This window comes from Candidatus Planktophila sp. (assembly GCF_036734405.1).
Taxonomy (GTDB): Bacteria; Actinomycetota; Actinomycetes; order Nanopelagicales; family Nanopelagicaceae; genus Planktophila.
This window is the reverse complement of the sequence record NZ_DAIMYR010000002.1, coordinates 57,672-115,342: the sequence shown is the minus strand read 5'-3', so window position 1 is coordinate 115,342 and position 57,671 is coordinate 57,672. Positions and strand designations below refer to the sequence as shown.

Here is a 57,671-nt window from a genome sequence, read left to right as displayed (position 1 = left end):
CTTTAAATGCGGCATCAATATCTGCAGCATTTGATTTAGGCGCAGTCGCAAAAGGTTGTCCTGTAGCAGGGTTAACCAGCGTTGTTGTCTCTCCCGAAGTTGATTCGACAGATTTTCCGTTAATAAAGTTATTGAGCTTTTTCATGTTCTAAAGCCTAGCAATTAGGGCTAGAAGTAACTAGTCATGATTTAAGCGACGGGCTTGCCTTTTTCTGCTGCTGCCAATTGGCCACAGGCGCCGTCGATTTCACGTCCGCGAGTATCACGGACAGTTACTGGGACTCCATAACTTTCCAGAATTCGAACAAATTCTGCTTCATCTTCGCGGCGGGAGGCGGTCCACTTTGAACCTGGGGTTGGGTTGAGCGGAATCAAATTCACATGCGCATTGCGATTTTTTAACAGGCGGCCCAACAAGTCTGATCTCCACGATTGATCGTTGATATCTCTGATCAATGCATACTCAATCGAATAACGTCGACCCGTCCTCTTTTCATAGGCATCAGCTGCGGCAAGTACTTCTCGCACGTTATAGCGATTATTGATGGGGACCAAAGTGTCGCGAAGCTCATCATCAGGGGTATGAAGTGACACCGCCAAAGTGCAACTGATGCCTTCTTCTGTCAGCTTTTCAATTCCGTTAACCAAGCCAACAGTTGAAACCGTTACTGAACGTGCACTGATACCTAAGCCATCTGGATTTGGGTCTGTAATATTTCGAAGCGTTCGAACAACCGCGTTGTAATTAGCTAACGGCTCGCCCATTCCCATAAACACAATGTTTGACAGACGAGTTGGTCCGCCCGGTAATTCTCCATTGGCACAAGCTCGTGCGGCAGCCACAATTTGATCGGTAATTTCGGCGGCAGAAAGATTTCTAGTTAGGCCAGCTTGGCCCGTTGCGCAAAATGGACAATTCATTCCACATCCGGCTTGGGAAGAAATACAAACCGTTACTCGATCTGTGTAACGCATCAAAACGCTTTCAACTAACACGCCATCATGTAATTTCCACAAGTCTTTGCGCGTCATTCCATTATCGGTTGTACGCGTGGTTACAAGTTCGGTCATCTTAGGAATCAAGGCATCGGCTATAGCCTGACGTTCGGCCGCCGGAATGTCAGTCCAGTCTTCTGGGTTTGCAGAAAGATGTGAGAAGTAATGATTTGCTATTTGGCTGGCACGGAAAGGTTGAAAACCTAACTCTTTTGCAAAAGCCTTTCGATCAGCGGGTGCAAAATCGGCCAAATGCTTAGGAGCTTTCTTGCGCTGAACCGGCTCATCAAAGACGAGATTTATCTCTGGCACTTTGCTACTCATAGGAAATGCTTTACAAGTTCAAGGGCAAGCCACAGTGCAGGTGCCGACAAAACAACGGAATCCAAGCGATCCAGCATTCCGCCATGTCCAGGCAACAATGTGCCCATATCCTTCAAACTCAAATCTCGTTTCATGGCACTTTCAATCAGGTCTCCACATGTAGCTGTAAAGACAATCATCAGACCAACGATTATCCCGATCCACCAATCCATATCCATGATGTATTTGAAAGCAAGGCATCCACCAATGATTGTAAAGACCAGCGATCCTGCAAGGCCTTCCCAAGTTTTCTTAGGGGAAATTTTTGGTACGAGCGGATGCTTGCCCAGCAAAACACCAACGATGTAACCAAATGTGTCATTGCAACCGACCAACACCATAAAGGTCATAACGCGCTGAAAGCCTGTACTTGGTCGAGCAAGTAAAATCAAAAATCCTGCTAAAAATGGCAAATACAAAAGTCCAAAGGTTGTTGCTGTCGCTTTAGCAACAAAACCTTCGGGACCTTGCACGAGTGCACGAATAAGTAATAACGGAAAGGCTATTGCTGTAGCGATCGCAAGGCCTGCAACTCCTCCGACCCACGCTGCATATGACAGACCAATAGCTGCCAGTGTCAGGGAGTTAAATGAAATTACAATTCCACGGGCAGCAAATGCACGCACTAATTCACGCAAACCCAGAATGACAGCTACAGCAACAACGATCGCAAAAATTTCACGTTGGTAGGAAAGTGTGAACCAGACCAAAGCGATCAAAGATAAACCAACGGCGATAGAAGGCAGCAGCTTTCGCCCAGCCTTTTTATTGATCGCTTCGTTGATCGAGTGCAGATCTGACATAAGTAAGCCCCTAAACTTCTAGGAGTTCTACCTCTTTGTGCTTGAGTAACTCATCAATTTTTGCGACGTGCTCAGATGTGATTTTCTCAAGCTCTTTTTCGCCGCGAGCTAAATCATCTTTTCCGATATCGCCATCTTTTTCCATTTTTTCCATCGCTTCTTTAGCTGCGCGACGAATGTTTCGCATGGAAATTTTTGAATCTTCAGCTTTACTCTTTACAACCTTGATGAACTCCTTGCGGCGCTCTTCAGTAAGTTGTGGAAAATTAACGCGAATTACTGATCCGTCATTACCTGGGTTTACGCCCAAATCTGATTCTCGGATAGCTTTTTCGATTGATGCCATTGCACCCTTATCAAATGGAGAAATTAACGCCATACGTGCTTCTGGAACTTGAATCGTTGCTAATTGTGAAAGGGCGGTATAGGTGCCGTAGTAATCAACCATAACTTTATTAAACAGCGATGGATGAGCTCGACCTGTGCGGATCGTTGCAAAATCATCCTTAGCAACCTCAACCGCTTTGTTCATCTTGGTTTCAGCGTCCTTTAGGGCGCTTGCTACATCTGCCATTTCTTAGCTCCTCTTACCGCTTCTTACATCCAACTCATCGCTTATGCGACGAGGGTTCCGATTACTTCGCCACGTACTGCGCGGCCGATATTTCCATTTTTCATTAAGTCAAAGACCACAATTGGTAACTTGTTTTCGCGGCACAATGCGAAAGCTGCTGCATCTGCGACAGCAAGTGATTTTGATAAAACCTCGTTGTACGTGATTGTGTCGTACTTAGTTGCAGTGGGATCCTTCTTGGGATCTGCGCTGTACACGCCATCGACACCGCTCTTGGCAAGAAGCAAAGCTTCTGCACCAATTTCAAGTGCGCGCTGGGCCGAAACGGTATCTGTTGTAAAAAATGGCATTCCTGCACCCGCACCAAAAATTACAACGCGACCCTTTTCCAAGTGACGAATTGCGCGCAACGGAATATAAGGCTCTGCAACTTGCCCCATTGTGATCGCAGTTTGAACGCGAGTTCCAATGCCCTCTTTTTCCAAGAAATCTTGAAGGGCTAAACAATTCATTACTGTTCCAAGCATTCCCATGTAGTCAGCTCGGGAGCGATCCATGCCGCGCTGTGAAAGTTCAGCGCCGCGGAAGTAATTTCCTCCGCCCACAACGATTGCAACCTGAACGCCGCTGCGAGCTACATCTGCTATTTGCTTGGCAATATCTTGCACAACATCGGGATCAACACCGATGCCTTTTTCTCCACCAAAAACTTCTCCAGAAAGTTTAAGGAGCACTCTCCGATACGTTCCTCTTGTACCGGGCATGAGTGCTCCTTAATCTATAAACCAATAGCTACGACTTCTGGTAGTTATCCTAAGTCTAAGCGATCAGACCTTGTCCTTATTGACCCACGCGGAAGCGATGGAAAGCCTTAACAGCTGTTCCGGCCTCATCGAGGATCTGCTTTACAGTCTTCTTTGCATCCTTAGCGAATGACTGTTCGATCAAGGAAACTTCCTTGACGAAACCTGCCACGCGGCCTTCGATGATCTTTGAAAGTGCAGCCTCTGGCTTGCCCTCTTCGCGCGCTGTGTCTTCTGCAATACGGCGCTCGTTTTCAATCAACTCAGCAGGAACTTGTTCGCGATTAACAAACTGCGGCGCAAAAGCTGCAATGTGTTGTGCGATGTCCTTGCCAACTTCAGCTGCATCCTTAACAAGCTCAACCAAAACACCAACCTGTGGTGGTAGATCCGGGCTTGTACGGTGCAAGTAAATTCCAACTGGTGAATCCTTAATTACTGCAATACGACGAACTTCAATCTTCTCGCCCATAGTTGCATTGGCTTCATCAATAGTTGCTTGAACGGTGGTGCCGTTACCCATTGTTGATGCCAAGAATGCTTCTAGAGAATCAGATTGTGCATTTTGAAGATGAGCAAGTAGTTCATCTGCAAGTGCGACAAATCGCTCACCCTTTGCAACGAAATCTGTTTCACAGTTCAGTTCTAGCATTACACCAAGGTTGCCCTCGACCTTTGCAACAACTGCGCCATTTGAGGTCAGACGACCCTCACGCTTTGTAATGCCCTTAAGGCCCTTAACGCGAATCAAGTCAAGGGCTTTGTTGTAATCGCCTTCTGCTTCATCTAGCGCCTTCTTGCAATCAAGCATTCCCGCAGCAGTTGCTTCGCGAAGCTTCTTTACATCTTCAGCTGTGTAGTTAGCCAATTTATGCCTCCGGAGTTGTTGGTGCCTCAGTTACAGCAGGCGCATCAAGAATTTCTTTCTCCCAATCAGCCAATGGCTCTCCTGCAGCAACAGCTGCTGGTGCATCTGACTTTGCTTCTTCCTTTACATTTGCAGAACGTGCCTTAAGGCCAGCTGCAATTGCATCGGTGATAACACGTGTAAGCAAGTCGATTGAACGGATTGCATCATCGTTACCAGGAATCTTGTAATCAACCTCATCTGGATCGCAGTTTGTATCCAAGATTGCGATAACAGGAATACCAAGCTTCTTAGCTTCCTGAACCGCTAGGTGCTCCTTCTTTGTATCTACAACCCAAATTGCTGAAGGCAACTTAGTCATGTTGCGGATACCGTCAAGGTTCTTAAATAGTTTTTCGCGTTCGCGACGTAGAACAAGCAGTTCCTTCTTAGTTAGAAGTAGATCGTTCTTCTCTTCTAGAGCTTCTAGCTCCTTGAGGCGCTGAATACGCTTGTACACAGTTGGGAAGTTAGTAAGCATTCCGCCCAACCAACGCTCAGTCACTGTTGGCATTCCAACGCGTGCTGCGTGATTGATGATTGGCATGTGTGCTTGCTTCTTTGTTCCAACGAACAAAACGTGGCCACCCTTTGCAACAGTGTCCTTAACAAATTCATATGCTGAATCGATAAGTGCTAGTGATTGCTGGATGTCGATGATGTAGATGCCATTGCGCTCTGTGAAAATAAAGCGCTTCATCTTTGGGTTCCATCGACGAGTCTGGTGTCCGAAGTGGACTCCGCTGTCGAGGAGCTCTCGCATTGTTACAACTGCCATGACGGCATACTCCTTCTTAGGTTTTTCGCGCAGTGCGCAATAAACCTGCTCGGTTTATGGCCAAACAATTTGTTAGGCCCGTCGCACTCAAAATCACCGACCACAATTTCTTGTGGACCGAGGTGGTTATGCCGATCCAATTAGTTAAAACCAACTGGGCCAGTGAGTGCTGAGATGTCACCTTTCTTTCGAAGAGGTGCGAGGCAAATCCTACCTGAGCGCGGGGCGTGGAAATTACCGCCCGATTAGGCGTAATGCTCCCCAAGCGGTGATGCGAACAACGGCTTCAAGGGCGATGGCCGCAGACATTTTGCTCTGGCCCTGGCTTCGCTCGATAAAGGTAATGGGGACTTCGGCCACCGATCCCCCACGCGATAACGCGCGCCGAGTCATTTCGATTTGAAAGCAATAACCCTCGCTTCGAATTGTTGAGATTTCCATTTTACGCAAAAGCGCTGATGTATAGATTCTAAATCCAGAAGTTGTGTCTTTCACGTCCAATGAGAGCACTGCATTTGCATATCTATTAGCTGATTTAGAAAGGTACTCGCGGAATTTGCTCCAATTGGCAATCTGGCCATCCTTGACCCATCTAGAGCCAATTAATAAATCCGCACTTCCAATCCATTCCATCATTTTTTCAAGATCTTTAATCTGATGGGATCCATCCGCATCCATTTGAATTACATATGTATATCCACGATCTAATGCGATAGAAAAACCGGCTCGATAAGCACTTCCTAGACCTTGCTTACCTTCACGTTCAATAACTTCTATCCCCAATTGTCGAACTAAGTGAGCAGTTCCATCAGGAGATCCGTCATCAATGACTAGAACATCACAGTCCAGCGATTTCAAGGCTTCAAGAATGCTGCCAATACTTTCAGCTTCGTTATAAGTAGGAATAACAACTAATGATGCTCTCATGCTCGTGGATGCGCCTGCTTGAACGCTTTCTGCAAACGTTCAGTTGATACGTGGGTGTAGATCTGAGTTGTAGCCAAAGATGCATGTCCCAAGATCTCTTGGACAGTGCGCAGGTCTGCTCCACCTTCTAGCAAATGTGTTGCCGCAGAATGTCGCAATGCATGGGGTCCCATTCGATCAATACCTTCAATAGCTTGCAATGCGTTGTATACAACGGTGCGCACCGTACGTTGATCAATTCGTTTTCCTCGAGCACCAAGAAATACCGCCGACTTAGATTCAGAATTCTTCAACTGATCGCGGCCACTTTCTAGCCACACCCTTAGGGCTTTTACCGCCGGGTTACCCAACGGAATTGTGCGTTCTTTATTTCCCTTACCTAATACTCGAATAGTTTGTCGGTTGTAATCAATGTCAGAAAGATCCAACCCACACAGCTCGGCAACACGTGCACCAGATGCATACAACACTTCAACCATTGCAACATCACGCAAAGAGATAGGCGTTTGCTCTTCAGCGGCTCTGGTTGCAAGGGAATCCATAGCAACCTGGGCATCGGCAATTTCCAGGACATCAGGCAAGGTTCGATGTCCTTTAGGCGTTGCAAGGGTTGCGGCAACATCTTTGGCCAAATACTTGTTCTTTACCGCCCATTTAATGAACAACCTGACCGATACCGCTCTGCGAGAAAGGGTGGTTCGTGCACCGCCTTTAACTTGCTGATTGGCGAGCCAAGAACGTAGATGAATAAGTTCTAATTGAGAAATGTCTGAAACGCCAATTGCTTCAAGGTGCACAATTAATGATTCAAGATCTCCTAGATACGCGCGAATCGTGTGAATAGATAAGGCACGTTCGACTTGTAAGTGGCGAGTAAAAGCTGCAATTAGCTTTTCATAATTTTCGCTCACGCCAGCAGTTTACTCGGGCTTACGTCCCTGACGCATAAGGCCGAAGGTAACGGCATCTTCTAATGCCATGGCCGATGCGGCGATGACGTTTTCATGAACACCCACCGTGTTCCATTCGCCCTTGCCATCACTAGTTTCGACAAGCACGCGCGTAACAGCACCTGTTCCAAGACGACCTTCAAGAATGCGAACCTTGTAATCGGTCAGTTCCAGCGTTGATAGTTCTGGGTACAAAGAAGTCAATCCGGTCCGAAGTGCATTATCAAATGCATTGACGGGACCATTACCTTCGCCACTGCAAGTGATTTCTTGCCCCTTTGCGGTCACAGTTACTTCAGCTTTTGTGGTGATTGTTTGATCAGCTGCACGTTCAACAGATGTAACCCAATGATTGATTGTGAAAAATGATGGACGTTTGCCAGACATTTCTTCATGAACCAGTAATTCAAAGGAGGCATCAGCTGCTTCGAAGGTAAAGCCGCGGGATTCCATTTCTTTAACTCGGTCAACAATTCGACCAATAAGTTCCTTATCGCCACCCAAATCGACGCCAAGTTCTTGTGACTTAAGTTCGATTGAGGCACGTCCGGCCATATCTGAAACCAACATTCGCATATCGTTTCCAACAGATGATGGGTCTTCATGTTGATACAGCGATGGATCGACCTTGATCGCGCTAGCGTGCAAGCCCGCCTTGTGCGCAAATGCAGAAACACCAACATATGGCTGGCGTGAACTTGGAGTTACATTTGTAACTTCAGCAACGGCATGTGAAATTCTAAATGCTTCTTGCAATGCATTTGGCGGAAGAACCAACTGCTTCTTCTTAAGCTCTAAGTTGGCAATAATTGTTACTAAATCTGCATTACCTGTGCGCTCTCCGTAGCCGTTAAGCGTTCCCTGAACATGAGTTGCACCGGCGGCTACTGCTGCCATTGAGTTTGCTACCGCACAACCTGTGTCGTTGTGGCAGTGAATACCTAAGCGCGCAGAGCTTGCTGTAAGAACATCATGCACAACTTGTGACAACTCATCAGGCAACATTCCGCCATTTGTGTCACACAATGCAATTACATCCGCACCTGCTTCTGCTGCAACCCGAACAACTTCTAGGGCGTAGGCACGATTGCTGCGATAACCATCAAAAAAGTGTTCTGCATCAAGAAAAACACGCTGTCCTTCTTGGATTAAGTGAGTAACGGAATCACGAATCATCGCAAGGTTCTCATCCAAAGTGGTCTTTAGTGCAAGATCAACATGGCGATCAAAGGCTTTTGCAACAAGAGTTACCGCAGGTGCACCGCTATCTCGAAGCGCTCCAAGTAAAACATCATCAGCCGCTTTTGCGTTTGGGCGACGAGTTGCACCAAAAGCAACAAAAGTTGCGTTCTTTAACTTTAATTCCTTCTTAGCAAGTGCGAAGAACTCTGTATCTTTTGGATTTGCACCTGGCCATCCACCTTCGATAAAACCAACACCTAAATCATCTAAGTGACGGGCGATGTTCATCTTGTCATGAACAGATAGATTTAAACCTTCTTGTTGAGCACCATCACGCAGAGTTGTGTCATAAATGTGGAATGCATCATTTACTGGCATTACTTAACCGCACTCATCCAGTTGTGCTTATCTGCGATTGTGCCGTGCTGAATTCCTAACAAGTGATTACGAATCTGCATGGTGATCGTGCCAGGCTGACCATCGCCAGTTACCCATGTACCCATCGTGCTCTTAGCCTGTCCAACAGGAGAAACAACCGCCGCGGTTCCGCACGCAAAGATTTCAGAAATTTCCCCTGATGTAACGCCATCTCGCCAATCATCTACGGACAGCATTACCTCATCTACCTTGTAACCAAGATCAACAGCAACGGACAAAATCGAATCGCGTGTGATTCCGGGCAACAAAGTTCCGGTGAGCTTAGGTGTGATTACTGTTGCATCTGCACCTTTCCCCTTTACAAAGTAAAGGTTCATTCCACCCATTTCTTCAATCCATTTGCGTTCTTTGGCATCAATCCAAACAACTTGATCGCAACCCTCTTTAGCTGCAGCTTTTTGTGCAACTAGTGATGCTGCATAGTTTCCACCACACTTTGCTTCACCTGTTCCGCCCTGCGCAGCACGTACATATTCAGTAGAAATCCAAACCGATACCGCCTTGGATGGATCAAAGTAAGCACCAGCTGGTGTTGCTATAAGAAGGTATGTGGCTCTATTTGATGGGCGTACGCCTAAACCAACCTCGGTTGCGATCATAAATGGGCGGATGTACAGGGACTCGCCTACTTTGCTTGGAACCCATCCTGCATCTTGTTTAACAAGTGCTTCAACGGTTTCCATAAACAATTCAACTGGCATTTCTGGCAACGCTAAGCGCTTGGCAGAATTTATAAAACGGTTTGCATTTGCCGTCGGGCGAAACAAAGCAACTGTTCCATCTGGTTGGCGATAAGCCTTCATGCCTTCAAAGATCTCTTGTCCGTAATGAAAAACCGCCGTTGCTGGATCCAATGAGATTGGCCCGTAAGGCATTAAATGAGGTTCTCCCCAACCATCTTTCTCACTCCATTCGCACATCACCATGTGATCGGTGTAGTACTTACCAAATCCACCTTCAGCAACTAACGCATCGCGCGTTGCAGCATCTTTTGCATGTGGATTGAGAGTGATTTTCATAATTACAGTGCGCCAGCCAGCGCGTCTCCAATTTCAGTTGTGCTTCGTTTCTTATCCCCACGAACGGCGAGATCAGCAGCTACGACTCGTTCTACATCGCGAGCAGCTTCGGCAAGTCCTAGGTGATCAAGCATCATTGCAACTGAGGTAACTGTTGCAGTTGGGTCAGCTAAGTTCTTGCCAGCAATATCTGGTGCTGAACCATGGACTGGCTCAAACATCGATGGGAATTTTCCAGTTGGATTAATGTTTCCAGAAGCCGCCAAACCGATTCCACCACAAATTGCAGCTGCGATATCGGTCAAGATATCTCCAAATAAATTGTCAGTTACAACAACATCAAATCGATCTGGGTTTGTTACGAAAAACATCGATGCAGCATCAACATGTAGGTAATCAGTTGTGATTGCTGGGTATTCTTTTGCGACTTCATTAAAGGTTCGAGTCCACAATCCACCAGCACGAGTTAAAACATTGTTCTTGTGAACAAGGGTCAACTTCTTGCGTTCCCGCTTCGAAGCGCGTTCAAATGCATCACGAATTACTCGCTCTGCGCCGCGACGAGTATTAAGGCTTTCTTCAGTGGCAATTTCCGCATCAGTTCCTTCAGCAAGGACGCCACCGGCACCAACATATGGACCCTCTGTACCTTCGCGAACAACTACAAAATCAATTGGAGCTTTAGTTGCAAGTGGACCAACAACCCCCGGCATTAAACGTGCAGGACGCAAGTTAATGTAGTGATCAAATGCAAAGCGAAGCTTTAGCAATAGACCGCGTTCCAAAACGCCGCTAGGAACAGTTGGATCTCCCACTGCACCTAACAAAATCACATCTGCCTTTGCTAAATCAGCCAAGGTTTCATCTGGCAAAACTTCTCCTGTGCGATGCCAAAATGCTGCGCCAAGATCATAGGAAGTTTTTTTAAACTCCACTGAATACTTCTTTGCCACAACATCTAGAACCTTCAGGCCTTCCCCTACAACCTCAGGACCGATTCCATCGCCGGCAATTACCGCTAAATTAATAGTTTTCATTACCCCACCAAAGTTACGGAGCGAACTAATTCTGCTCCAGTTTCCTTCTTAACTGATGAAATTAGATCATCGCTAATTTGTGAGTCCACGGTAAGTGCCATCAATGCATCACCGCCGGCTGCATTACGTGCAACCTGCATACCTGCGATGTTGATTCCAGCCTTACCAAGTGCATTACCCACTGCGCCAACAACACCTGGTTTATCAGAGTAACGAAGGAACAAAAGATTTTCGGTAGGAGGAAGATCAAGATCAAATCCATCGATTGCAATGATCTTTTCAACTTTGCGAATACCCATCAAAGTTCCGTCAACGGTAACAATTTTTCCATCGGCAAGCGCTGCGCGAAGTGAAATCATGCTGCGGAATTCAGGGCTTTCGGGATCTGTTGTTACAGATGATGTCAGTCCGCGTTCAGCCGCAAGTGCTGGTGCATTTACATATGTCACATCTGAAAGTCCGCAACCAAGTAACGCTCCCTTAAGTGCGCTAGTGGCAAGGATTGATGAATCATGTTCAGAAATGTCACCTTTAACAGTTAAGTCCATACTTACTGGCGCTTCACCTGCGATTGCCGTTGCAATCTGTGCCATCTTTTCAACCAAAGGCAAGCTTGGGCGAATCTCTTCGTGGATAGCTCCACCCTTTACGTTGACTGCATCAGGAACAAGTTCTCCAGCAAGTGCTTTACGCACTGAAACCGCCACAGCAATACCTGCACGCTCTTGCGCTTCATCAGTAGATGCACCCAAGTGTGGTGTGGCAACTACTTGATCCAAAGTAAATAGTGGCGAATCAGTACAAGGCTCAGTTGAGAACACATCAAGTCCTGCACCTGCTACGCGACCTTCGGTAATTGCATCAAACAGTGCAGCCTCATCAAGAACTCCACCACGAGCAGCATTGATGATTCGAACGGTTGGCTTAACCTTCTTCAAGGCATCTACGCCAATTAGATTTGCAGTTTCCTTGGTCTTTGGAAGGTGAATTGTGATGAAATCTGAAATCTTAAGCAGCTCATCTAATTCGACTAAACGAACACCGAGCTGAGCCGCACGTGCTGGCTGTAGATATGGATCGTATGCAACTACATCCATTCCAAAAGCTTGCATGCGGTGTGCAACTAATTGGCCAATACGTCCGAAGCCAACGATTCCCAGAGTTTTCTCGAAGATTTCGGCACCGGTGTACTTTGAACGTGCCCACTTTCCATTACGCAAAGCTGCATGTGCCGGTGATACAAAACGTGCTGAAGCCATTAGCAATGCAATTGCTAACTCGGCAGCTGACACGATATTTGATGTTGGTGCATTAACAACCATTACACCCGCAGCTGTTGCTGCAGGAATATCAACGTTATCAAGACCAACACCTGCTCGTGCAATTACCTTCAATCCCTTTGCTGCAGCAATCGCTTCTGCATCCATTTTGGTAGCAGAGCGAATCAATACAGCATCGACTCCTTTAGCAAGGGCTGCTAGAAGTTCTGCACGGTTTGCACCATCGCAGTTAACAACTTCAAAATCAGGACCTAGCGCTTCAAGTGTTGCAGGGCTGAGTTCTTCAGCGATTAAAACAATAGGTTTAGCCACGCGCTGCGCTGCCTTCTTTGTAATCGTCGCCCTTTGACTGCTTCATCCAAGAGAACATCTTGCGAAGTTCGCGGCCAACAGCCTCGATTGGGTGTGTTTCACCCTTAGCGCGAAGCGTCTTAAATTCAGTTCCGCCAGCTTCTTGATCATCAATGAAGCGCTTTGCAAAAACACCACTCTGGATGTCTGCAAGAACTGCCTTCATGTTCTCCTTAACGTGTGGATCAATAACACGTGGACCTGATACGTAGTCACCGAATTCAGCTGTGTCAGAAACTGACCAGCGCTGCTTTGCAATTCCACCTTCGTACATAAGGTCAACAATCAACTTAAGTTCGTGCAAGCACTCAAAGTATGCAACTTCTGGCTGGTATCCAGCTTCAGTAAGTACTTCAAAGCCGTACATAACTAGCTGTGATGCTCCACCACAAAGAACTGATTGCTCACCGAATAGATCTGTTTCTGTCTCTTCAGTAAATGTTGTCAGAATTCCGCCTGCGCGAAGTCCGCCAATTGCCTTTGCATATGAAAGTGTCAGTGGCCAAGCATTTCCTGTTGAATCTTGTTCAACCGCAACAATTACTGGAACTCCGCGACCGGCTGTATATTCACGACGAACCAAGTGGCCTGGACCCTTTGGTGCAACCATGCACACATCAACTGATGCTGATGGCTTGATGTATCCAAAACGGATGTTAAATCCATGCCCGAAGAACAATGCATCGCCATCTTTAAGGTTTGGCAAAATTGAATCTGTGTAGATGTGGCGCTGCAAGTGATCTGGCGCCAAGATCATGATGACCGTTGATTCCTTAACTGCTTCAGCAACACTAGTAACGCGAAGGCCTTCAGCTTCTGCCTTGGCGCGAGAAGGTGAACCATCCTTTAAACCAACACGAACATCGACACCACTGTCACGCAAGTTAAGTGCGTGTGCATGTCCTTGTGAGCCGTAACCGATGATCGCGACTTTGCGACCTTGGATGATCGATAGATCAGCATCCTCTTCGTGATACATCGTTGCTGCCACGGTATTTCTCCTCATCGTCCTTTGTAGTGTGTGCCTTGGTTGGTTTTTAGTTTTGGTAATCAGCCTGACCGCTATCAGCGGTAGGAATACTTTGAGTGCTAAGGGTACGGTCTGCCAGCGAACCGCTGCCACGTTCGATCGCTACTAAGCCTGATTGAGCCAGTTCGCGAATGCCAAAACGCTCTAAAGCGTTAAGTAGGTCACTGATTTTCGCCGCATCCCCGGTTGCCTCAAGGGTCAAGGACTCGGCATCTTCATCTACGATTACTGCTCCATAAGTTTCCAATACGGCATCAACATCAAATCGATTTTTGGATGTTGCTGAAATCTTTACCAACAGCAGTTCAGCTTGGACCGAATCATTGAGTTTTAGCTCAGCAATGTGAATGACATTTACTAACTTATCTAGCTGACGAATCACTTGCTCTAGTGAGTGACTTTCAACGTTGATGACAATAGTCATTCGAGAAATATCAGGATTTTCAGTAGGGCCCACTGCTAACGAATCGATGTTGTACGCACGGCGCGAGAACAGACCGGCCACACGCGCAAGCACACCTGGTGAGTTTTCAACAAGAACTGAAAGTGTATGTGTACTCATTACAGCTCCTGTGAATCCCAGTCGGGCGCCATTTCACGCGCGATCTTAATGTCATCATTTGAAGTACCTGCAGCAACCATTGGCCACACCATTGCATCGCGAAATACTCTGAAATCTACAACGACAGGTTGATCATTTATCGAGTTGGCAAGCTTGATAACTGCATCAACATCTTCTGGTCGCTCACACGTTAATCCAACGCAACCCATTGCATCGGCAAGTTTCACGAAATCTGGAACTCTCTTTGATTCCAAATTGGTATTTGAATATCGACCTTCGTAGAACAGTGTTTGCCATTGGCGAACCATTCCAAGAGATTCGTTATTGATGATTGCAACCTTGATCGGAATATTGTTTAGTGCGCAGGTCACTAGTTCTTGATTTGTCATCTGGAAACATCCATCACCATCAATTGCCCACACAGTTGTGTCAGGTGCACCAACTTTTGCACCCATCGCAGCAGGAACCGCATATCCCATTGTTCCTAGGCCGCCAGAGTTAAGCCATGTACGAGGATTCTCATACTTAACAAATTGTGCAGCCCACATTTGGTGTTGACCTACTCCAGCAACATAAATTGCCTCTGGTCCAGTTAGCGCGCTGATGCGTTCAATTACATATTGTGGAGATAAAGAACCATCTTTAGGTGTGTCATAGCCAAGTGGATAAGTAGCTCGCAACTTATTCATTGCAGCTAGCCATGGAGCTAAATCTGCGCGCCCCTTAGCAAATTCAGCCTTTACTGCAGGGACAAGGGCGGCAATGGTGTGCTTGAGATCCCCAACAACAGGAACATCTGCGTAACGATTCTTGCCAATTTCAGCAGGATCAATATCAGCGTGAATAACTTTTGCATTAACGGCAAATGTTGAAAGTTTTCCGGTTACTCGGTCATCAAAGCGTGCACCCAAAGTAATAAGTAAATCTGCTTTTTGTAGCGCGGTAACAGCGCCAACAGTTCCATGCATACCAGGCATACCAAAGTGTTGAGGGTGACTATCTGGAAATGAGCCAAGCGCCATCAACGTTGTAACAACAGGTGCTCCAACTAATTCAGCAAGCTGCATTAACTCCTTGGAAGCATTTGATTTAATAACGCCGCCGCCAACATAGAAAACTGGCTTTGATGATGAAGCGATTAATGCTGCAGCATCTTTGATTGCCTGATTTTCAGGTTCTATCTGCGGATGGTAACCAGGCAAGGACAAATCCTTAGGCCAGACAAAATCGGTTTCCTTTTGCAAGGCATCTTTTGCGATATCAACAAGAACTGGTCCTGGTCGACCAGATGAAGCAATGTAAAAAGCTTCAGCTATCGCTCGTGGAATATCTTGTGGATCAGTAATTAAATAATTGTGCTTTGTAAATGGCATTGTGATGCCGCGAATGTCTGCCTCTTGGAAAGCATCTGTTCCAATTGCCGCTGAAGGAACTTGTCCAGTGATCGCAACCATCGGAACTGAATCCATTGCAGCATCTGCAAGTGGTGTAACAAGATTTGTCGCACCGGGACCAGATGTGGCAATACAAACGCCAACACGGCCAGTGACTTGGGCATAACCAGTGGCAGCATGGCCTGCACCTTGTTCGTGGCGCACCAAGATGTGGCGGATGCTGCTGTCAAAGATTGGATCGTATGCAGGAAGAATTGCACCACCTGGAATTCCAAACATCACATCGACGCCGGCAGACTCCAAAGATTGCACGAGTGATTTAGCTCCACTCATCTTCTTGCTCATATCCATCTCCTTTCAATTATCTAAATGAAAAAACCCCCAGATAACTGAGGGTGGCGCATGATCAAAAACCGATCACGCGCCTTTAAATCACCACCACAAATGTTGTGCTCATGCGCTTATTCTCCAATGAAGCAGGCTCAACGTCAAGGGTTGAGATGCAGATCTCATATTCTGGAATGTTGGACTGGAGGTGAGAGGACTACTCGCAGACCGCACCTTTAGATGCTGAGCCCACAAGTTTAGAGAACTTAGCAAGAACACCACGGGTGTACTTATGTTTCAAAGGTTCCCAACCGATTTTGCGGGCCTCAAGTTCAGCAGGATCTACCAATAAATCAAGGGTTCGCTTCACTGTATCGATTCGAACAATGTCGCCATCTTTAATGAAGGCAATTGGTCCACCATCAACGGCTTCTGGCGAAATGTGTCCGACGCATAATCCAGTTGAACCACCAGAGAAACGTCCATCAGTTAAAAGCAAAGTTGATTTACCAAGACCTGCACCTTTAATTGCTCCGGTAACCATGAGCATCTCGCGCATTCCTGGTCCACCCTTTGGCCCTTCATAGCGAATCACAACTACATCGCCAGCTTTAACTGTTCCATTTTCAACTGCATCCATTGCCAATTGTTCGCGATCAAAGACGCGTGCAGGACCTTCAAAGGAATCAATTCCAATTCCGGCGGTTTTGCAGACCGCACCTTCTGGAGCAAGTGATCCCCCAAGAATTGTGATTCCAACATCCTTTGACAATGGACGTTCAGCGGGATGAACAACAACACCATCTGGAAAAGGTGGATTGATGTCGGCTAAGTTTTCCGCCATCGTCTTTCCAGTCACAGTCAATACATCCCCGTGAAGGTAGCCAGCATCCAACAAAATCTTAAGTACTACTGGAATTCCACCCACTCGATCTAAATCAGTCATAACAAACTTTCCAAAGGGCTTTAGATCGCCTAGCAATGGAACTTTTGCGCCAATTCGATTGAAATCTTCTAGAGTTAAATCAACTTCAGCTTCATGTGCAATGGCCAATAGGTGAAGGACTGCATTTGTAGAGCCACCTAGCGCCATTAAAATTGTGATTGCGTTTTCAAAAGCTTTCTTCGTCAAAATCATTCGCGTAGTGATTCCAAGGCGAATTAAATTAACAACAGCTTCTCCTGACTTGATTGCGTACGCATCGCGACGACGATCAACAGCAGGAGGTGCTGCAGATCCTGGCAATGAAAGTCCTAGCGCTTCACCAATGGCTGCCATGGTGTTTGCGGTATACATTCCGCCGCATGCGCCTTCTCCCGGACAAATCGCTCGTTCAATCTGATCTACGCGCTCTTTTGTAATCAAGCCTCGAGCACACGCACCTACTGCTTCAAAAGCATCGATGATCGTGACATCTTTGCCATCTACTTGACCTGGCAAAATTGAACCCGCATATACAAAAACACTTGCTACATCTAAACGTGCAGCTGCCATCATCATTCCTGGAAGTGATTTATCACACCCTGCAAAAGTGACCATGCCATCAAAACGTTCTGCGTTCATGACTGTTTCAACTGAATCAGCGATGATCTCGCGCGAGACCAAAGAGAAGTGCATTCCTTCGTGGCCCATTGAAATTCCATCAGAGACTGAAATAGTTCCAAACTGCATAGGGAAACCCCCAGCAGCAAGCACACCTTCTTTAGAAGCCTTAGCTAAACGATCGAGTGACATGTTGCATGGCGTGATTTCATTCCATGAAGACGCAATTCCGATTTGCGGCTTCACCCAATCTTCATCACCCATTCCAACAGCTCTCAGCATTCCTCGTTGAGGAGCTCTTTCCATTCCATCAGTAACGACATGGGAACGCGGCTTCATGTTAGGCATGAGAGAATTCTACCCTCTTGATAACTCATTTATCAGTCGAATAATTGGAGCTTTAACGTGTCACAACCTGCATCCCAGCAAACCCTAGATCCAACAAGATGGCGCACCTTATTTGTCGTTGCTATCGCTCAATTGATGATTGTTCTTGATAGTTCAATTATGAATATCGCGATTCCAAGCGCAAAGGTGGAACTTGGAATCTCAGACGCCAATCAGCAATGGGTAATCACCGCATATACATTGGCATTTGGCTCCCTACTGCTATTGGGTGGCCGCATTGGTGACTACATGGGACGCAAGAAGATTTTTCTGATTGGCTTAGCAGGATTTGCTGCGGCATCGGCACTTGGTGGAGTCGCTTCCAATGAAGGCATGCTTTATGCATCACGTGCACTTCAGGGAGTTTTTGCAGCACTACTTGCACCGGCTGCGTTAGCAATTATCTCAGTTACTTTTACTGTTCCAAAGGAACGCGCAAAAGCTTTTGGTGTAATCGGTGCGATTTCTGGTGGCGGCGCAGCAATCGGTTTAATTCTGGGTGGAGCTTTAACTGAGTATTTCTCATGGCGTTGGTGCCTAGGTGTAAACACACCTATTGCAATCTTTGCTGCAGTACTTGCCGTTAAGTTTGTAAAGGAATCAAAAGCTCAAGGTGATAATTCTTATGACATCCCTGGTGTACTCACCGCAACAGCTGGATTATTCGCATTAACTTATGGATTCCATGAGGCGGCTGTTAGCGGATGGAGTGACACCTTAACTATTGGCTTCTTGATGGCATCTGTATTACTACTTACAACTTTTGTACTTATCGAGAAGCGTGTTAAGAATCCATTAATGCCACTTCGCGTAGTTACAGATCGAAACCGTGGTGGTTCTTACCTTGGATCCCTGGTTGTTGGTGCCGGATTGTTTTCAATGTTTCTATTCTTAGGTCTTTACCTACAAGTAGTTCTCGGTTACACGCCATTGCGTTCTGGCTTTGCGTTCCTACCATTTACTTTTGGAATCATCATCTTCGCCGGAGTTGCCTCTCAATTACTACCAAAGTTTGGTCCAAGAGCATTAATGGTTCCTGGATTAATTGCTGCGAGTGCGGGAATGTTGATGATTTCTCGAATTACCCCAGAAACTTCTTACACAACACATGTATTGCCTGCACTTTTGATCATGTCTAGCGGAATGGCGTTGGTCTTTATCCCATTGACTTCAACGGCTCTTCACGCTGTTTCATCTCATGACACTGGTGTTGCAAGCGCCATGCTTAACACAAGCCAGCAAGTAGGCGGTTCGCTGGGTGTGGCACTTCTTAACACTGTGGCAGCAACTGCAACAACGACATATGCCGCAGCAAATGCTCAATTGGGTGAGAAGTTAATGCCATTTGCTATGACTCATGGCTTTACTGTGGCATTTAAGTTCAGTGCACTTTTGCTCTTTATTGGCGCAATCGTGCTGTTCTTCTTTATCAATGTTGGTAAAGATTCTTTGGTTGAAACAGAAGGCGCTGGCCTTCATTAATTAATTCGAAGCTTGACCTAAGTGGCCAAGTAGAAGCTCTCGTACGCGAGCAGCATCTGCTTGGCCCTTTGTCTCTTTCATGACAGCGCCAATTAATGCTCCTGCGGCAGGTACGTGACCAGCACGAATTTTGTCTGCAGTTTCTGGTTGTTCAGCACAAACCTTTTCAATTGCTGCCATTAGTGCGCCATCATCATTGACTACCTTGATCCCGCGCTTTGCAACTACGTCGGCAGGCTTACCTTCTCCAGCAATAACGCCTTCTACAACTTGGCGAGCAAGCTTGTCTGTAAGTTCACCTGCGTTAACAAGTGCCACAATTTCTGCAACATCTGATGGTGTGATTGAAAGTTCGGCAATTGCAACATCTTTGTCATTTGCAATTCGTGAAATTTCACCAAGCCACCAGCTGCGTGCCTTAGTTGGATCTGCACCCAGCAACACTGTTGCTTCAACAATATCTAGAACATCTGCGTTAATCATGGCCGCCATTTCCTTTTCAGGAACTGCCCACGCTTCTTGCAAACGCTTACGACGAATTGATGGTCGCTCTGGCAACCCAGCACGCAAAGTTTCAATCCAGGCGGCATCTGGTGCAACTGGCACTAGATCTGGCTCTGGGAAGTAACGGTAATCCTCGGCTTGCTCCTTTGAACGACCAGAACGCGTTAATCCTGTGTCTTCCTGGAAGTGACGTGTCTCTTGAACAACGCGGCCTCCTGCATTTAATAGCTCTGCATGACGGATCATTTCACCACGCACTGCGCGTTCTACTGAGCGCAATGAATTCACATTCTTAGTTTCACTTCGGGTGCCAAGTTTTTCAGCACCAATTAAGCGCAAGGAAACATTTGCGTCACATCGTAATGAGCCTTGTTCCATCTTTACATCGCTAACGCCAAGGGAGCGAAGAATGTCACGTAGCTCTGCAACATAAGCTTTGGCTACTTCTGGTGCGTACTTGCCTGTTCCTGGAACAATTCTGGTAACAATTTCAACCAAAGGAATTCCAGCTCGGTTGTAATCCAATAACGAGTATTCGGCGCCATGAATTCGTCCTGTTGCTCCACCAACGTGTAGCGACTTACCTGTGTCCTCTTCCATGTGGACACGTTCAACTTCAACGCGGAAGGTCTTTGGCCCTTCATCAGTTTCAATCTCAACATCCACATAACCGTCTACACAGATTGGTTCGTCATATTGAGAAATCTGAAAGTTCTTTGGCATATCAGGATAGAAATAATTTTTGCGAGCAAAGCGAGAAAATGGAGCAATTGAACAGTTAAGCGCTAGGCCGATTTTAATTGTTGATTCAATCGCCTTTTCGTTGACAACCGGCATGGCGCCCGGCAAAGCCAAACAGACAGGGCAAGTCTGAGTATTTGGCTCTGCACCAAAAATCGTGCTGCAACCACAAAACATCTTAGAATTTGTATTCAGTTCGACGTGAACTTCAAGACCCAAAACTGGTTCGTACTTAGCAACTACATCATCATATGAAAGTGTCATCGTGCACCTGCCAAAGTCGGTGCCTTATCCAGTAATGGAGCACCCCATTTGGAAAGCAGCGCCGCTTCAAGAGCTGCGCCAACTGAATACATGCGCTCATCCTTCATGACAGGAGACATGATCTGGAAGCCAACTGGTAAGCCATCTTCATCGGCCAAACCTGAAGGCAGCGACATTCCACCAATTCCAGCCATGTTTACCGGAATCGTTGCAATGTCATTTAAATACATGGCCAGCGGATCATTAGCTTTCTCACCAATTTTAAAGGCTGTTGTCGGACATGTTGGTGAAACTAGAACATCGGCTTTTTCAAATGCATTGGTGAAATCTTGTGTAATTAGCGTGCGGACCTTCTGCGCGCTTCCGTAATAAGCATCGTAGTAACCAGATGACAGCGCATAGGTTCCCAAAATAATGCGGCGCTTTACTTCTTTGCCAAAGCCAACTTGACGGGTCAAATTCATTACAGCTTCAGCAGATGCACCATCTACATCACCCACGCGCAAGCCATATCGCATTGCATCAAAGCGAGCTAAATTAGATGAACATTCAGAGGGTGCGATTAAGTAATACGCAGCTAGTGCGTATTCGAAGTTAGGGGCAGAAACTTCAACAATTTCAGCCCCAGCTTTTGCTAATAACTCTAGAGATTCTTCAAAACGTGCGCGAACTCCTGGCTGATATCCATCGCCATTTAGTTCCTTAACAACACCAATCTTCATTCCCTTAACATCGCCTGATTTGGCTGCTGCAACTACTTGAGGAACTGGGGCATTAATACTTGTTGCATCCTTTGGGTCATGTCCTGCAATTGCTTCGTGAAGTAGTGCGGTATCTAACACTGTGCGTGCACACGGACCGGCTTGATCAAGTGAAGATGAAAAAGCAACTAAACCAAAACGTGAAACTCCACCATATGTTGGTTTAACTCCAACAGTTCCGGTGACCGCTGCAGGTTGGCGAATTGATCCACCGGTGTCTGTGCCAATTGCTAATGGTGCTTCGAACGCAGCAAGGGCCGCAGATGAACCGCCACCGGATCCACCAGGAATGCGAGTTAAATCCCATGGGTTATGTGTTGGACCATAGGCAGAGTTTTCAGTTGAAGAACCCATTGCAAACTCATCCATATTGGTCTTACCCAAAATTACGATGTCATTCTTTTTTAAGTTTGTAACAACAGTTGAATCATAAGGAGGGCGCCAACCTTCGAGAATTTTTGATCCACAAGTAGTTGGAACACCCTTTTGCGCCATTACATCTTTAAGCGCAAGTGGTACACCTGCAAGTGGTGACAACTTTTCACCCTTTGCGCGCTTTGCATCAACTGCTGCGGCTTGCGCCAAAGCACCCTCTGTATCGACATACAAAAATGCATGAACATCGGCATCAACTGCAGCAATACGATCTAAGTGTGCCTGAGTTAATGCAACAGAAGTAGTTTCACCAGAGGCAAGCTTTGCTGCCATTTCAGTTGCTGAATTACGAATCATTCTTCACCCAAGATCTGCGGAACGCGGAAGCGCTGATCTTCTTGCGCTGGTGAACCTGAAAGAGCTTGTTCTGGAGTAAGACTTGGAACAACTACATCTGCACGAAACACATTGCGCAATGGCAATGGGTGTGAGGTTGGCTCAACATCTGCGCCGGCAACTTCCTGCACGCGAGCGACAGCATCCAAAATAACGGTGAACTCGTTGGACAGACTGACTAACTCTTCTTCGCTCATTTCGATGCGGGCTAGGCCTGCAAGTTTGGCGACATCATCGCGTGAAAGGCTGCTCATAGGGTTGAGTCTAATTAAATTGCAGCCTAACTGCGAATTTGCCCATTTCCAGTAACAATCCAAGTGGTGGTCGTCATCGCTTCTAGCCCCATTGGTCCTCGGGCATGCAATTTTTGATTTGAAATACCAATTTCAGCGCCAAATCCCATTTGCTCGCCGTCGGTAAAGCGCGTGGATGTATTGACCATTACCGCCGCACAATCAGCAAGTGCAATAAATCTCTTCACATTATCTTTGTTCTCAGAAATTATGGCTTCGGTGTGCTGTGTTCCGTACCTAGCAATATGCGCACTGGCAGCATCAACTGAATCCACAATTGCAACGTTCATCTCTAGGGTCCCGTATTCGGTACAAAAATTCTCATCCGTTGCCAAGGAAGCTGGGATGTTTGCACTCTTTGCCACTGCTAAAGAAGCCACGTCACAATGCATAATTACTCCGGCTTCGTGAAGTGCTTTTAGAGCAATTGGCAAGAATTGATCTGCAATAGCTGTATGTACTAGCAAGGTTTCAGCGGCGTTACACACACTTGGACGCTGCACCTTTGAATTAATGATGATTGGGACCGCTTTAGCTAAATCAGCAAACTCATCGATGTAGACATGACAGACACCAGCACCAGTTTCGATAGTTGGCACCGATGACTCATCAACCACCATGCGAATCAAAGCAGCACTTCCGCGAGGAATAACTAAATCTACTTTTCCACGGGCGTTTAGAAGAGCTTTAACTGTTTCACGATCTTCGGATGGGACAAGTTGAATCACATCTGGAGAAATCAAAGTAGTCGCTAAAGCATCGCGCATTACGCGAACCAAAATCTCATTGCTATGTGCCGCACTAGATGAGCCCCGAAGCAGTGCAGCATTTCCAGACATCAACAAGATAACTGCAGCGTCAACGGTCACATTTGGACGTGCTTCATAGACCATTCCAATAACACCAAATGGAACGGAGATTTGTTCTAGTTCAATTCCGTTAGGCAAAGTAGATTTGCGCAGAGTTTTACCAAGAGGATCTTCAAGTTCACTTACTTGACGCGCTCCCCCAGCAATCCCTGTGATTCGTTCAGGGGTGAGTAAAAGTCGATCTAAAAGCGATGAGTTCAATCCTGATGCACGACCTGCCTGCATATCTTTTTCATTGGCGGCCAGGATTTCGGCGCTTCTTGCCTCAATGGCATCTGCAATTACCCGTAGTGCTTCTTTTCGTTGAGCACCCGTGGAAACACTCAATGTTTTGCCGGCACGACGCGCAGAATCTGCAAGCTGCGAAATCAATCCCTTGGCGTCCATAGGTTTAAGCCTATCGGGAGTTACCCTGATGCCGTGTTCAAATTAATCCGCAGAGTCGCAATCATTCTCGTCGTTGTCTACGCCGCATTGTTTGGCCTTACAAAAATCATTCATTACCCGGAACCGATTGCCGCAATTCGACTTGGTCTAGCGCCGGCATCTAAGACCCCAGATTTAATGCCGTCGCACCCAATCAAAGCCGTACCAGGATCCCCTTGGATTCAAGGCACTGCCGAAGTGATTACAACAGTGAATTGGAATGGAAAGCCTGTCCCATTTGAACAATTCCTAAAGGAAACCGACACAAATGTATTTTTAGTTATTCGCAAAGGAAAAATCACTTACGAGTCGTACTTAAATGGCAAGAAGCAATCAACCGTCCTTCCTTCGTATTCGGTTGCAAAAACAATGACATCGTTAGTAATCGGTCAGTTAATTGACGAAGGAAAGATTAAAGAAAGCGACAGCTTTGTAGAGATTCTGCCGGAGTTTAAAGCCGGAACTTCCTTTGACAAGGTGACAATCAAGAATCTTCTTGACATGAACTCAGGGATTGGTGTTTCCGATAACTATCCATCTGGTCCGTCAGGTTGGGGAGTTGCTATCGCACAAATGTATGCCTCAACAGATGTCAATTGGTTCTTAAAAAACAATCGAAAGATGAGAGAAGAGCCAGGTAGTTTCCCAGAGTACCGATCAGTAAATACACAGATGTTAGGTTTAATTGTGCAAAAGATTACCGGTCAAAAATTGGCCGATGCTTTCAGCGAACGTGTATGGCAAAAGGTTGGTGCAGATTTCAATGCCACGTGGAATGTCGATCAGGTTGGTGGACATGAAAAAGCATTTTGTTGCTTCAATGCAACCGCTCGTGATTACGCACGTGTGGGTCAAGCCTTAATGAGTGGTGATCCAAAGATTGCAAGCACTTCTTGGAAAGCCCGACTTTCAACTTCTGCAGTTACCTTGGATTATGGCTGGGGTTATGGCGCACAGATGTGGCATCCATTCCCAGGGGTCAACTTAATGATGGGCTTGCATGGCCAATACATCTATATGGATGCACTCAATGACACCGTGATTGTAAAACTCTCTGATATCCCGACAAGTTCAGATGGAATTAGCGCAAAGATCGCACCGGTCTTGCGGGAAATAGCAGAAAAGAACTAGTTAGAGAAGAACTAGGTCGTCGCGATGAACAAGTTCGCGTTCGTACTCTGCACCTAATGCTGCAGCAAGCTCTTTTGTTGAACGACCTAACATCTGCGGCAGATCAGCTGAATCAAAAGCGACAAGGCCGCGTGCAATTACTGCGCCATCTGGTCCGACAAGTTCAACTGCGTCACCTGCAATGAAATCGCCTTGAACTGCAGTGACTCCAGCAGGTAGCAAGGAAACTCCACGCTCTAAAATCGCAGTTACTGCGCCTGCATCCAGAATCAACTTTCCTTGCGACTTTGTTGCATGAGCAAGCCACAATAAACGAGATGTCGTTTTACTAGCGTGCGCATGAAAATGTGTTCCAAATTTTTCGCCAGCGAGAGTTTTATCGGAATCTTCAAGTGAAGTAAGCAGCATTGGGATACCGGCAGATGTGGCAATTCGAGCCGCTTCAACCTTGGTAACCATTCCCCCGCTACCTACTCCGGCCGATCCTGCTCCACCTAATGTTTCGCCATCAATATCTGCAACAGATGAAACTTCATGAATTCTTTGCGCTCCTGCTTGTGTCGGAGGAGCATCATATAAAGCATCGATATCGGAAACTAAAACCAGTAAGTCTGCACCAATCAACAAGGCAACTAAAGCTGCCAGACGATCATTATCGCCAAAGCGAATTTCTTGAGTTCCAACAGAGTCATTCTCATTAATGATTGGAACAACACCAAGCTGGAGAAGTTTGTACAAAGTTCGCTGTGCATTTTGATAATGTGAACGTCGGACCACATCTTCGGTAGTAAGCAAAACCTGTGAAGCGGTAATTGCATGGCGAGCAAAACTTTGTGTGTATTGAGCAACTAACAAACCTTGGCCAACTGATGCGGCGGCTTGCTGTGTTGCAAGATCTTTAGGGCGAGTTGTTAATCCCAGTGGAGCCAAACCAGCAGCAATAGCACCTGAAGAAACTACGACTACTTCTGCGCCACGTTTTTTACAGGCAGCAACAACATCCACAAGTTTGTTAACGGCCGTGGCATCAAGTGCCGATCCGGCTTTACCGGTAAGAGAGGAGGAACCAATCTTGATGACGATGCGTTTTGCAGAGGAAATCTGCGCTCGGCTCACTTGTCATCTCCATCCTTTAGATCTTCATCAGTAATTATCGGTGCTGAAAGTTTAGGTGTGTGAGGGTCAACAACGTTGTATTCCCACTGCTTGGCGATTTCATCTTCAGTTAAAACATCTTCAATACGCTCAGGCATATTCCAGGTTGATTCAAGACGTGAATCCTCACCGCGGCGATGTAGGTGGCCCGCCAATTGTTCAGCGCCGGCTTCGATGGTTGGCTCCCAATCAAAGATAACTTCAGTATCGCCATCGCCAATACGAACTTCGCTTCCGGCAACTGCGCCCTTCTTGTACAACTCTTTTTCTACTCCAAGTTGTGCAAGGCGATCTGCAAGATAGCCGATTGCTTCGGCATTCTTAAAGTTAGTTTGGCGAACCCAACGTTCGACTTTCTTGCCACGAATCGTGAATGAGCCATCTGCATTTGCATGTACCAAGAAGCCAGAATCATCAACTGCGACTGGACGCAAGATGATGCGAGTTCGCTCTTGAACACCTGCATCAGCACGGTTTTTCGCCACCAAACGTCCCATGGCATAAATAAGATCTTGTAATCCTGCGCGTGAAGCTGCTGACACTGGATAAACGTCGTATCCCTTGTCGCGTAGCTCTTGTTCAACCATATCTGACATAGCTTGACCGTCAGGTAAATCAATTTTGTTCAAGGCAACAATGCGAACGCGATCTTCGAGTCCGCCGTACAAAGCTAATTCATTTTCAATTGCTTCAAGATCTGAAACTGGGTTTCGGTCAGTTTCTAAGGTTCCGCAATCAAGCACATGCACAAGTGCTACACATCGCTCTACGTGACGAAGGAATTCAAGACCTAATCCCTTACCTTGTGATGCACCTGGAATAAGTCCTGGAACATCTGCAACGGTGAAACGTGTTTCTCCTGCTTGAACAACACCTAAGTTTGGAACCAAGGTTGTAAATGGATAATCCGCGATCTTTGGACGAGCTGCAGATACGGCAGCAATTAATGATGATTTTCCGGCACTTGGGAATCCAACAAGTGCGATGTCTGCAACGCTTTTTAGTTCCAGAATTAATGTGCGCTCTTCACCTGGTTCGCCAAGTAAGGCAAAACCTGGTGCACGACGTTTAGATGATGACAGCGCCATGTTTCCAAGTCCACCAAAGCCACCAGCAGCGGCACTAAATGTGGTTCCAGTACCAATTAAATCTGCAATTTGTTCGCCATTGGAATCGTAGACAACAGTTCCGTTGGGAACTCCAAGAATTAAATCTTCACCTTGGTGTCCATCTTTGCGATCACCGTATCCTTGATGTCCTGAAGTCGCTCTGCGGTGAGGAGAATGATGGAAATCAAGCAAAGTCGTAACACTTGGATCAACAACTAAAATTACATCTCCGCCGCGTCCACCATTGCCGCCATCAGGGCCACCAAGTGGTTTGAATTTTTCGCGTTTAACTGAAACACAACCATCGCCACCTTTTCCGGCAATGGCATAGAGAGTTACGCGATCAACAAATGTTGTCACTTTGTGACTCCCTTCCTATGTGCTTCCACTAAAAACCGTACTGAATGAAAAAAGCGAGCCGCATCATTACGGCTCGCTCTTTTACAAGAAACCTAAAATTAAGCTACCGGAGCCACATTCACTACACGGCGTCCGCGAGCGCGACCGAATTCAACAACGCCTGCAGCTAGTGCAAACAAGGTGTCATCCTTACCGCGACCTACGTTCTTGCCTGGGTGAAAATGTGTTCCGCGCTGGCGAACTAGAATTTCGCCTGCATTAACTTCTTGTCCGCCGAAACGCTTGATACCAAGGTACTGTGGATTGGAATCGCGACCGTTTCGTGTCGAGGAGACACCCTTCTTACTTGCCATTTACTTCGTCTCCCTTACTTCGCGCCGTTGATGGCGGTAATTTTTACACGAGTCAGTTGCGCACGGAATCCCTGGCGACGACGGTGACCTGTCTTGTTCTTGTAACGCAAGATATCGATCTTTGGTCCCTTAAGTTCTTCAAGAACTTCGCCAGTTACCTTCACGCCAGACAAAACCTTTGGATCTGTTGTAACAGCTGCACCATCTACTACGAGCAAGGCAGGAAATGAGACAGTTGCACCAGCAGCAGCGTCGATACGATCAACGATTACTGTGTCGCCAACTGCGACCTTTTCCTGGCGTCCGCCAGCTTTAACGATTGCGTACACGTGTTACTCCAGTTCATCTTCTAAGCCTTGACCTAATTGAGGTCCGTGGGCAGAGGGTAAGCGTACGCAAGCGTGTGCGTAGCGGTCAAATTACGATTGAACGATCCTGGTCACAGCCTTTTCGAGCGCATATACGGGGTCGCTGGCCGCACCCTTAACTTCGGCATCTGCCTGGGCGATTGCCCCAACGGCATCAGCAATTTGAGCCGGACTCCAGCGGGCCAGCTGTCTGCGGGCCTTATCAATCTGCCATGGAGCCATTCCCAATTGACCTGCAAGCTCAAAGGATTTCTGATTGCGATTAGCACCTGACACCTTTGCCAGGGAACGCAATGAGGATGCGATCGCACTAGTAATCATTACTGGATCGGTGCCAGTTTCCAGTGCACTGCGCAAAGAAATTAGTGCTGCAGAAAGATTGCCATCAAGGGTTGCATCAGCCACATCAAAGCCGGTTGTTTCGATTCGACCTTGGTGATACTTATCAACCATTGCTTCATCAATTAAACCCGAAGGTGCATCCGCGGCAATTTGTCCAACCGCACCTTGTAATTCACGAAGATCATTACCGAGCGCGCCCACCAATGCTGCAACTGCGCCAGTTGAAGCTTTACGACCAAGATCTAGAAAAAGAGATCTAACAAACTCTTCCTTCTCTGCTTCCTTCTTTAGTGGATCACACGGGATTAATTCGGGCTTCGCCTTTTTAATTGCATCAAGCAGGGCTTTACCTTTGACTCCACCTTTGTGAACAAAAATTACAGTGGTTGATGCATCAGGTTGTTCTAGATACCTAGTTATCTCATCTCGATTATCTTCAGGTAAATCCTGAAGGTCACGAATAATCAGAGCGCGTTTATCAGAAAAAAGTGAAGGCGCTAAAGCATCAGCAATATCGCCAACGATTGTGTCTGCGGCAAACAAAGTGGTGACTTCACACTTTTCCTCTTTAAGTTGGGCATTGAGCTTAGTCAGTGCGCGATCTGCAAGTGCGGATTCTGAGCCAAGGATCAAGTAAAAAGCGTTCATCCCTGCCTCCCTAGCTCCAGTAAAACAATTTAATCCTACCTTTGCTTTTCCGGACTCGAAGATGGTGACCACTTGCCGTCACTGAAATCGCGCCATCTGTATCTGTCCGAAAAACCTGTGTTCCAAGTCTAGTCAGGGAGTCAATACTTTCTTTGGCCGGATGACCATATGGATTCTTAGCCCCCACGCTGATTAGCGCAATTTGTGGGGCCAAGGCCTTGATCAATCCCTCATCCTGATATTTAGATCCGTGATGAGAGAACTTATAAATATCTATCGGTCTAACTAAGTTAATCAGTTCATGTTGTGCTGGTGGTTCAAGATCACCGGCTGAGAAAAGACTCCAATCAGAAGTTTGTGCAATCACGGCAATACTTGAGTTGTTAATCGCTGAGCCCTCGCCGGGTAGTTCTTCAAAAACTCTTGTTGTTGACTCTGGCCAAAGAACTTCTAACCTGACATCACCCACTTGTGCAGTAAGCCCCTTTTGTACCGTGACAATCTTTGATTTCTTTAAGGAGTTTAACGCCAGCCTGCTTTGAAGTTCAGGTTCTAAATTATTGCTGATCCAAACCTGATGCACTTCTCTTCCTTTCAGAAGTCCCGGTAAACCGCCAACGTGATCGGCGTGAAAATGAGAAAGGATGAGCAATGGAATCTCTTTAATACCCAAATCCCTGAGGCACTTGTCTTCGGCCATAGATTCGGGGCCAACATCAATAACTATTGCGCGATGTGAGCCAAGATTTATTACAAGAGAGTCACCTTGGCCCACATCACATTGTGCAACTTGCCAATCACCAACGGGCCATCGTTGAATCCAACCCAGGGAAAGAATAACTATTAGAAGCACTGCGGCACTTTTTTTCCAATTCTTTTTAAAAAGGAAAAGAATGGCAAGAATTAATGCCATTAGGCCAAAGCCAAGTACGCCGTTATGAATTGTTAGCACCGGAAAAGCTGCGACCCAGTGAGCTACCCCAGTTATAAAGCCTGCGGGAAAACGAATAAAGAAGATAATGAACTGGGTTAACCATGGTGCAAAGGGAGAAAGTAGGGCTGCAATAAATCCAAGTACGGTAATTATCGCAACCGCAGGTGCTGCTAATAAGTTTGCAATAATGCTCATAGGTGACAAATATCCGGAAAGCGAAACAAGAATAGGTGAGCAAAAAACTATCGCTGCAATAGGTGGTGCCAGAGCCCCAGCCAACTTCTTATGAGTTGGTAGCTTTTCCACAATACGCGGGGCAAGCAGAAGTAATCCCGCCGTTGCTAAAACAGAAAGTGCAAAACCTGCATCGCGTGCTTGCCATGGATCTCCAAGAACAACTGCGCAGATTGCAAAACCTAGAGCCGGTAAAGAGTCCGAACCCCGCTTGCCAAGTTGTGCTGACAAAAGAACAGCCGCCATGGCTGCAGCGCGCAACACCGACGGTGATGGCCTTACTAGAGCTATAAAGCAAATAAGAGCGATAGCCGTTGCAATTATTCGTACATTCTTTTGGCGAATTACAAATTGCATGCACCACAAAACAAAGGTTGAAACAATTGCAAAGTTTGCACCGCTTACCGCAACTAAGTGGGTTAAACCTGAACGCTTCATGGCATCTTTGAACTCATCTGACTGTTTGGAGGTATCCCCCAGCACCATTCCAGGAATCAATGCACCAGCATCGCCATCACCAGAATTATCGCGTAACCCCTGACGGATTGCACCCAATCCAGTTGCCCAAGAAGAAGGCTCAGTCTGAACAGTGATTGCACCATTGACAATAAATAATGCCGCCACCCTTGATTCTTTGCTTTTCAAAACAGTCGCTGTCCCAGAGATTGTTTGGCCTGGAAGCAGTTCAATCTGCTTTTTTGTAAGAATTCGAATCGGAGTACGTAGTGAGAAAACTTTATCGTTTGCAGTAAATTGCAATAATCGAACAGTAAAGGAGAAATTTCCAGTAGCTGTTTTACTAGGGTCAGTTTTTACTTGAGCTGAGAACTCAACTTCTTGATTGAAATATTCGGTGATCGCCGAATTTTCAAGCGATGCCTGTCGCATAGACATCGCGGCGGCTCCGACCATAATTGTCAGCACAATCAGAGTTAATCTCTTTTTGCTCTTGACAATGGCTACCGCTACCAATACTAAAGCGCACGCAAATATTCGCCAGGGCGAGACTGCGCTTTGTAGCAATGCTCCAGCCCAAAGCGCTCCTCCTAGTGCAAGGGCTCGGTAATCAATTAAATTCTGATTTTTGATTTGATCTGTGCGAATTTTGCAACACCAATTCCGCTTACTTTTTGGAGATCCTCAATAGTCAAGAAAGAGCCATTCTTATTTCGATAATCAATTATTCGGCCAGCAATTACAGGTCCAATTCCATCAAGGCCATCTAGTTGCCTGAGCGTTGCACGATTAATATTGATAGGTCCTGATGCAATCTTCTTACTTACTCGTTGCCCGGAACTGGTTACAACTGTTGAATCAACATAAATCTGCTCACCATCGTTGAGCACGCGCGCCAAATTGATGGTGCTCAGATCTGCACCGGGTGCGCTGTCGCCAGCTGCTTTGATGGCATCTATTACTCGAGATCTTCCGGTAAGGCTATAAACCCCAGGCCTGTTTACCGCACCTGTCACATCTACAAATATCTCTGGCTCCGAAATTGTTATAGGGGTGATTTCTGGAGCCGCGTTTATCTGGGTGTTTCCTCGAAGGACAATAAATACTGAAAAGATCAAAACTATTGCAGCAACTATTCCAAGGGCTATTTTCTGATGCCGCGAATAATGTAAGTCAAACCACCATTGGGATAGAGATTCAAATGCAGTTCGAAGTTGTTCCATTAAGCAAGTGTGAACTTGGCACAAGCGCCACGGTGTTAACTAGCCTTTAGTTGTTGATAACGATATTTACAAGCTTTGGAGCGCGGGTAATGATCTTGTTGATTGTTGCTCCAGCTAATGCATCGACAATGCTAGGTAAAGCAAGTGCGGCTGCCTCAAGTTCGGCGTCAGTAATCGTTGGTGCAACATCAATGCGGTCTTTAATCTTGCCGTTAATTTGCACAACAACAGTGACTGCATCAGCCACAAGTAATTTCTCATCAACAGCAGGCCAGCCAGCAAGTGCTACACATGGTTTGTGGCCTAGTCGCTCCCACATTTCTTCAGCGGTAAATGGTGCAACTAGTGACAACATGATTGCAATCGCTTCTACTGCTTCGCGAACTGCAGGGTCTGCGGCGCCACAACCAGAGTCAATAGCCTTACGTGTTGCATTTACTAGTTCCATTACGCGTGCAACGGCAACGTTAAAGCGGAAAGATTCAACGGCAAATCCAGCATCATGTAATGCCTTGTGAGTTGCTTTACGTAAAGCAAGATCGCCCGAACCAAAATCAACACCTGCAGGACTTGTTACATCTCCCGATAATCTCCAAGCACGGGTCAAGAATTTAACCGAGCCAGATGGTGACACGTCTGACCAATCCACATCATCTTCTGGAGGTCCAGCAAAAACCATGGACAAACGAATCGCATCTACACCATGGTTTTCTAACTCGTCTGAAAGTCGGACTAAGTTGCCACGACTCTTAGACATCGCAGAGCCATCCATGACAACCATTCCTTGATTGAGCAAACGGGTAAATGGTTCATTGAAATCGACCATTCCCATATCGTTTAGCACCTTAGTAAAGAAACGGCTGTACAGAAGGTGCAAGATCGCATGAGTCACTCCGCCAACATATTGATCTACAGGCAACCACGTATCTATATCTTTCTTTGAAAATGGTTCAGTTGCATTTGTTGGATCGGCATAACGCAGGTAGTACCAAGAAGAATCCACAAAAGTGTCCATCGTGTCTGTGTCGCGCTTTGCATCAGCTGAACACTTCGGGCACTTCACGTTTACCCATTCTGTTGCAGCACCCAATGGCGAAGTTCCCTTTGGCTTTAAATCAAGACCTTCTGCGTCTGGCAAAGTTAATGGAAGTTGATCTGCAGGTACTGGCACTTCACCACATGATGGACAGTGAATAATTGGTATTGGAGTTCCCCAGTAGCGCTGGCGTGAAACTAGCCAATCACGCAAACGATAGTTGCGGGCAGCTTTTCCCTTGCCATCTGATTCCAGCTTTTTGTTAATCGCAGCAATTGCATCGGCTTTATTCAGGCCATTTAAGAGCTCTGAATTAACTAACTTTCCATCTCCTACTGTTGCAACGCCTGTTTCGTTGGGATCTTCTTCTCCAGTTTCAACAACTACGCGAACTGGAAGTTTCATGGCACGAGCAAAATCCAAGTCACGTTGATCATGAGCAGGAACGGCCATGATTGCACCGGTTCCATAATCAGCTAAAACATAATCACTGGCCCAAATAGGTAACTTTTCACCGTTTACTGGGTTGATTGCAAAACGATTAAGGAATACACCACTCTTTGGGCGATCAGTTGCAAGACGATCAATATCACTTGCAGCTTTAATGGTTTCCAAATACTTCGCAAAATCTGCTTCAACGCCGGTTCCTTGAACAAGTTCGGCGGCTAATTCGCTATCGACTGCAACAACCATAAAGGTTGCGCCAAACAATGTGTCTGGTCGGGTTGTATAAATCGTTACGGGTTCAGTGCGACCTTCGATGTCAAAGTTAACATTTGCACCAGTTGAGCGCCCGATCCAGTTGCGCTGCATCGTTAGAACTTTGTCAGGCCACTTACCTTCAAGTTGAGCCATGTCATCAAGTAAACGATCGGCATAATCAGTGATCTTGAAATACCACTGATTCAACTTCTTCTTGGTGACAGTTGAATCACAACGCTCGCACAGCCCTGCAACTACTTGCTCATTTGCAAGAACGGTTTGGCAACCTGGACACCAGTTAACCGCCGAATCTTTGCGGTAAGCCAAACCACGTTCGTAAAACTTTAGGAATAACCATTGATTCCATTTGTAGTATTCCGGGTCGCAGGTATTGAAAACGCGATCCCAATCAAATGAACATGCATAACGTCGCATCGATGCTTTCTGCACCGCAATGTTTTCATACGTCCAAATTCTTGGGTCTGAATTGCGCTTGATTGCTGCGTTTTCTGCGGGCAAACCAAAAGCATCCCAACCAATCGGGTGCATGACATTGAAACCCTTTTGCGCCCAATAACGAGCGATTACATCGCCGAGTGCATAAGCCTCGGCATGGCCCATATGAAGATCTCCCGATGGATAAGGGAACATGTCCAAGACATATTTCTTTTCACGGGCGTCATCTGCGCGACCTGATTTAAATGGTTGTAGCTGATCCCAAATAGGCAGCCACTTTTCCTGCACGTAGGCAAAGTCGTATGCCGCGTGCTCGCGCTCGTCATTCACGTTGTTATTCATACGTGGAGCTAAGGGGATTTGAACCCCTGACCCCCTGCATGCCATGCAGGTGCGCTACCAGCTGCGCTATAGCCCCAATTTTTGTGCGAGTGCAGACCTTACCGCATTTACTGCGGGGCGCCTTTATGCAGGAGTTGCACCACTTTCTTCACCATATACAGGCTCTGGAATTGAGCCAGCATTATGTTCAATCAAATTCCACTGTCGCGGATTCCGTTCCAAAATCGACCATGACGCATTAGACAATCCACCAATGACTCCCCATTTAGACATTGGAAGTTCAAGTAGGGAACCCAAAATACATCGAGCAGTTCCACCGTGGGTTGTAACAACCAACAACTGATCTGTCTTTTCCCCTAAAGCTTTCTTGATGGCACGAATCGCGCGGTCTGCAACTTCGCTGCGTCGTTCACCCGTTGTACCTGCGGGATTATCTTCGCCATCGATCCAACGAATAAAATTATGGAAATCTTCGGCGCGATTTTCAGCACCAGTTTTTCCTTCCCACAAACCACCATTGGTTTCGCGAAGATCTTCATCGATTGCAACGCTAAGCCCAGTCAGATCAGCTAATGCTTGCGCAGTATCGCGTGCACGGCCTAAGTCACTTGAAATAATCATCGTTGGCTTCATACCTGCAAGAATTTGAGCTGCATGTTGTGCTTGGAAACGGCCTACTTGATTAAGGTCAATATCTGAATGACCTTGAAAACGGTTAACAACATTCCAGTCAGTTTGGCCGTGACGCCACAAAAGAACGCGATTAGCGGCCAAGCGAGGCCCTCACTGCTTCTAAATCAATTGTTGGGCAGTCATTCCACAAGCGATCCAACATGTAGTACTTGCGAAGTTCAGCGCTTTGTACATGAACTACTAAATCTGAATAATCAAGCAAAATCCATTCAGCACCGTGTTCGCGACGAATCGGCTTGTCACCAATTGCTGCAAGTTGGCGTTCTACTTCATCTGCAATCGAATCAACCTGTGCTTCATTTTGACCCGTTGCGATTAAGAAAACTTCGCTCAGAACTAATTGATCTGAAAGATCTAGCGCCACCACATCTACTGCAATCTTGTCGATCGCTGCCTTGGCGGCCACTTGGGTAATCTCTAAAGTTCTGCTGCTAATTGTCATAGAGATTATTCTCTCGTATAAATGTGGCCACTGATGACGAAACATCTGCGCTCAAACCTTGGCGAATTGTGGTTGCCGCAACATTTAAAGCTCCGATATCAACCCCATCGCCTGTAAATCCAGGTCTTGCGATGATTAAGAATTCAACCATTTCCCGTAATTCGTCAATGCGGTGCCATTGATTCAATTTTTCTGCGGCATCTTGGCCAATAACTAAAACGATGGTGTCATCTGGATAATTTTGGGCAACCGCTTCAACGGTATCGATTGCATAGCTGGGACCGGTTCGAAGTATTTCAATGGGATTGACCTGAACCTTGGATGCAATTTCTGCCGGCAAATCAGCTAAAGCTAATTGGCACATGGTGCGTCTTTGTTGCCCAGTTGCAATTGGAGCATTTTCTCGAAGAAGCGGAACGCCTGCCGGAATAACCAATAACTGATCTACTAAATCTTTTTCAAACAATTGGGTAATTACGTGCAGGTGGCCCAGATGAATCGGATCAAAAGTACCTCCGTAAATACCTACTCGGGACAAATTAGTCTCGGTCTAGGCGAAGTACTAAATACAGAAAAACTGACATCACAACAAATGTGAAGACTCCAAAAAAGAGTGGTGAGGCTGGAAGTTCGCGAGTAACCTCGCTGGCAAGAATCATCATGGTTGGAATACTACTACTTACCTGCCAATAGCTCTTTAAATCTTGCTTCATCGATTACTGGCACACCTAATTCCTGTGCTTTTGCCAGCTTTGAACCCGGGTCACTTCCAACCAATACATAGTCGGTTTTCTTTGAAACCGATGAGGATGGTTTACCGCCATGGGCTGAGATAGTTTCTGAAATCCCATCTCGAGAGAATGATTCAAGACCGCCGGTGACAACAAAGGTCAGCCCGGCCAGTGTTTGCGGCAATTGTTCAGTGACTTGTACAACCATGCACACGCCAGCTTTTTCCCACTTGGAAATAATCTCTTTGTGCCACTTCACACCAAACCATTCGACAATAGATTCGGCGATGATCTGCCCTACTCCATCGATATCTGCTAGTTCTTGAGCGCTAGCTTCTGAAATCGATTTGATTGAACCAAGGGCAGTTGCTAAACCTTGCGCAGCGGTTGGGCCAACGTGGCGGATAGAGAGCGCAACTAATGTCCGCCACAATGGACGATTCTTTGCTTCTTCTAGCGCTGCCAATAACTTATCTACATTTGCCGCAGGTGTTCCATCTTTTTTTGTAAAAAAAGTTGAAGTAACAAGTTTTTCTGCAGTCAGATCAAAAAGATCTGACTCATCTTTAATTATCTTTGCATCTAGCAAGGCAATTGCGGCTTCATACCCTAGAACATCAATATCTAGCGCAGCGCGCGAACCTATGTAATAAATTCGCTCTCGAAGTTGTGCCGGGCAGCTTTGAGTATTTGGGCAACGAATATCAACATCGCCTTGGCTCATGGCACGAAGTTCATCGCCACATTCTGGACAGTGTGTTGGCATAACAAATGCGCGCTCAGTTCCTTTGCGCTTATCAAGTACAGGACCGAGTACTTCTGGAATTACATCCCCAGCTTTACGAATAACGATGGTGTCCCCAATTAAGACGCCTTTACGAACAATCTCTTCGGCGTTATGCAAGGTTGCATTTGTAACTGTAGATCCAGCAACTTTTACAGGTTCCATATATGCAAAAGGTGTAACTCTGCCGGTTCTTCCGACGCTGACTCTAATGTCTAGTAATACCGTTGTTACTTCTTCTGGTGGGTACTTATATGCAATTGCCCATTTTGGAGCTCGTGAAGTAAAGCCGAGCTGAGCTTGTTGAGACAAAGAATCAACCTTAATGACGACGCCATCAATTTCGTGTTCCACGTCATGGCGATGGTCTGCATAAAATTGAATAAATTTTTGAACATCTGTGCGCGAACCACAGACTTTAAAGCGATCACTGGTTGGTAAACCTAAACTCTTTAGCACTTGGTAGGCACCACTTTGAGACTCAAATGAAATGCCATCGCGCGCGCCAACGCCATGTACAACAACAGAAAGTGGTCTGGAGGCAGTAACTCGTGGATCTTTTTGACGAAGTGAACCCGCGGCACCATTTCGTGGATTAGCAAATAGCTGCTTGCCGGCTTCTTCTAATGAGTCATTGAGTTCATTAAATGCAGCTATCGGAAAGAAAACTTCACCGCGGACTTCTATCAAAGTTGGCGCAGAATCACCCTTTAATTGATGTGGCAAATTCTTAATCGTTTTCACATTAAGGGTTACATCTTCGCCAGTAACACCATTACCTCTAGTCAAACCGCGAACCAGCACGCCGTTTTCGTAGGTTAAGTTAATAGCCAGGCCATCGACTTTTACCTCGCAAAGATACTGCGGCGTTGAAATCTCTTTTTCGACCCGATCAAACCATTGTGATAACTCATCTGAATCAAAAACATTATCCAGGCTCATCATCTTTTCGATATGGTCACGCTGTTCAAATTGGGTAGAAAATCCCCCGCCCACATGCTGTGTAGGTGAATCTGGTTCGCGCAGCTCTGGATTCTTATCTTCTAATATCTGTAATTCGCGGAGTAATTCATCAAACTGTGCATCTGTAATTGTTGGTTGATCTAAAACGTAATACTTAAATTGGTGATCACGGATTTCATTGATCAGCTCGGTCATACGGTGACGGGCTTTGCTAGTCATTCTGTCTCACAAATTGTTGCCGACCCCACGACGCGATCACCATCATAAATAACCATCGCTTGCCCCGTCGCAAGTCCCAGTAATGGCTCAACCAGAGTGGCTACAAGAAGAGTTCCGTCGAAGAAATAGGTACAGGGCAAAGCAGCGCCATGCGCACGCACTTGGACAAAACCTTGCTGCGGTTCAGCAGTGACTGCAGGTCCACACCACACTGGGCGTTCGCCACGCATTGTTGTAATTGCTAAATCTTCGCGAGCTCCCACCACAACAGTGTTTGTTACCGGTTCGATCTTTAATACAAAGCGCGGTGAACCATCTGCTGTTGGAACCGTCAGGCCTAAACCTTTTCGCTGACCAATTGTGTAGGTGTATGCACCTTTGTGTTCGCCAATTTTATTTCCATCTTGATCAACGATTGGCCCTACTTCACTGCCCAGTCGATCGCGCAGCCAACCAGCGTTATCACCTGATGGCACAAAGCAAATGTCGTGACTATCGGGCTTTTGTGCAACAGCTAATCCTCGGCGTTCTGCTTCGGCACGGATGTCTACTTTTGTTGTGTCCCCCAAAGGAAAGATTGCACCATTAATTTGTTCGATCGTAAGTACCGACAAAACATAGGACTGATCCTTTGAATGATCGACTGCTCTATGCAAAGTTTTTCCGCTTGGACCAATTTCGGTGCGCGCATAGTGGCCAGTGACAACACCATCAAAGCCCATCGCACGTGCACGATCTAAAACCGCTGCAAACTTAATCTTTTCATTACAACGCAAACATGGATTTGGAGTTCTGCCAGCAGAATATTCAGCTAGGAAATCTTCAACAACACCATCATGAAACTCTTCAGCCATATCCCAAATGTAGAAAGGGATACCAATGACGTCTGCGGCTCTGCGCGCATCATGTGAATCTTCGATAGTGCAACACCCACGCGCACCTGATCGATACTTTTGTGGGTTTGCAGCCAGCGCTAAGTGAACTCCAATAACATCATGACCGGCTTCTACTGCGCGGGCAGCGGCGACTGCTGAATCAACTCCACCGCTCATTGCTGCGATTAATTTCATATGTTGTTCGCCGCCCGTCCTCTGACAATTACATCGGGCAGCACTGACATTACAAAATCCACATCTGCTTGCGTAGAACCGGCCCCGAATGAAAAGCGTAAGGATGACTGAGCGGTTGTTTCATTGTGTCCCATGGCCAGAAGAACATGACTTGCTTCATGCACACCTGCGCTACATGCCGAGCCAGTTGAGGCTGAAACATGTGCGTTATCTAAAAGCAATAACAAGGTGTCGCTCTGTGTCCCCGGAAAAGTCACATTGACTATTCCTGGCAAGCGCTTACTTGCTCCCCCATTGATGTAGGCATCGGGGATTGCTTTACCAAGTGCTTGAATAAAATTGTCACGAAGAGTTTCAACGGCAGCACTTGGATAGGTCTCTGACGATGCTGCAGAAAAAGCAACAATGCTTGGTGCGTTTAAAGTACCGCTTCGTATTTCGCGCTCTTGTCCACCGCCATGAAGCAAAGCCGGAATTTCATACGCACGACGCAAAATCAAGGCGCCAATTCCAAGTGGTCCCCCAACTTTGTGCGCACTTAAAGTTAAGGCAGTTACTCCAAGTTCCTTGTATGACAACGACACTTTTTTGAAACTTTGCACCGCATCGGTATGTACTGGAATATTTCCGGCCATGTCCACAACTTCACGAATTGGTTGAATAACGCCGGTTTCATTATTTGAATGCATAATCGAAATTACCGCGATTTCAGCTGAACGTTTAGAAATCAGATCACGCAGAAATTCAAGATCGATAACTCCATTAACATCAACTGGAACAAGGATTACTTCGGCGCCTTCATGTGTTTCAAGCCAATGTGCAGGATCCAAAATGGCGTGGTGTTCAATGGCAGAAATCACGACTACTTTCTTGCCGTGTGCTTTTCCATTCCACCACAAACCCTTAAGCGCAATGTTGTTAGCTTCAGTCCCGGATGCGGTAAAAATTACTTCAGATGCTAGGGACCCAACTTCGCGGGCAATAGATTCGCGCGCATCTTCTAGAGATTTGCGGGTAGCGCGTCCATGGGTGTGCAAACTTGAAGGATTACCTAGTTCTTGAAGTTGCGCAGTAATTGCCTTAAATGCGGCAGGCGATAGTGGCGTCGTTGCGGCATGGTCTACATAGATTGAAGGCACGGGCCTAAGTCTATGACTTGTGGGCTTTAACGCCTTCCGTTGCCTTAGGTAGAACGGCAAACAAGTCCCCGACTACGCCGAAATCTGCGATTTCAAACAATGGCGCTTCAGGATCTTTATTGATGACAACGATCGTCTTACTTGTCTGCATTCCTGCGCGATGCTGGATCGCACCTGAAATTCCACACGCGACATAAAGCTGAGGGCTAACGGTTTTACCTGTTTGTCCCACTTGGTATGAATGTGGATACCAGCCCGCATCAGTTGCCGCGCGCGATGCACCAACTGCAGCTCCTAGCGAATCTGCAAAACCTTCAACTGCTGAGAAATCCCCGTTGGTTCCGCGACCACCTGAAACAACGATATTTGCTTCAGTCAGTTCTGGACGGCCACCCTGAACTGGAGGCTGTGTTGATGTGACCGTTGCTTTCTTAGATGAATCTGAAACTTGAAGCGAAAGAGTTTCTACGGAAGGTGTTGCTGCAGCAACATTCGCATCAACAGAATTAGGACGCACCGTAATGATTGGAGTTCCGTGCGAAACCTTCGAGTGAACCGTTGTCGATCCACCAAAAACTAGCTGCGTAGCAGTTACATCTGCTGAAACATCAACGGCATCCGTGATGATTCCTGAGCCGCTCTTGATTGCAGTACGAGCCGCTACCTCTTTGCCAAAAGCGTGAGATGCAATCAAAACAGCTGCTGGTGATTGCGCAGCGATAATCTGAGCAAGCACATCTGCAACTGCGGCCACACCATTACTTACAAATGCATCGGATTCAACAACAACGACTTTACTTACTGGTCCTTTGTTGATGTCAGCAGCCATTGCTGCACCTTTTCCAGCAGGGGCCAGAACAACTGCTGTGACTTCACCGATACGTGCACCAGCGGTTGCTAACTCTGCATTGGTCTTTGTGGCTTTTGAACTAATGAAGTCAGCCAAAATCAATACATTGCTCATATCAACTTCTTTTCTGCTAGAAATGAAACCATTTGATCTGCCGCGTTGTCATCAGTTACTTTGATTCCTGCTGCGCGCGCTGGACGTGGAGAAGAATCTGCCACTAGTGACCAAGCCGAATCAACCGAGATACCCACTGCAGCCAAATCCTTACTGTCAATTACTTTTTTCTTAGCGGCCATGATTCCCTTAAATGATGGGTACCGTGGTTCGTTAATCTTTTCCACCACCGAAATTACACATGGGAACTGCGCATGCATTTCATCTACACCGGCTTCGGTTACGCGGGTAATTGAAACTTTCTGTGCAGCTGGATCAACTTCGACCTTTGAAGCAAAAGTTAACTGCGCCGCGTTTAGACGTTCTGCAAGCATTGCAGGGACAACGCTCATGCGGGCATCAGTTGATTCTGTTCCGCAAACAACAAGATCGAATCCGCCTTTTTCAATAACCGCAGCAAGCACAGCTGAGGTTGCGAGCGCATCAGCTCCTGCAAGTTTTGAATCGGTAATCAAAATTGCATCATTTGCACCCATTGAGAGCGCTTTACGAACCGCCTCAGTTGCTCGCTCTGGTCCCATAGAAATGACGGTTACAGTGTTTGGACCGCCTTCTTCATTTCCGCCATGTGCCTCTGCAATGCGCAGCGCTTCTTCAACGGCGTATTCATCAAGATCATTTAGAACTGCATCTACATTTTCACGGTCGAGAATTCCATTGACCATCTTCTTTTCAGCCCATGAATCCGGGACCTGCTTTACGCAAACGGCGATTTTCATACCCAAAGGTTACTGGTGAGTAACCATTATTTCTACATGGCGCCCAGATTTCACGCATGGTTCGCCGACTCGTAACCTCAACTTCTACTTTAAGTCTGAGAGTCACCTCAATCTGCTCACATGAAGCGATCGCTAAGGGTTGTTGTGGTCACCGAGTCATTTTTGCCTCAGGTCAACGGGGTCACTAATTCAGTGCTGCGGGTTCTAGAACATCTACGCGCCGAAGGACATCAAGCCCTTGTGATCGCCCCTGAAAGCGCTGGTGGCATTACTGAGTATGCAGGGTTTCGAGTCAAGCGAGTTCCTAGTTTAGAAATGAAAGGTTTGCTTCCTGTTGGGTTTCCACAAAAAGCTATTGAGCCCCTAATCGATGGATTCAATCCCGATGTTATTCACCTGGCATCACCATTCTTTCTTGGTAACTATGCATCAAGGGTTGCCGAGCGATTAAACATTCCAACTCTCTCGGTTTATCAAACTGACATCGCGGGGTTTGCGCGTCATTACGGTTTAACGGTTGCACATGACTCGTTGAAGAAATGGGTCGCCAAAATTCACAATCGCACCACACGGACTTTGGCTCCATCGCAGTGGTCCTGTGAAGATTTAAAAACCACAGGGGTATCTAATGTTCATTTGTGGCCACGCGGTGTCGATTCCGAAAAGTTCAATCCCGAAAAGCGCGATATCAATTTACGATGCGAACTTCTTGGAAATCGGCCAGATCGCAAACTTGTTGGGTATGTCGGTCGTTTGGCAAATGAAAAAAGAATTGATGATTTAGCAACTCTTGATGCGCGAGATGATATTCAACTAGTAATTGTTGGAGAGGGGCCTGCAAGATCGCGTCTTGAAAGAGTTTTGAAGAATGCCAAATTTGTTGGGTACCAAAGCGGAGAGGACCTTGCCCGCCATTACGCTTCACTCGATATCTTTGTTCACACCGGAAAACATGAAACTTTTTGTCAAAGTGTTCAGGAAGCCTTTGCAAGCGGTGTGCCAGTAATTGCCCCAAATTTTGGTGGACCGACAGACCTTGTTAAGCACGGCTGGACTGGTTATTTGATTGATACTGAAAACACTTACAGCCTCAATCACGCGATAAACCAAATCATTCAACTAGCCGAACCTGCACTGATGGGTGCTCGAGCTCGTGAATCAGTTATTGAGCGCACTTGGGAATCAGTTAATGCGCAGCTAATTTCGCATTACACAGAGCTAGTTGCTCTAAAGTCACAAGAAGCGGGAGTAAAGGTCGCATGAAGATAGTTCACGTCGCTAATTTCTACGGTCCAAAGTCTGGCGGAATACGTACAACTTTGCATGAACTAGGGAAGGGTTACAAGGCACGTGGCCATGAATTTACATACTTAGTGCCGGGGAATGGGTTCTTTTGTGAAGAATCAATTTACGGCAAGAAAATTACTGTGCCGTCAATCGTTCTACCCTTTAGCGGCGGGTATCGAATCATTCGTAACAATAAAGATGTTAAGAAACTTCTGATCACGCTGAAACCAGATGCACTTGAAATATCGGATCGCTTTACCTTGTCTGGCGTTGGTCAATGGGCTAAGAAGCGAAACATTCATACCGTTGTCTTTAGTCATGAAACCCTAACTGGCCTTGTCAAATCACATCTTCGATTCAGTTTCAAAAAGTTTGTCAACTGGCATAACGCCCGCCTGGCTTCTAGGTTCAATCATGTTATTGCAACGACAGCTTTTGCTTCAAGAGAATTTGAAGAAATTCACACAGATAATCTAGTAAATATCCCGCTAGGTGTTGATCTTGAAACCTTTTCTCCTAAATTACGAAACGCACAACTGCGTCGTGACCTTTTAAAAGAACAGGAAGTTCTAATTATCCACCTTGGGCGAATGTCTCCCGAGAAGAATCCTCAGAATTCAATTCTGACTCTTATTGAACTTCGAAAGCGTGGAGTGAATGCACGACTTGTTTATGTTGGCATGGGTCCCATGTTTGCAAAGCTAAAGCAAATGGCGGCTGGTCATCCGGTTACATTTTTAGGCTACATAGTCGATCGCAATAAATTAGCTGAAATAATGGCCAGTGCTGATGTATCGATTGCACCAGGTCCAATTGAGACATTCTGTTTGGCTGCCCTAGAGTCTTTGGCTTCTGGAACACCAGTTGTTGCATCAGCTACCAGCGCAGTTGGGGAATTTCTTATGCTGGATTCGAAGTTACCTGTTGGGGCAATTGCCGACAACAAGCCAGAGTCATTTGCAGATGCCATCCAAAAAGTGTTGCTTCTAAGAAATGAAAACTTGGACTTTAGCCAAAGTTGCCACCATCAAGCTGAGAATTATCCATGGAGTTCAACGCTCATGATGATGCTTCGACTACATGGCGCAGGTCATGAAGTTACTGCTCTGCGCAGAAATCTAAAGGCAGCGTAAATGGAGCGCGTAGTCACTTTTGCTGTTTTGGGTGATAGCGCGGCATCTGGCGTGGGAGATTCTGATGCAAACGGAGTTACCCGTGGCTGGGCTTATTACTTGACCCAATCCTTTTCACATCCAATAGTCTTTTCAAACTTGTCTCGCCCTGGTGCTCAGTCGGCTGAAGTTTTAGAACATCAACTTCCGCTAGCGCTTCAATTGCAACCAGATATCTGCGCGGTCATAGTTGGTGGCAATGATGCATTGCGTAATGGATTTGATCCAGAAAAGTACCGACAAAATCTGAGGAAGACCCTTTTTCAACTGCAGGAATCTGGAACACAAATTCTTTTGCTACAGCTACACGATCCCACAAAGATCGTTAAGTTGCCGAAACTTCTCGGCCAGATTCTGCTTCGAAGGATTAATGCAGTTAATGAAGTGATACATAAACTTTCACGCGAATTTGATGTTGAAGTTTTGTACACGCGACGTATATCTGGAATTTATGACCGAAAAGTTTGGCATATTGATCGAATGCACCCAAGCAGATATGGGCATCAATTAATGGCAGCTCACTTTAGAGAGTTGCTGCTCAAGCGAAACTGGCAGATAGCTCCAATCCAGATAGATAAGGTTGAAGTTGCTTCAAAAGCCACCTCTATAAAGTGGATGTTAAGAAATGGGACACCATGGTTCTTGAAACGATCCGTTGATTTACTGCCGGCGGCGCTGTTTTTGATGGTCGCTGAAATTGTAAAAATGAGCCTCAATCGCTTTTCTAAAACACAAGCCGATATTTATTATCCAGATTTTGCGATTCAATCTGAACTAAAATTACAAGAAGTTTACGAGGAGCGAGTCTCGTAACTTCATAATGCCCCTGCCATAGGGCAAGATACCCACCATGCTTCCTGCAGATCCGCGAACCCTTGGTGCAACCGTCACCGATGGTGGGACCAACTTTGCGATCTGGAGCAACGCCGCCGATGCTGTTGAGCTCTGTCTGTTTAATGAGGTCAACGGAAAGTTTGTAGAGACCCGCTATGCCATGTCTCATCGAAATGGACCAATTTGGCATGGCTACCTTGCCGGTGTTCGACCAGGCCAACGGTATGGGTACCGCGTCTATGGACCATGGATTCCTGAATACGGCATGCGCTTTAACGAAGCAAAGTTATTGCTAGATCCTTACGCGCATGTAATTGATGGTGATGTCGTTTACTCGCCAGAAATTTATAGTCATGTTGCATTAGATGCTCAAGGCAATGGTGATGTGAAGGAAAAAGATTCTCGTGACAGCTCAGGAAAAGTTCCATTTTCGGTTGTAACAGATCACACGGTTCGCCAGATCAATCGTCCACTAGTTCCTTGGGCTAAGACAATTGTTTACGAAGCACATGTAAAGGGCTTAACCGCATTCAACCAAGAAATTCCTGAGAATGAACGTGGATGCTATAAAGCCCTTGGTCACGCCAGCACGATTGCGCACTTGAAATCAATAGGAATTACTGCGCTAGAACTTTTGCCAATTGCGCAATCAATTACTGAGCCAACTATTTATAGCCGTGGTCGCAAGAATCATTGGGGATATAACTCATTGCTTTTCAGTGCTCCCCACAAAGAGTACGCAGCGACATCTGATCCGATTTCAGAACTGCAGTGGTCGGTTGATCAATTGCATGCTGCTGGTATCGAAGTGATTTTAGATGTTGTCTACAACCACACTGCAGAAGGCGGAGTTGCTGGGCCCACACTTTCTTACAAAGGTATTGATGGACATGCTTATTACCGACAAGATTCGTATGGCAATTATGTAGATGTAACAGGATGCGGAAACACTTTTGCCGCAAGCAAGCCGCATTCGGTGCGCCAAATTATTGATTCTTTGCGTTGGTGGATTGAAGTAATTGGTGTTGATGGTTTCCGTTTTGATCTGACCACCGCTTTATACACAAGTGATAGCGCCTTTAATTCATCCCTAATGGCGGCAATCGGTGCAGATTCCGTGCTTCGAAACTTTAAAATGATCGCCGAGCCTTGGGATATATCAAGGTATTCATTAGGCGATTTCCCTCATCCATGGCGCGAATGGAATGACGCTTACCGTGATTCCGTGCGCCAATTCTGGTTGGGCGACTTAGCTCGTGGATTCGGTGAAGGTGTCTCAGATATTGCATCAAGCATCAGTGGCTCTAGCAATATCTTTCACTACCGTGGCCCAACTTCATCAATTAACTTTGTTGCAGCCCACGATGGTTTCACAATCCATGACATGGTCACCTATAACGAAAAGCACAATCTGCCTAACTTAGAAAACAATGCTGATGGAAATGACTCCAACCGCTCGTGGAACGTGGGCCATGAAGGCGAAAGCGATGATCCGCGCATTCAAGAAATTCGTCATCGCCTTAAGAAATCTTTACTAGCTACCTTGATGCTTTCTTCCGGTGTTCCAATGCTCAATATGGGTGATGAGGTAAGCAGAACACAAAATGGTTCCAACAACGCTTACTCACTGCCTCTTGATGACACCCAAGATGGCGACGCGGCATTCAATGGTGGTTGGGCGTTGCCCTGGAATCTAAATGCAGAACAGCAAGACATTTTGAATACCGTTAAAGCCCTTGCCGAGATTAGAGATACCTATCTGGCAGATGTTGCATCAGAGTTCTTTACTGGCGCAGTCGATAAAGGCACTAACAGAAAAGACATTGCCTGGTTTTCCTTAGGTGGCAATGAAATGAGCGATGACCACTGGCGGGATGAAGAAAAGCGAAGCATCACTGTTTTTGTTGAGGCAGACCCAAGTAAAGCGCTTCTGTTGATGCTCAACTCTTCTAGTGAAGAGACATCATTTACTTTGCCAGATACAAGCTGGGGCGAAACCTTTAGATGTATTTTTGATGCATCACAAAAGATGGAAACGTACGAACCAGTTATTGCTGCGCCATCGGCAAAGGTTCAGGTTCCGGCGCACAGTGTTCTTGTGTGGTTAGTTTCCGGCCGCGTATCGCACGGCCGGACTCCCAATTAACTCTTAAAGGTTACAGAAACTGTTGCAGTGACAGTCTTTTCAATTGTCGATGTGTCGTAAGCGCCGTAATCTGCAGTCATTGTTGAATCTGGTGTTGTGATCTGAATTGGACCCGCTTTTACATTAACAAGTGATCCGATATTTCCGCCAACAGCCTTAGTTAGCGCTTCAGCACGCACCTTTGCATCCTTCATTGCCTCTGCCATCAACTGTGGGCGAAGCTCTGGAAGATTTGAAATGTAATACTGGGGACCATAGTTATTAGCATTGATTCCTGTCGCAAGCAGCGTTCCAATTCCTTGACTTAGCTTTGAAACTAACTGCACGTCAGTTGAACGCACAGTTACTTCACGAGTAGCACGGTAGGAAAGAATTCTTCCGGTCGCATTTCCGTTGCTGTATTCCTCATTTGCATATGTTCCTATTGCTCCAAGAGTTAGCCCATCTGCTGGAATTCCACCTTCAGTTAAGTACTTCGAAAGTGCGGCAACGTCGGCATCGACCTTTTTCACTGCAGTTGCAACTGTTGGTGATGAAAGACTGACATTAAGAACCCAAACCGCGTTATCTGCAGTTGCAGTTGTTTTTGCAGATCCAGTAACTGTAATTCCGTCGCTACTGCGTGATGCAAAACCAGAACCAACCTGCATTAATCCGCCACCAATTGCAAGTGACATGATTACTGCTGCAACAATAATTGTTACAGCTTTGCGGCGTTCTACAGTGATGATTGGGCTTTCATTAAGTTGAGTCATGTCCATATCTTACTGGCTAGATTGCGCGCAGATGGGCGATCTCTTGAAGGTCAACACTCCTGAAACGATCTAGTTCGGATTCCCAAGAATTTCCCACAAGAGTTGCAATGGCTTCACGAATGCTTTCTTCGTCCATGGTATTTTTCAGCGCAGCGCTCAGTTGGTTTTCACTAAGGATGACTGCACCTGATTGATCAACCACGGCGCGATGAATACCTAGTTCGGGTGTGCACCTAAAGAGTTCACCACCGTTGTCAGTGCTTTCAATGATTTCAAAGTTTAAGTAATGCCAACTATGTAGTGAACTCGCTAATTCAGCAGCTGCGCCTTGGCGATCTCGAAACTCTAATTGCATGCGGTATGAACCCGGGATAAGCGGTTGCACAGTCCATGTTGGTTTCACCCATGTTCCAAGGACGGCTTGAATCGCCCAATCAATATGGTGGCGCAACGCAGATGGCGCCGAATGAATAGTTAAGAAGCCTCGCACCTGCTGGCGGTTTGATGGCGGGGTTAAACGTTCCATGGTTCTCCTTGCAAGGTTGCCCAAATGCGACCTTCCCCAGCAGCATTTTTGGCTCAAACTTGCGTCGTGAACACCTCAATTAGACACCACTGAGCCTAAAACTGTCTACTCCCCCTTTAGGCATACCGGGCGACAGGCGGTAGAGTTCACCTCAGTCGGACGCTTAATCAGTACCCGTTTCATGTTTTGCATAATCGGTATCGCTGGAGCAAGAGGAAGACCGTGAACCGAGGATTTCTCGGATCACCCACATATCGAAGGAAAATAAATACATGGCAACAGGCACAGTTAAGTGGTTCAACTCTGAAAAGGGTTTCGGTTTCATTGCAGTTGATGGTGGCGGACAAGATGTTTTCGTTCACTACTCAGCAATCCAAGGAAACGGTTACAAGTCCCTTGAAGAGGGTCAGGCAGTTTCATTTGAGGTCGTACAGGGTCCAAAGGGTCCTCAGGCTGATGCAGTAAACCCTGCCTAATCAACACTAACTATTAAAAAACCCCGCCGGGTAACTGGCGGGGTTTTTTTATTTACTTCCTTTTTTCGTTAACTGGTTCTGGTGGAAGATCACCAATCTTTAAACGTTTGGCTTCAACCTCTTTTGCAGGTGAAAGATCTTTCCCAGCTTTCCATGCATCTAGATACTTCCACGGCCACACCATTCCACGACGCACCCACCACGTTTGGGGTGGCGTGCTCCAGGAAAGACCAAAATGAATGTGAGGTTTTGTTCCGCGCGCACTTCCCGTTGTTCCTACTGTTCCTAGTACGCGACCTACTGAAACTGCAACACCTGGTTGAATACTTGGATGAATTGAGCGAAGGTGAGATGCGTAGTAACGAACACCATCATCACCAATAAATGAAACATAAAGACCACCGCGATCGATTCCAAGGTTCGTTTTGCCTGACCATGAGTCAACACGATTGACTTCATCAATTACACCTGAAGTAACTGCGACATAACGACATCCAACCTTGGTAAAAATATCTGTTGCTGGATAGCTATGGTGCGCCTTTGGATATGAGTATTCACAGCCCGCAATTGGAAATGCATAATTAGGTGCGGCTTGGGCTGGTGAAAACGAGGTCGCCATAAGCAAGAGAACGATTGCAGATGCTTTTAACTTCATGACCCTAGGTTAATGCTGCACGATCCAATTTAGCGGTAACTAGCATGTGAGGAACAGTGAGCGCCCACACAACAACGAGGGCCATCCAGAAGAACTCATCTGAGAAATCTTGGCCACTTAATGCCATCAATCCTGCGACAACAAAGGTTCCGATCAGCGCAGGCAATCCTGGGATAACTGCCTGTGAAAATGCTTTCCTGAGCGAACCTCGATTGAGGTTCTCAATACTTCGAGGAAGCGAGAGAGTGAGCCGTGCTGTGTGGCGCATCGCGTGCCAACATCCAAAATAGACGGCAAATGCAATCAGTGGCGGTGCAAAATGAGCCAGCATCAGTAGAAGAGTTAAATCCAAAGCTTCTCTGTATCTTTTTGTAAACCCCATTGCGACAATTGCCAATACAGCAAATCCACTAACAGCCAGCAAGATTTCTGAATCAAACCCTTGGTGCCAATTGATTAAGTCGGGGTTAACCGATGCCAAAGCTTGGGTGCTTGCCGAGTTAACTAGTGGAATAAACACTGGGGTAAATCCAGCGGCTGGAATATATAGCCAACGATTAAGTTTTCTCTCAGTATTACTTCTCTTATCAATCTCATTGATAAAGGCAGCATCTCCAATACCAAAGTGAATAGCGCTCATGAATAAAACAATGATGAAGCCAACGGTGTTGAACTGCAGAATGCCAATCACGGCAACAACTGCAACAGCTACATAGACAACAATAAAAATTGCCATCTTCTTCGGTTGTGCTTTGGGCAGGGTGACTAGGTGATCCAGGGCTCCATGAGGAATACCAATTGCCAGAGCGATAACAGCGATTACTACCTGCCATCCCATTGAACCTTCACCCAAAAGATCAGAGAAAAGAAGCGACAGGAGGATTCCAAGAATCACAGAAATAGTTGAGAAAAGGCGAACTCGATTAAAGAGTACAACTGCGTTTTCCAGCATGTCTGCCCCCTTTTCGACAACCCTACCAAAGGTGGTGTGAGAAGATCTGGCGTGGAAAAATTTGGTTACATGGCGATGCTCGCCTTCACTGTTTGTGGCTCTTTTTGGTTAGAAGTAGTTTTGAAAACCAGCGTTCTGCGCCGCTGGAAGCGTGCGCTGTTGAGCATCCTTCCAATCAGCACCCTGTTCTTGATTTGGGATGCATATGCAATCGCTCAAGGACATTGGTTCTTCAACCGAGATCGCATGCTTGGTATCTACGGACCATTTGATATTCCACTAGAAGAGTTTCTCTTCTTCATCATCGTTCCAATGGCAGCGATTCTTACCATCGAAGGTGTGACGACAGTCAAGCCACACCTGCGTGAAAAAGAGTTCGGTAAGGACGATAAGAAATGATCTATAGCGATATCGCTGTTGCCGCAGTTTTTGTTGCGGTGTGTGTAGACCTTTTCGTTTTCAAGAATTCTTTACTAACTCGTTTAGCTTTTTGGCTTTCATACATGATCATTCTTCCTTTCCAGTTATTGACTAACTGGTGGCTGACTCACATTCGTGATGATGGAAAAGGAATTGTCATGTATGACCCAGATTCGATAACAGGTTACCGAATCGCAGCTGCTCCCATCGAGGACCTGCTCTTTGGTTTTGCGCTCATACTGTCTGTAATGGGACTTTGGGAGTTCTGGGGACGCAGAGGATTCCAGCGCGAGAAAAATTCGCGGTAAAGTTCCGTTCCTTAGGGGCGGTAGCTCAGTTGGTTAGAGCCCGGAACTCATAATTCCGTCGTCGTCGGTTCGAGCCCGACCCGCCCCACTTCAGTTCGTGAAAATTACTTAAGATCAAAGCGATCAGCGTTCATCACCTTGGTCCATGCAGCAACAAAATCTTTAACAAACTTTTCCTTGTTATCGTTTTGTGCATAGACTTCAGAATATGAGCGAAGAATCGAATTTGAACCAAAGACCAGATCAACGCGAGTTGCAGTCCAATCAATAGCACCGCTCTTGCGATCACGGATGTTGTACAAGTTTTCACCCGCTGGTTCCCATGTGTACTTCATGTCTGTCAGGTTTACAAAGAAGTCAGTTGTAAGTGCGCCAACATTCTTAGTAAATACACCATGTGATGATCCACCATGGTTTGTACCAAGTACTCGCATACCGCCAAGAAGTACCGTCATTTCTGGAGCTGTTAGGCCCATCAACTGTGCTCTGTCCAGTAACAACTCTTCTGGAGTAACTGCATATTCCTTCTTTACCCAGTTACGGAAACCATCATGAATCGGTTCTAGAACCGCATAGCTTGCAACATCAGTTTGAGCTTGCGTTGCATCTCCGCGACCTGGAGCAAATGGAACAGAGATCTTGACACCAGCAGCTGCTGCCGCCTTTTCGACACCTATGTTTCCTGCCAAAACAATTACATCAGCAATGCTTGCGCCGGTTGCTGTTGCAATTGGTTCAAGTACTGCCAGAACTTTATTTAAGCGAGCAGGTTCGTTGCCTTCCCACTTACGAGCAGGCTCTAAACGAATTCGAGATCCATTTGCACCACCACGAAGATCAGACCCACGGAAAGTACGTGCGCTATCCCAGGCTGTAGAAACTAGTTCTGAAACAGAAAGTCCTGCGGCCTCAATCTTTGCCTTAACCGCTGCAACATCATAAGCAGTTGTTCCTGCAGCAATTGGATCCTGCCAAATCAAATCTTCTTGTGGAACATCTGGACCGATGTAGCGAATTTTTGGACCCATGTCGCGGTGGGTTAGCTTGAACCACGCTCGAGCAAATGCATCATCTAGTAGCGCTGGATTTTCATGGTACTTCTTCGAAATTTCCAAATAGATCGGATCAATGATCATTGCCATGTCCGCATCAGTCATCATTGGGTTGTAGCGAATTGATGAATCTTCAACATCTACCGGCTTATCAACTTCAGCAATGTTCTTTGGCTCCCACTGATGCGCACCCGCTGGTGACTTTACAAGTTCCCATTCGTGCTTGAAAAGCATTTCAAAATAGCCAGCATCCCATTTAGTTGGCTCTGTTGTCCAAGCACCTTCGATTCCACTGGTTACAGTGTTGCGACCAATGCCGCGCTTTGTGTGGTTGTTCCACCCTAATCCTTGCTCAAAAATGTCTGCAGCCTCTGGTGCTGGACCCAATAGAGATGCATCGCCATTTCCGTGGGCCTTACCTACCGTGTGACCACCAGCGGTTAATGCAACTGTTTCTTCATCATTCATTGCCATGCGTGCAAAAGTTTCACGAACATGTTGTGCGGTTAGTAATGGATTTGAAACTCCGTTAATACCTTCTGGGTTCACATAAATTAATCCCATTTGCACCGCAGCTAGTGGGTTTTCCAAAGAGCTTGCATCAGTTGTGTCTGCATAGCGCTCATCACTTGGCTTCATCAGTTCAGATTCAGAACCCCAGTAAATATCTTTCTCTGGGTGCCACACATCTTCGCGTCCAAAAGCAAAACCAAAAGTCTTTAATCCCATGCTCTCGTAAGCAATTGTTCCGGCAAGAATAAATAAATCAGCCCAAGAAAGTTTGTTTCCATACTTTTGCTTAATTGGCCACAGTAAGCGACGTGCCTTATCTAGGTTGCCGTTATCTGGCCATGAATTAAGTGGAGCAAATCTAAAGCTGCCTGTGCCTGCGCCGCCACGACCATCGGCAACGCGATAAGTACCCGCAGAGTGCCACGCCATACGAATCATCAATCCGCCGTAGTGACCCCAGTCAGCTGGCCACCACTCTTGTGTCTGTGTCATGAATTGATGCAGGTCGCTTTTCAATGAAGCGAAATCTAAAGTTTTAACTTCTTCGCGATAATCAAAATCTTCACCCAAAGGATTTGTCTTGCGATCATGTTGGTGCAGGATGTCCAGGTTTAGAGCATTGGGCCACAAATATGTGTTTGACTCACTTGTTTGAGTGTTTGCACCGTGAGCTACTGGGCACTTTCCGTCCATGATTCCTCCTGTTAATACCTTTGAGTGGGTTAAGTATGGATGTAGCAGCAAAGCCCCGCAAATTAAGAGAGATAGACTCAACCCCATGACAAGAGTTGTGAAAAAGTGGAGCGCTAAAGATGCAACTAATTGCATCATCACCCCGTCCGATCTTGACCATAAATACAGTCGCGGAGTGCTGGGTCTCATTACTGGTTCTGCGCAGTTTCCTGGGGCTGCAGTTTTAACAACCGCTGCAGCATCTGCAACCGGAGTTGGAATGGTTCGTTTTCACAGCTCATCTGGTCTTGCACATTTAGTTTTGCATTCAACCCCATCAGCCGTTGTTCAACCTGGCAAAGTTGCCGCTTGGGTTGTAGGTAGTGGAATTAATGCAAAGCAATTTTCTGAATTCACAACCTGGTTACGCCATCGCTGGTTCAAGTTAGTCAGGTTGCAATCGGTTCCAACTATTTTGGATGCCGGAGCACTTTACTTAGCAGGATCATTAGAGCAGCCCACGGTTATTACTCCTCATAGCGGCGAACTTGCAAAACTGTTGTCTGAGCGTGGATTAAAAGTAAGCGCCGAAGCTATTGAGGGAGATCCCAAGAAGTGGGTTCAAAATGCTGCAGATACCTTAGGAGTAACTGTTTTGCTCAAGGGTTCTACAACGTATGTTGCAAATGATGAGATTTTGATTCAACTACCGGTTGCAACGCCATGGCTTGCAACTGCCGGCAGCGGCGATGTATTGGCTGGAATTATGGGTGCACTGGTCGCTACTAATGCAATTGAGATTCTCAATGATTACAACCACCTGGCCTATGTCGCTGCAACTGCAGCTTTTGTCCAGAATCAAGCCGCAGTTCGTGCCTCAAGTGGTGCTCCGATTAATGCAGAGGCAATCATCGATGCAATACCTGAAACTTTGGCGAAGTTACTCAAGAACTAGTTCATTAGGAATCAGCCCAACTAGTGCTAACTCTCAATTGGCACAGAAACTCCCCAAATAAAAGTTACTCCGCGTAACCTTGCAGGTATGAGCGATCGCGTATTAGTTATCATTGATGATTCCTTTGAGCTATCAAGTGTAGGTGCAGCCCTAAAGCTTCATGGTGTTGATGTTGTGGGAGAAGCTCGTAAGAAAAGTACGGCAATTAATTTGTTCAGAAGTTTGCAGCCCAATGTCCTTTTGATTGATATGCACAAAAGCCATGAGCATTCTGTCGATATCGCTCACGCAATTCGTAAAGAAGCATCTGGTATTGGAGTAGTAATTCTGGTTCCGTGCGCAGATATGAGATTGATCGGTGAAGAACTTTCACAAATGCCGACAGGAGCGTTACTTGTTCTGAAGGATTCCTTGAGCAGCTTGGCTGGGCTGTGTGATGTCATTTCCGCTTCTCGCGTTTTTAATCAAGATGACACAGTTGCTTGGGTAAATGGTGGAATAACTTTGCACGACAAAGAGTCACATTCCCTGATGTCTTCACTGTCAGATATACAAATACAAACACTTCGTTTTGCTGCCGATGGACTTACCAATGCCGAAATCGGGCGCTTACGCTTTGTTAGCGAAAAAGCTATAGAGCAGGTCTTGTCTCGAGTCGCGATTGCTTTGAATATTCAGCCAGATCACAGAAAAAATATGAGAGTCCAGTTGGTTAATGAATTCCATAAATGGATTGGCGCGCCTACTCACTAAGGGAAAGCTTCTGTTCACCTACACGGGTAAAGTTCGCCTCTATGGAGATCGAGCAGATTCGTAGTCGCTGGAACGATGTGCTCGATAATTTAGAGTCTCAGAACAGAATCGCTTGGATCGCTTACTTCGATGCTCGCCTGATCAGTTTTGAAGACAACCTATTGACTCTGGACTTTTCAGATAGCCGCAAATTTGCAGCATCTCATGAGTACGCAGAAACCCGTCCAAACCTTAAGGCCGCACTAACCTCATCTATTCATCAGGTTCTTGGCTTAACAGTAGATATAAGGGAACAATGAAGATAAAGATATTACTTTTAGCTACAGCTCTCATAGTTGGATTGGTCGGAGCCCCTCAATCAGTAGGTGCAACATCAGTTTTAAGTATGCAGGTTCGGCAGACACCAAGTGCTACTGAAACTCTATTGACCATGTATGGCAATCTGAAGCCCAACAAGTCAGGTGCTACTGTAAAGATTCAAGTTGATACAGATGGAAAGTGGACAACAACTCGGTTTGCAACAAAAGTTACAAGGGTAGGAACGTGGCGAGTTACAGCCCTGGCTACCGCACTTAATGCAAAGGTTCGATATCGCGCAGTTACCGAAATAAATGGAATGAGTGTGTACTCACCTATTCGTGGAATTACCGTAAAGCAGCAGCCAGAGATATCAAATGCTGACCCAGCACAATTTATAGATCTCAAGGGCCCTGGTGGTCGAATTCATGGCACCGATGTAAGCCGTTGGCAACACCCTAATGACAAGCCAATTGATTTTGTAAAGAAGTATGAAGCGGGTATGCGATTTGTATTCATCAAAGCATCAGACACTCGAGAGTTATCAGATCGTCTTGCAGTTAAATATGCAGCCATGGACCATCATGCTGCACAAGCTGCAGGGCTGTATACAGGTTTTTATCACTACGCCTCTCTACCTGATGTAACAACCCGTGAGGAAATTAAGCAAGACGCATTAGCCCAAGCCCAAAAAGTTGTGTGGCGACTAGCTTCTATGGGCGGATACTCAGATCGAGATTTGCCATATGCATTAGACCTGGAAAATAAATGTGTACGTTATTCATCTAGTGGTGCATGTCTGAAAAATGCATCGAGAAGTCACGTAACTTTGTGGGCACTTACATTTCTTGCATCCTTAAAGGAGAAAACAGGCCGAACTCCATTCTTATACTCGTATCCAAGTTTTCTTGAGAGTTCAATGATTCGCTCGAAAGAGTTAGCTCAATACCCATTATGGCTTGCTCAATATGGAATCGATCCGGCAAATCCAATTAATCAGCCAGGCGTGAAGCCTGGAGGTTGCTTTGTACACTCATGGACAGGTGCAAACTGTGATTCGCAGTGGACCGTTTGGCAATATTCATCATGTGGGATTGCACCAAAGTATGGAGTCCCCGGAAACAGACTAGATCTGAATGTGTTTCGAGGAACGCCATCGTCATTTTTGGAATTAGTTAAGGGTGTATGGAAACCAACTTTGGTTGATTTGATGCCTCAACAAGAACCTACAACCATGATCCTTACTAATCAAAGCTCAAGTACTACCAACAAGCCGGCAATTTTTAGAGTTAATGTCACACGGCCAACTGGTTTGCCAGTTGTAACAGGAACTGTGAAATTTGAATTTGATCAATCAACGACACCGGAGATAAAACCGACTCAACGTATTTTGCGTGAAACAAGTGGTGTCTGGACCCTTGAACTAAGAGGCATGCCTGCCGGAAGTTTTAAGGGAAAGATTTTGCTCGAGGATGTTTCTGGAACGCATGCAGTCTCAAGTGT

Annotated in this window: 56 protein-coding genes and 2 tRNA genes (2 of these 58 cut by a window edge); 14 read left to right on the top strand and 44 right to left on the bottom strand. The window is 46.2% G+C overall.

All coding sequences use genetic code 11. The annotated features are described in order from the left end of the window. From AC9UC2_RS02665 to ilvD, 17 genes are all read right to left on the bottom strand, one after another. A protein-coding gene (locus AC9UC2_RS02665) for a gamma-aminobutyraldehyde dehydrogenase (protein ID WP_509525008.1) crosses the window boundary here: on the bottom strand, window positions 1-145 show its 5' portion. 1,283 nt of this gene lie to the left of the window's left edge; the window shows 145 of its 1,428 coding nt (coding positions 1-145); its start codon is at window positions 143-145; its stop codon lies beyond the left edge, outside the window. Between the two features lie 44 nt (window positions 146-189). Continuing rightward, the gene (gene rlmN, locus AC9UC2_RS02660; protein ID WP_509525006.1) at window positions 190-1,320 is read right to left on the bottom strand and encodes a dual-specificity RNA methyltransferase RlmN; all 1,131 of its coding nucleotides are present in this window, start codon (window positions 1,318-1,320) and stop codon (window positions 190-192) included. After that, window positions 1,317-2,162 (bottom strand): phosphatidate cytidylyltransferase, encoded by an 846-nt coding sequence (locus AC9UC2_RS02655; RefSeq protein ID WP_509525004.1) that lies wholly within the window; start codon window positions 2,160-2,162, stop codon window positions 1,317-1,319. The genes rlmN and AC9UC2_RS02655 overlap by 4 nt, the downstream gene beginning before the upstream one ends. A gap of 10 nt (window positions 2,163-2,172) precedes the next feature. Next, window positions 2,173-2,736, bottom strand: a complete 564-nt coding sequence (gene frr, locus AC9UC2_RS02650; protein WP_509525001.1) for a ribosome recycling factor — start codon at window positions 2,734-2,736, stop codon at window positions 2,173-2,175. 41 nt (window positions 2,737-2,777) lie between these two features. Further along, on the bottom strand, window positions 2,778-3,500 hold the full coding sequence (gene pyrH, locus AC9UC2_RS02645) for a UMP kinase (protein ID WP_509524999.1): 723 nt from the start codon (window positions 3,498-3,500) through the stop codon (window positions 2,778-2,780). 76 nt (window positions 3,501-3,576) lie between these two features. Further along, window positions 3,577-4,407, bottom strand: a complete 831-nt coding sequence (gene tsf, locus AC9UC2_RS02640) for a translation elongation factor Ts (RefSeq protein ID WP_509524997.1) — start codon at window positions 4,405-4,407, stop codon at window positions 3,577-3,579. Between the two features lies 1 nt (window position 4,408). Further along, window positions 4,409-5,224 (bottom strand): 30S ribosomal protein S2, encoded by an 816-nt coding sequence (gene rpsB, locus AC9UC2_RS02635; RefSeq protein ID WP_509524995.1) that lies wholly within the window; start codon window positions 5,222-5,224, stop codon window positions 4,409-4,411. A 234-nt stretch (window positions 5,225-5,458) separates the two neighbouring features. Continuing rightward, window positions 5,459-6,151 carry a polyprenol monophosphomannose synthase gene (locus tag AC9UC2_RS02630; RefSeq protein ID WP_509524992.1) on the bottom strand — a complete coding sequence of 231 codons (693 nt, stop codon included), beginning with the start codon at window positions 6,149-6,151 and terminating at the stop codon, window positions 5,459-5,461. After that, a complete protein-coding gene (locus AC9UC2_RS02625) occupies window positions 6,148-7,062 on the bottom strand; it encodes a tyrosine recombinase XerC (RefSeq protein WP_509524989.1) in 915 nt (304 codons plus the stop codon). The genes AC9UC2_RS02630 and AC9UC2_RS02625 overlap by 4 nt, the downstream gene beginning before the upstream one ends. Window positions 7,063-7,071: 9 nt before the next feature. Continuing rightward, the gene (gene cimA / locus AC9UC2_RS02620) at window positions 7,072-8,661 is read right to left on the bottom strand and encodes a citramalate synthase (protein WP_509524986.1); all 1,590 of its coding nucleotides are present in this window, start codon (window positions 8,659-8,661) and stop codon (window positions 7,072-7,074) included. Next, a complete protein-coding gene (locus tag AC9UC2_RS02615; protein WP_509524984.1) occupies window positions 8,661-9,740 on the bottom strand; it encodes a branched-chain amino acid aminotransferase in 1,080 nt (359 codons plus the stop codon). The genes cimA and AC9UC2_RS02615 overlap by 1 nt, the downstream gene beginning before the upstream one ends. A 2-nt stretch (window positions 9,741-9,742) precedes the next feature. Beyond that, window positions 9,743-10,777: a 3-isopropylmalate dehydrogenase gene (locus AC9UC2_RS02610; RefSeq protein ID WP_509524981.1), complete on the bottom strand. Its 1,035-nt coding sequence runs from the start codon at window positions 10,775-10,777 to the stop codon at window positions 9,743-9,745. Beyond that, window positions 10,777-12,369 carry a phosphoglycerate dehydrogenase gene (serA, locus tag AC9UC2_RS02605; RefSeq protein ID WP_509524978.1) on the bottom strand — a complete coding sequence of 531 codons (1,593 nt, stop codon included), beginning with the start codon at window positions 12,367-12,369 and terminating at the stop codon, window positions 10,777-10,779. Before serA ends, AC9UC2_RS02610 begins: the two co-directional genes overlap by 1 nt. Then, window positions 12,362-13,414: a ketol-acid reductoisomerase gene (gene ilvC / locus AC9UC2_RS02600; RefSeq protein ID WP_509524976.1), complete on the bottom strand. Its 1,053-nt coding sequence runs from the start codon at window positions 13,412-13,414 to the stop codon at window positions 12,362-12,364. The genes serA and ilvC overlap by 8 nt, the downstream gene beginning before the upstream one ends. 31 nt (window positions 13,415-13,445) lie before the next feature. Continuing rightward, the gene (gene ilvN, locus AC9UC2_RS02595) at window positions 13,446-14,000 is read right to left on the bottom strand and encodes an acetolactate synthase small subunit (RefSeq protein WP_509524974.1); all 555 of its coding nucleotides are present in this window, start codon (window positions 13,998-14,000) and stop codon (window positions 13,446-13,448) included. Then, window positions 14,000-15,739, bottom strand: coding sequence for an acetolactate synthase large subunit (locus AC9UC2_RS02590; RefSeq protein ID WP_509524971.1), 1,740 nt, complete (start codon window positions 15,737-15,739; stop codon window positions 14,000-14,002). Before AC9UC2_RS02590 ends, ilvN begins: the two co-directional genes overlap by 1 nt. A gap of 199 nt (window positions 15,740-15,938) precedes the next feature. Next, a complete protein-coding gene (gene ilvD, locus AC9UC2_RS02585) occupies window positions 15,939-17,612 on the bottom strand; it encodes a dihydroxy-acid dehydratase (protein ID WP_509524968.1) in 1,674 nt (557 codons plus the stop codon). 57 nt (window positions 17,613-17,669) lie between these two features. Between ilvD and AC9UC2_RS02580 the strand changes: the two genes are divergently transcribed. Beyond that, window positions 17,670-19,133: an MFS transporter gene (locus tag AC9UC2_RS02580; RefSeq protein ID WP_509524966.1), complete on the top strand. Its 1,464-nt coding sequence runs from the start codon at window positions 17,670-17,672 to the stop codon at window positions 19,131-19,133. Here AC9UC2_RS02580 and gatB read toward each other — a convergent pair whose 3' ends face one another. The 4 genes from gatB to AC9UC2_RS02560 are packed head-to-tail and all read right to left on the bottom strand — an operon-like array spanning window position 19,134 to window position 23,723. After that, the gene (gene gatB, locus AC9UC2_RS02575) at window positions 19,134-20,642 is read right to left on the bottom strand and encodes an Asp-tRNA(Asn)/Glu-tRNA(Gln) amidotransferase subunit GatB (RefSeq protein WP_509524963.1); all 1,509 of its coding nucleotides are present in this window, start codon (window positions 20,640-20,642) and stop codon (window positions 19,134-19,136) included. Beyond that, entirely contained in the window at window positions 20,639-22,135 is a 1,497-nt protein-coding gene (gatA, locus tag AC9UC2_RS02570) for an Asp-tRNA(Asn)/Glu-tRNA(Gln) amidotransferase subunit GatA (RefSeq protein WP_509524960.1), read from the bottom strand. The genes gatB and gatA overlap by 4 nt, the downstream gene beginning before the upstream one ends. Next, complete coding sequence (gene gatC / locus AC9UC2_RS02565; RefSeq protein ID WP_509524957.1) at window positions 22,132-22,428, bottom strand: Asp-tRNA(Asn)/Glu-tRNA(Gln) amidotransferase subunit GatC; 297 nt, start codon at window positions 22,426-22,428, stop codon at window positions 22,132-22,134. Before gatC ends, gatA begins: the two co-directional genes overlap by 4 nt. 26 nt (window positions 22,429-22,454) lie before the next feature. Continuing rightward, on the bottom strand, window positions 22,455-23,723 hold the full coding sequence (locus AC9UC2_RS02560; protein WP_509524955.1) for a glutamate-5-semialdehyde dehydrogenase: 1,269 nt from the start codon (window positions 23,721-23,723) through the stop codon (window positions 22,455-22,457). 33 nt (window positions 23,724-23,756) lie between these two features. Between AC9UC2_RS02560 and AC9UC2_RS02555 the strand changes: the two genes are divergently transcribed. After that, window positions 23,757-24,893, top strand: a complete 1,137-nt coding sequence (locus AC9UC2_RS02555) for a serine hydrolase domain-containing protein (protein ID WP_509524952.1) — start codon at window positions 23,757-23,759, stop codon at window positions 24,891-24,893. Here the strand turns inward: AC9UC2_RS02555 and proB are convergent, their stop codons facing one another. From proB to AC9UC2_RS02465, 18 genes are all read right to left on the bottom strand, one after another. Further along, window positions 24,894-26,009: a glutamate 5-kinase gene (proB, locus tag AC9UC2_RS02550; protein ID WP_509524950.1), complete on the bottom strand. Its 1,116-nt coding sequence runs from the start codon at window positions 26,007-26,009 to the stop codon at window positions 24,894-24,896. Then, on the bottom strand, window positions 26,006-27,517 hold the full coding sequence (gene obgE, locus AC9UC2_RS02545) for a GTPase ObgE (protein WP_509524947.1): 1,512 nt from the start codon (window positions 27,515-27,517) through the stop codon (window positions 26,006-26,008). The genes proB and obgE overlap by 4 nt, the downstream gene beginning before the upstream one ends. A gap of 98 nt (window positions 27,518-27,615) precedes the next feature. Next, window positions 27,616-27,870 (bottom strand): 50S ribosomal protein L27, encoded by a 255-nt coding sequence (gene rpmA / locus AC9UC2_RS02540; RefSeq protein ID WP_445821026.1) that lies wholly within the window; start codon window positions 27,868-27,870, stop codon window positions 27,616-27,618. Between the two features lie 14 nt (window positions 27,871-27,884). Further along, window positions 27,885-28,199, bottom strand: coding sequence for a 50S ribosomal protein L21 (gene rplU, locus AC9UC2_RS02535; RefSeq protein WP_445821025.1), 315 nt, complete (start codon window positions 28,197-28,199; stop codon window positions 27,885-27,887). 90 nt (window positions 28,200-28,289) lie between these two features. Next, complete coding sequence (gene holA / locus AC9UC2_RS02530) at window positions 28,290-29,228, bottom strand: DNA polymerase III subunit delta (RefSeq protein WP_509524943.1); 939 nt, start codon at window positions 29,226-29,228, stop codon at window positions 28,290-28,292. Window positions 29,229-29,238: 10 nt separating this feature from the next. Continuing rightward, entirely contained in the window at window positions 29,239-31,368 is a 2,130-nt protein-coding gene (locus tag AC9UC2_RS02525) for a ComEC/Rec2 family competence protein (RefSeq protein WP_509524940.1), read from the bottom strand. Window positions 31,369-31,466: 98 nt separating this feature from the next. Next, window positions 31,467-32,075: a ComEA family DNA-binding protein gene (locus tag AC9UC2_RS02520; RefSeq protein WP_509524938.1), complete on the bottom strand. Its 609-nt coding sequence runs from the start codon at window positions 32,073-32,075 to the stop codon at window positions 31,467-31,469. Window positions 32,076-32,121: 46 nt separating this feature from the next. After that, window positions 32,122-34,611, bottom strand: coding sequence for a leucine--tRNA ligase (leuS, locus tag AC9UC2_RS02515; protein ID WP_509524936.1), 2,490 nt, complete (start codon window positions 34,609-34,611; stop codon window positions 32,122-32,124). Between the two features lie 3 nt (window positions 34,612-34,614). Then, a tRNA-Ala gene (locus tag AC9UC2_RS02510) sits at window positions 34,615-34,687 on the bottom strand. Window positions 34,688-34,734: 47 nt separating this feature from the next. Next, window positions 34,735-35,385 carry a histidine phosphatase family protein gene (locus AC9UC2_RS02505; protein WP_509524934.1) on the bottom strand — a complete coding sequence of 217 codons (651 nt, stop codon included), beginning with the start codon at window positions 35,383-35,385 and terminating at the stop codon, window positions 34,735-34,737. Beyond that, entirely contained in the window at window positions 35,375-35,746 is a 372-nt protein-coding gene (rsfS, locus tag AC9UC2_RS02500) for a ribosome silencing factor (protein WP_509524932.1), read from the bottom strand. Before rsfS ends, AC9UC2_RS02505 begins: the two co-directional genes overlap by 11 nt. After that, window positions 35,736-36,284, bottom strand: a complete 549-nt coding sequence (nadD, locus tag AC9UC2_RS02495; RefSeq protein WP_509524929.1) for a nicotinate (nicotinamide) nucleotide adenylyltransferase — start codon at window positions 36,282-36,284, stop codon at window positions 35,736-35,738. Before nadD ends, rsfS begins: the two co-directional genes overlap by 11 nt. Before the next feature lies 1 nt (window position 36,285). Then, a complete protein-coding gene (locus AC9UC2_RS02490; protein ID WP_509524926.1) occupies window positions 36,286-36,408 on the bottom strand; it encodes a hypothetical protein in 123 nt (40 codons plus the stop codon). A gap of 13 nt (window positions 36,409-36,421) precedes the next feature. Continuing rightward, window positions 36,422-38,443, bottom strand: coding sequence for an NAD-dependent DNA ligase LigA (gene ligA, locus AC9UC2_RS02485; RefSeq protein WP_509524923.1), 2,022 nt, complete (start codon window positions 38,441-38,443; stop codon window positions 36,422-36,424). Next, window positions 38,440-39,513 carry a tRNA 2-thiouridine(34) synthase MnmA gene (gene mnmA, locus AC9UC2_RS02480; protein ID WP_509524921.1) on the bottom strand — a complete coding sequence of 358 codons (1,074 nt, stop codon included), beginning with the start codon at window positions 39,511-39,513 and terminating at the stop codon, window positions 38,440-38,442. Before mnmA ends, ligA begins: the two co-directional genes overlap by 4 nt. Further along, window positions 39,510-40,652: a cysteine desulfurase family protein gene (locus tag AC9UC2_RS02475; protein WP_509524918.1), complete on the bottom strand. Its 1,143-nt coding sequence runs from the start codon at window positions 40,650-40,652 to the stop codon at window positions 39,510-39,512. Before AC9UC2_RS02475 ends, mnmA begins: the two co-directional genes overlap by 4 nt. Window positions 40,653-40,662: 10 nt before the next feature. After that, window positions 40,663-41,616, bottom strand: coding sequence for an electron transfer flavoprotein subunit alpha/FixB family protein (locus AC9UC2_RS02470; RefSeq protein ID WP_509524916.1), 954 nt, complete (start codon window positions 41,614-41,616; stop codon window positions 40,663-40,665). Continuing rightward, window positions 41,613-42,395: an electron transfer flavoprotein subunit beta/FixA family protein gene (locus tag AC9UC2_RS02465; RefSeq protein WP_509524914.1), complete on the bottom strand. Its 783-nt coding sequence runs from the start codon at window positions 42,393-42,395 to the stop codon at window positions 41,613-41,615. Before AC9UC2_RS02465 ends, AC9UC2_RS02470 begins: the two co-directional genes overlap by 4 nt. Window positions 42,396-42,515: 120 nt before the next feature. On the opposite strand from AC9UC2_RS02465, the gene AC9UC2_RS02460 reads away from it, so the two are divergent. The 4 genes from AC9UC2_RS02460 to glgX are packed head-to-tail and all read left to right on the top strand — an operon-like array spanning window position 42,516 to window position 47,834. Beyond that, window positions 42,516-43,658, top strand: coding sequence for a glycosyltransferase family 4 protein (locus AC9UC2_RS02460; RefSeq protein ID WP_509524911.1), 1,143 nt, complete (start codon window positions 42,516-42,518; stop codon window positions 43,656-43,658). Further along, window positions 43,655-44,815, top strand: coding sequence for a glycosyltransferase (locus AC9UC2_RS02455; protein ID WP_509524909.1), 1,161 nt, complete (start codon window positions 43,655-43,657; stop codon window positions 44,813-44,815). Before AC9UC2_RS02460 ends, AC9UC2_RS02455 begins: the two co-directional genes overlap by 4 nt. Further along, window positions 44,816-45,667: an SGNH/GDSL hydrolase family protein gene (locus AC9UC2_RS02450; RefSeq protein ID WP_509524907.1), complete on the top strand. Its 852-nt coding sequence runs from the start codon at window positions 44,816-44,818 to the stop codon at window positions 45,665-45,667. It abuts the gene before it with no gap. 37 nt (window positions 45,668-45,704) lie between these two features. Further along, a complete protein-coding gene (glgX, locus tag AC9UC2_RS02445; RefSeq protein ID WP_509524905.1) occupies window positions 45,705-47,834 on the top strand; it encodes a glycogen debranching protein GlgX in 2,130 nt (709 codons plus the stop codon). Here glgX and AC9UC2_RS02440 read toward each other — a convergent pair. Together AC9UC2_RS02440 and AC9UC2_RS02435 are read right to left on the bottom strand one after the other, a co-directional pair. Continuing rightward, window positions 47,831-48,589, bottom strand: coding sequence for an SIMPL domain-containing protein (locus tag AC9UC2_RS02440; RefSeq protein ID WP_509524903.1), 759 nt, complete (start codon window positions 48,587-48,589; stop codon window positions 47,831-47,833). The two genes, glgX and AC9UC2_RS02440, sit on opposite strands and share 4 nt — an antisense overlap. 16 nt (window positions 48,590-48,605) lie before the next feature. Continuing rightward, on the bottom strand, window positions 48,606-49,115 hold the full coding sequence (locus AC9UC2_RS02435; RefSeq protein ID WP_509524900.1) for a DUF3145 family protein: 510 nt from the start codon (window positions 49,113-49,115) through the stop codon (window positions 48,606-48,608). 272 nt (window positions 49,116-49,387) lie between these two features. On the opposite strand from AC9UC2_RS02435, the gene AC9UC2_RS02430 reads away from it, so the two are divergent. After that, on the top strand, window positions 49,388-49,591 hold the full coding sequence (locus AC9UC2_RS02430) for a cold-shock protein (protein WP_017956305.1): 204 nt from the start codon (window positions 49,388-49,390) through the stop codon (window positions 49,589-49,591). Window positions 49,592-49,643: 52 nt separating this feature from the next. Here AC9UC2_RS02430 and AC9UC2_RS02425 read toward each other — a convergent pair whose 3' ends face one another. Both AC9UC2_RS02425 and AC9UC2_RS02420 read right to left on the bottom strand, forming a co-directional pair. Further along, the gene (locus tag AC9UC2_RS02425) at window positions 49,644-50,246 is read right to left on the bottom strand and encodes a M23 family metallopeptidase (protein ID WP_509524895.1); all 603 of its coding nucleotides are present in this window, start codon (window positions 50,244-50,246) and stop codon (window positions 49,644-49,646) included. Between the two features lie 4 nt (window positions 50,247-50,250). Continuing rightward, window positions 50,251-51,198 (bottom strand): Brp/Blh family beta-carotene 15,15'-dioxygenase, encoded by a 948-nt coding sequence (locus tag AC9UC2_RS02420; protein ID WP_509524893.1) that lies wholly within the window; start codon window positions 51,196-51,198, stop codon window positions 50,251-50,253. 51 nt (window positions 51,199-51,249) lie between these two features. Here AC9UC2_RS02420 and AC9UC2_RS02415 point away from each other — a divergent pair, with 51 nt between their 5' ends. The 3 genes from AC9UC2_RS02415 (at window position 51,250) to AC9UC2_RS02405 (ending at window position 52,014) form a co-directional block, all read left to right on the top strand. Continuing rightward, a complete protein-coding gene (locus AC9UC2_RS02415; RefSeq protein ID WP_509524891.1) occupies window positions 51,250-51,597 on the top strand; it encodes a lycopene cyclase domain-containing protein in 348 nt (115 codons plus the stop codon). After that, complete coding sequence (locus tag AC9UC2_RS02410; protein WP_509524889.1) at window positions 51,594-51,926, top strand: lycopene cyclase domain-containing protein; 333 nt, start codon at window positions 51,594-51,596, stop codon at window positions 51,924-51,926. Before AC9UC2_RS02415 ends, AC9UC2_RS02410 begins: the two co-directional genes overlap by 4 nt. 14 nt (window positions 51,927-51,940) lie before the next feature. Next, window positions 51,941-52,014: transfer RNA gene (locus AC9UC2_RS02405), tRNA-Ile, on the top strand. Window positions 52,015-52,030: 16 nt separating this feature from the next. On the opposite strand, the gene katG is transcribed toward AC9UC2_RS02405, so the two are convergent. Beyond that, complete coding sequence (gene katG, locus AC9UC2_RS02400; protein WP_509524887.1) at window positions 52,031-54,184, bottom strand: catalase/peroxidase HPI; 2,154 nt, start codon at window positions 54,182-54,184, stop codon at window positions 52,031-52,033. Window positions 54,185-54,269: 85 nt separating this feature from the next. Here katG and AC9UC2_RS02395 point away from each other — a divergent pair, with 85 nt between their 5' ends. From AC9UC2_RS02395 to AC9UC2_RS02380, 4 genes are all read left to right on the top strand, one after another. Further along, on the top strand, window positions 54,270-55,118 hold the full coding sequence (locus AC9UC2_RS02395; RefSeq protein WP_509524884.1) for an ADP-dependent NAD(P)H-hydrate dehydratase: 849 nt from the start codon (window positions 54,270-54,272) through the stop codon (window positions 55,116-55,118). A gap of 87 nt (window positions 55,119-55,205) precedes the next feature. After that, complete coding sequence (locus AC9UC2_RS02390) at window positions 55,206-55,871, top strand: response regulator (protein WP_509524882.1); 666 nt, start codon at window positions 55,206-55,208, stop codon at window positions 55,869-55,871. 41 nt (window positions 55,872-55,912) lie between these two features. Continuing rightward, the gene (locus AC9UC2_RS02385) at window positions 55,913-56,170 is read left to right on the top strand and encodes a hypothetical protein (protein WP_509524880.1); all 258 of its coding nucleotides are present in this window, start codon (window positions 55,913-55,915) and stop codon (window positions 56,168-56,170) included. Further along, window positions 56,167-57,671, top strand: the 5' portion of a protein-coding gene (locus AC9UC2_RS02380) for a glycoside hydrolase family 25 protein (RefSeq protein ID WP_509524878.1). Its footprint extends 115 nt past the window's final position; only the first 1,505 of its 1,620 coding nucleotides appear in the window; it begins with the start codon at window positions 56,167-56,169; its stop codon lies beyond the right edge, outside the window. Before AC9UC2_RS02385 ends, AC9UC2_RS02380 begins: the two co-directional genes overlap by 4 nt.

Bases quoted from the DNA above. Each gene is read 5' to 3' on its own strand.
- frr (WP_509525001.1), bottom strand. From the start codon at position 2,736: ATGGCAGATGTAGCAAGCGCCCTAAAGGACGCTGAAACCAAGATGAAC.
- AC9UC2_RS02385 (WP_509524880.1), top strand. From the start codon at position 55,913: ATGGAGATCGAGCAGATTCGTAGTCGCTGGAACGATGTGCTCGATAAT.
- pyrH (WP_509524999.1), bottom strand. From the start codon at position 3,500: ATGCCCGGTACAAGAGGAACGTATCGGAGAGTGCTCCTTAAACTTTCT.
- AC9UC2_RS02590 (WP_509524971.1), bottom strand. From the start codon at position 15,739: ATGAGCAAGAAGATGAGTGGAGCTAAATCACTCGTGCAATCTTTGGAG.
- AC9UC2_RS02410 (WP_509524889.1), top strand. From the start codon at position 51,594: ATGATCTATAGCGATATCGCTGTTGCCGCAGTTTTTGTTGCGGTGTGT.
- mnmA (WP_509524921.1), bottom strand. From the start codon at position 39,513: ATGAAATTAATCGCAGCAATGAGCGGTGGAGTTGATTCAGCAGTCGCC.
- AC9UC2_RS02560 (WP_509524955.1), bottom strand. From the start codon at position 23,723: ATGGACGCCAAGGGATTGATTTCGCAGCTTGCAGATTCTGCGCGTCGT.
- cimA (WP_509524986.1), bottom strand. From the start codon at position 8,661: ATGCCAGTAAATGATGCATTCCACATTTATGACACAACTCTGCGTGAT.
- AC9UC2_RS02440 (WP_509524903.1), bottom strand. From the start codon at position 48,589: ATGACTCAACTTAATGAAAGCCCAATCATCACTGTAGAACGCCGCAAA.
- AC9UC2_RS02655 (WP_509525004.1), bottom strand. From the start codon at position 2,162: ATGTCAGATCTGCACTCGATCAACGAAGCGATCAATAAAAAGGCTGGG.
- AC9UC2_RS02390 (WP_509524882.1), top strand. From the start codon at position 55,206: ATGAGCGATCGCGTATTAGTTATCATTGATGATTCCTTTGAGCTATCA.
- AC9UC2_RS02420 (WP_509524893.1), bottom strand. From the start codon at position 51,198: ATGCTGGAAAACGCAGTTGTACTCTTTAATCGAGTTCGCCTTTTCTCA.
- rpmA (WP_445821026.1), bottom strand. From the start codon at position 27,870: ATGGCAAGTAAGAAGGGTGTCTCCTCGACACGAAACGGTCGCGATTCC.
- gatB (WP_509524963.1), bottom strand. From the start codon at position 20,642: ATGACACTTTCATATGATGATGTAGTTGCTAAGTACGAACCAGTTTTG.
- rpsB (WP_509524995.1), bottom strand. From the start codon at position 5,224: ATGGCAGTTGTAACAATGCGAGAGCTCCTCGACAGCGGAGTCCACTTC.
- ilvD (WP_509524968.1), bottom strand. From the start codon at position 17,612: ATGCCTAACATGAAGCCGCGTTCCCATGTCGTTACTGATGGAATGGAA.
- AC9UC2_RS02425 (WP_509524895.1), bottom strand. From the start codon at position 50,246: ATGAAGTTAAAAGCATCTGCAATCGTTCTCTTGCTTATGGCGACCTCG.
- AC9UC2_RS02610 (WP_509524981.1), bottom strand. From the start codon at position 10,777: ATGAAAACTATTAATTTAGCGGTAATTGCCGGCGATGGAATCGGTCCT.
- AC9UC2_RS02430 (WP_017956305.1), top strand. From the start codon at position 49,388: ATGGCAACAGGCACAGTTAAGTGGTTCAACTCTGAAAAGGGTTTCGGT.
- AC9UC2_RS02470 (WP_509524916.1), bottom strand. From the start codon at position 41,616: ATGAGCAATGTATTGATTTTGGCTGACTTCATTAGTTCAAAAGCCACA.
- AC9UC2_RS02490 (WP_509524926.1), bottom strand. From the start codon at position 36,408: ATGATGATTCTTGCCAGCGAGGTTACTCGCGAACTTCCAGCCTCACCA.
- AC9UC2_RS02615 (WP_509524984.1), bottom strand. From the start codon at position 9,740: ATGAAAATCACTCTCAATCCACATGCAAAAGATGCTGCAACGCGCGAT.
- AC9UC2_RS02450 (WP_509524907.1), top strand. From the start codon at position 44,816: ATGGAGCGCGTAGTCACTTTTGCTGTTTTGGGTGATAGCGCGGCATCT.
- gatC (WP_509524957.1), bottom strand. From the start codon at position 22,428: ATGAGCAGCCTTTCACGCGATGATGTCGCCAAACTTGCAGGCCTAGCC.
- leuS (WP_509524936.1), bottom strand. From the start codon at position 34,611: ATGAATAACAACGTGAATGACGAGCGCGAGCACGCGGCATACGACTTT.
- glgX (WP_509524905.1), top strand. From the start codon at position 45,705: ATGCTTCCTGCAGATCCGCGAACCCTTGGTGCAACCGTCACCGATGGT.
- AC9UC2_RS02460 (WP_509524911.1), top strand. From the start codon at position 42,516: ATGAAGCGATCGCTAAGGGTTGTTGTGGTCACCGAGTCATTTTTGCCT.
- ilvN (WP_509524974.1), bottom strand. From the start codon at position 14,000: ATGAGTACACATACACTTTCAGTTCTTGTTGAAAACTCACCAGGTGTG.
- AC9UC2_RS02435 (WP_509524900.1), bottom strand. From the start codon at position 49,115: ATGGAACGTTTAACCCCGCCATCAAACCGCCAGCAGGTGCGAGGCTTC.
- gatA (WP_509524960.1), bottom strand. From the start codon at position 22,135: ATGATTCGTAATTCAGCAACTGAAATGGCAGCAAAGCTTGCCTCTGGT.
- ligA (WP_509524923.1), bottom strand. From the start codon at position 38,443: ATGACTAGCAAAGCCCGTCACCGTATGACCGAGCTGATCAATGAAATC.
- ilvC (WP_509524976.1), bottom strand. From the start codon at position 13,414: ATGAGGAGAAATACCGTGGCAGCAACGATGTATCACGAAGAGGATGCT.
- AC9UC2_RS02395 (WP_509524884.1), top strand. From the start codon at position 54,270: ATGACAAGAGTTGTGAAAAAGTGGAGCGCTAAAGATGCAACTAATTGC.
- AC9UC2_RS02520 (WP_509524938.1), bottom strand. From the start codon at position 32,075: ATGGAACAACTTCGAACTGCATTTGAATCTCTATCCCAATGGTGGTTT.
- AC9UC2_RS02630 (WP_509524992.1), bottom strand. From the start codon at position 6,151: ATGAGAGCATCATTAGTTGTTATTCCTACTTATAACGAAGCTGAAAGT.
- AC9UC2_RS02455 (WP_509524909.1), top strand. From the start codon at position 43,655: ATGAAGATAGTTCACGTCGCTAATTTCTACGGTCCAAAGTCTGGCGGA.
- katG (WP_509524887.1), bottom strand. From the start codon at position 54,184: ATGGACGGAAAGTGCCCAGTAGCTCACGGTGCAAACACTCAAACAAGT.
- holA (WP_509524943.1), bottom strand. From the start codon at position 29,228: ATGAACGCTTTTTACTTGATCCTTGGCTCAGAATCCGCACTTGCAGAT.
- AC9UC2_RS02465 (WP_509524914.1), bottom strand. From the start codon at position 42,395: ATGAAAATCGCCGTTTGCGTAAAGCAGGTCCCGGATTCATGGGCTGAA.
- rsfS (WP_509524932.1), bottom strand. From the start codon at position 35,746: ATGACAATTAGCAGCAGAACTTTAGAGATTACCCAAGTGGCCGCCAAG.
- rlmN (WP_509525006.1), bottom strand. From the start codon at position 1,320: ATGAGTAGCAAAGTGCCAGAGATAAATCTCGTCTTTGATGAGCCGGTT.